The following is a 54,170-nucleotide window of genomic DNA, read 5'->3' as shown; positions in this document are numbered from 1 at the left end:
TGCCAGCCGCTTCACGCCGGGCGAGGACAATGCGCGCGGCAGCCGGGACCGTGACGGGCGCGGCGGCATCCCCTTCCTGAAGCGCTTCACCGTCTTCAACGCCGACCAGTGCGACGGTCTCCCCGACACGCTGACGGCGCCGGTGCCCGCTGTTCCCGACGCCGTCGTGCCGCCGGCGATCGACGCCCTCATCAAGGCCAGCGGCGCCGATTTTCGTCTCGGCGGCGACCAGGCCTTTTACGACACCCGGCACGACTACGTCCAAGTGCCACGTCCTGGCGCCTTCCACGTCCCGATCAATTTCGCCCGCACCGCCGCCCATGAGCTGTCGCATTGGACGGGAGCCAGGAAACGTCTCGGGCGCGACCAGAGCGGAGCGTTCGGCTCCAAGCCCTACTTCATCGAGGAATGCGTGGCCGAGCTCTCGGCCGCCTTCGTCTGCGCGTCGCTCGGCATCGTCCCGACCGTTCGGCATGCAGATTATCTCGGCGCGTGGCTGGACATCGTTCGCGAGGACAACCGCGCCATCGTCCGTGCCGCCAGCGCCGCCTCGAAAGCGGCCGACTATCTGCTGGCCTTCCTTCCCGAAGCCGCCAGCCTCGCCGACCAGGACATGGACGGCGCCGAGCAGGAGGCGGCGTGATGCACGGCCTCCCTGTCAAGAACGACCCGGCGGAGCCGCTTCGTATCCTCAGCCTCGGCGCCGGCGTCCAGTCGACCACTCTCGCCCTGATGGCGGCGCATGGCGAAATAGGCCCCCTCCCCCACTGCGCGATCTTTGCCGACACCGGCTGGGAACCACGCGCGATCTATGATCATCTTGCCTGGCTCCGTTCGGAGGCGGTCCTGCCATTTCCGGTGCATGTTGTCGCGGCCGGCAATCTCCGCGAGGATCTCCTGGACGGCGCCCGCGGCCTGCGATGGGCTTCGATTCCCGCTTTCACCCGCACCGTGACGCCCGCTGGCGCCCCGATCGCCGTCTATGGCGAAGATGAGGATGGCGAAGACGTCCAGATCGGCGAGCGGGTCCTCGCGACCGATCTCGTCGACGTCGGCATGATCCGCCGCCAATGCACGTCAGAGTACAAGATCGTGCCCATCCGCAGGAAGGTCCGGGAGCTCGCAGGTCTCACCGGCCGACACTCGCCGAACCACGCTGTCGTCGAACAGTGGATCGGCATCTCGCTAGACGAAGTGGTCCGGATGAAGCCGAGCCGGGAAGCCTGGCAGGTCAATCGCTGGCCCCTGATCGAGCGGCGGATGACTCGCTGGGATTGCCTGCGCTGGCTCGATCGGCACGGATATCCTCGACCGCCGAAGAGCAGCTGCATCGGGTGTCCGTTCCACAGCGACGCCATGTGGCGCGCTCTTCGCGACCACGACGCGGAAGGGTGGCGTGACGCGGTCACCGTCGACCGCGCGATTCGAACAGGCATGCGGGGCATGCGCGCCGAGCTCTACCTCCATCGTTCGGCCGTTCCGCTGGAGCAGGCGGATCTGTCGACCGCCGCCGACCGCGGTCAGCAGGATCTCTTCGCGAACGAATGCGAAGGCCTGTGCGGCGTCTGAGCCGATGATCTCAACTCCGCTTCAATGCGACGAAGCTAAATCACAGCAGGCCGATAATTCTTCTGCCGGCAACGCAATAACATGGCCGGCGGGAACAAATCCAAGTTCGTCACAGAGATCACGGAACGCGATCCGACGTGATTCTTTCTCGGCTTCGGCAGCGACACAGACTTGCACACGCTCGTTCTCGCACAGATCTGAAGGGCTGCAGATTGCGCAGTTCATCCGGTGCAGCGTGCGCTCCCACGCGACCAGCGCCATCAGATAGGCGCGGTGCGCGGCGACGGCGCGCTCCTCCAGGGAACCCGGCTCGGGTGCGACGGCTTTTGCCACGCCTCGGTCTCCCACTCCCAGGGCATGTGTCTGCGGTCCGCCCCCGCAAACATGCCCTCGACCACCCATGATCGGGGAGTTGGAAAACCGAGAGTACCCGGTCCCTACGACCTTTAGCACCCGGGGGCGCCTGGACATACGTCGCAGGCTCCCCGACCGCATGGTCAAGGAATCCGGCGCCGTAACGGCCGGCGCCAAACCGGTACTCTTGGGGTTTCCACGCCCCAGGGCGGCGCGTACCGCCCCGCAGCTTTCATACCGAGTCGGGGCGCTCGGTTCCAGATCGTTGTTCGGCCGTCAACATTTCCGTCGCGGGCGCCGGCCGGGCTGCGGCCGTTCGTGCCCGAGCCGAGAGCGAGAGAGGGGCCGGGTCACTTCGTGACGGATCAGGAGGCGGGGAGAGAGGCTCCCGGCCGGTCCGCCACGGAGAACGAACATGGCACCTGCCATCCAGAAGATCGTCCTGAACGGCGCCCGGGACATCGCCTTCAACAAGCTGATCCTGTCCCAGGCGAATGTTCGCCGGATCAAGGCCGGCGTGAGCGTCGAGGAACTGGCGGAGGATATCGCCCGCCGCAAGCTGTTGCAGAGCCTGAATGTCCGCCCCGTGCTCGACGAGGAGGGAACCGAGACCGGCATGTACGAGGTTCCCGCCGGCGGCCGCCGCTATCGTGCCCTCGAACTCCTCGTGAAGCAGAAGCGCCTCGCCAAGACTGCGTTGGTGCCCTGCGTCGTCGGGGACGCCTCGTCCGGCACCTCGGCGGAGGAGGATTCGCTTGCCGAGAACGTCCAGCGCCAGGCGCTCCACCCGCTCGACCAGTTCCGCAGCTTCAAGGCCCTGATCGACAAGGGCCTTAGCGAGGAGGAGATCGCCGCACGCTTCTTCGTGCCGGTCAATGTCGTCAAGCAGCGGCTGCGGCTCACGACCATCTCGGAAAAGCTGCTCGAGGTCTATGCGGCCGAGGATATGACGCTGGAGCAGCTCACCGCGTTCAGCGTTTCCTCGGACCATGCCCGTCAGGAGCAGATCTGGGACAGCCTGTCCCGTTCCTACAACAAGGAGGCCTATTACATCCGCAGGCTTCTCACCGAGAGCGCGGTGCGCGTCAGCGACCGTCGCGCTCAGTTCGTCGGCCTCGACGCCTATGAAGCGGCCGGCGGCGTGGTGATGCGTGATCTCTTCACCGACGATCATGGCGGCTGGCTGCAGGATCCGGCGCTTCTCGACCGGCTGGTCGACGACAGGCTCAAGGCGGAGGCGCAGACCATCGCGAGCGAGGGCTGGAAATGGGTCTCGGCGGCACTCGACTTCAAGTACGGCTACGCAAACGGCCTGCGCCGTCTGGTCGGCGAACCGATCGACATGTCGGCGGAGGAGCTTGCGAGCTACGAGGCGCTTAAGGCCGAGTTCGACACGCTGAACGAGCAGTATGACAGCGCCGAGGAGCTTCCCGACGAGGTCGATGAGCGCCTTGGTGAACTCGAGACGGCGATCGCGGAATTCGAGGATCGCCCGCTTCGCTACGATCCGGCCGATATCGCCCGAGCTGGCGTGTTCGTCAGCATCGATGCCGATGGTGAGCTCGAAATCGAGCGTGGCTTCGTCAGGCCGGAAGACGAGGCCGCCCCTGATGCAGACGCCGGCACCGCGACCGGGGGCGACAATCCCGGCGCAGGCGCTCGCGCACCTGTCTCGCAGGCGGCGATCACCGTCGGCGGAGCGCCCACGGGCGATGGCGACGGCGTGGAGGCGGAACCGGAAGAGGAGGACACCCTCCGCCCGCTTTCCGAGCGTCTGATCATCGAGCTGACGGCGCATCGCACGTTGGCCCTGCGCGAGGCGGTCGGGGCGGATTTCGACACGGCCTTCCTCGCGGTGCTGCATGTGCTCGTGCTGAACGCCTTCTACCGCTATGCGTCGGACACCTGCGTCGAGATCACCGCCAAGAGCAGCGGCTTCACGGCTCAGGCCCCGGGCCTGAAGGACACGCCGTCCGCCAAGGCGATCGGTGAGCGGCACGAGGAATGGCAGAAGCACCTGCCGGAGAAGTCCGCGGATCTGTGGAACGCCCTGGTCGCTTTCGACGGCGACAGCCGCCAGGCGCTCTTCGCGTACTGCGCGTCGCTCTCGGTGAACGCCGTGCATGAGCCCTGGAACCGCAACAAGGACCGGCAGGCTCACGCCGATCATCTGGCGCGCGCCGTGGCACTGGACATGGCGGCGGTCGGCTGGGTCCCGACGGTCGAGAACTATCTCGGCCGCGTGCCCAAGGTCCGGATCCTCGAGGCGGTGCGCGAGGCGAAGGGGGAGCAATCCGCGCAGCTCATCGACCACCTGAAGAAGGCCGACATGGCAGCCGAAGCTCAACGTCTGCTCGCCGACTCCGGCTGGCTGCCCGAGCCGCTGCGCACGGGCGACGTGGCCGTCGAGGGACCTGATGCGTCGGCCCACGACGCCGGCGACGAGGACCTGCCTGAATTCCTCGCCGGCGACATCGATGCCGACGAAGGCGCGACCGGCGATCCGGACGGCGAACTCGAACACCTCGACGCGGCCGAATGATCCGCTGAGACGTCGGGGCGGCATTGGTCGCCCCGGCTCCTTTCACCCCACCATCCGCAGATGAGCCCGGCCCCGCGCCGGGCTTCGTCGTTTCTGGAGCCCAATCATGTCCGCCAAGGCAATCTACGACACGGCGCCCCTCGGCGCCCTCATCCGGTTCTCCGACGGCACCCCCCGGCCGCCGGCGCGCTTCACCAGGAAGCTTGCAGCATGGCGGCGGTCCAATGGCGTCGGCCGGCTCATCCGCAAGTCCCCGGCCTTCGGAACCGGCCGGTTCAGCGGGATTGCCACCATCACCCTGCATGAGGGCGACATCAGCAGCGCCGATATCGTGCTCGTCATCGTCCATCGCACCCATGGCGTCGACAGCGCCTTGCAGTTCGAGGTCATCGACATTCCCAAAGCCGCCAGGTGGCGCATCGTGCGGCCCTATGGCGAAGCCGTCGAGCTTCTCCATCTCGCCGATGACCGCGCCGCGGCCGACGCTTGGCTCAGGCAGAACCGACACCCCGAGGCCCGCATCGAGCAGATCGACGACTTCGGCGATGCATCCGCCGCCGACGACGCATCGGGGACTCCGGCGCAGGAGGCCGTGTGATGGACTGGTACGCCGACTGCTCCTATCACGCTGAACGCAAGCGCCGGTTCCACGCGACGGCCCGAGCGCGCCTGCGCCAGCTCGTCGCCGAATTGCGCCTTCCTGCCGGCCGCTTCGATCTCCGCTCGAACCAGGGCGGCATCGCCGTCTCGGGCGAAATCACTCTCCATGGCGAGCAGATCTATGTGCAGGTCTGCCAGCCGGCGAGCCGCTGCGACACCGGCATTCTCATCCGGACCTGTCGCGATCGCCGCGACTATACCGGCGGCGCCAATCACTTCGCGCCGCTGTCCCTGCTCGACGACATACCCGCCCTCGCCGCGCAGGTGCGCGCCGTGATGGCGACCCGGCCGAGCCCATCGCACGCCGCCTGATGTCCCATCCCCATCAACCTGCAGCCCGGCAGCGATGCCGGGCCGCTTCCGTTTCAGGAGCACGACGATGCCCGCCTTCACCATCGAGACCACCTATCACCTGCCGGTTTTCCGGCATCAGACATACGAGGCCGAGACGCTCGCGCAGGCCTGCCGTCTGGCCATCGAGGACGATGACTGGTCGCGCGAGCAACGCGACTATGAGAGCGCCGGAGAGACCTATGTGTCCGGCATCTGGCCCGGCGCCGACGCCGCCTATTATGGGGTCGCGTTGCCGGTGCCGACCCACTTCGGCGAGGCCGTCACCCGCAAGGCCGTTCATTTCGAGATCCTGCTCGGGCTGCTGAAACTGCTCGCCCAGGACCGCGATCTCGATGGGCAGGAAAGATCCTACTGGATTCCGCGCGCCCATGCGGCGATCGCCAAGGGCGAAGCGATCCTTGCCGGCGCCCGCGACCCCGATATCGGCGACATCCCGCCGACCGGTTTCGTCGTCGCCCGCGTGATCAACAGCTTCGGCGAACAGGACTACCTGTGCGGCTGGGACCCCGAATGGGGAACACGCGCTTCCCTGTCGATTGCACGGGCGTTTCGCTTTCTCGAGCGCAAGGACGCCGACGCCGCTTGCGAACGTGCTCGCCTGCTGGTGCCGACCTTCGTCGACGGACGACCCGTCGAATACCAAGTGATCCCGGCGCCGCCGTGATCGACCGCGGTTTGTCCTGTGCACACTTCTCCTCAAGCGTCCCCAACCCGCCCGGCTTCGAGCCGGGCTTTTCATTTTCAGGAGCCCATCATGACCAAGGACAACCCTACGCCGATCACGCCGGCCGGCCTCGACGACTGGTCGAGCAAACTCGACGAAAGCCATCGGCAGGCCGTTGATCGTCTCACATCGAACAAGGAGACGCTGTTCAACGCGCTCGCGGCCGCCGGCATCACCAGTGTCGCCGTCAATTTCGACGGCTATGGCGATAGTGGGCAGATCGAGAGCATCGACGCCCTCGCGGGAGCCGAGGCCGTCTCGCTTCCGGACACCCTGGTCGAAATAGCCGGGCTTGCGTGGGGTGAGCCGGAAGCCAGGACGCAGTTGCTGTCGCTGCGGGCCGCCATCGAGGAACTCGCCTACGACTTCCTCGGCCAGACCCATGGCGGATGGCAGGACGGCGACGGCGCCTATGGCGATTTCACATTCGACGTCGAACAGCGGTCGATCAGCCTCGACTACAACGAGCGCTACAGCGCCACCGAAAACTACGTCCACGAGTTCTGAGGAGGCGACGATGGCACATCCCTATCACCACGCCCTGTCCTCGGTGAAGAAATGGGGCGGAACGGTCGAGGACTATCTCGCAATTCATAGCTGGTTCGATGCATCGAAGCAGATCACCGCGGACTTTCGCCACCGCGCCTTGCGGCACCACGCCGAGGGCATCTTCATGGCGGAGACCATTTTCGGCACCACGATCACGCTCTCGACCGGCCGTGTGATCCCGACCCGCTGGGTCGGCGAACAGCACGTTCAGGAGGATCTCGGCTTCATCCCGTCCTTCGCCGATTGGGTTCGGACCATCCGCCCGGAGCCCTGGATGGGGCGCGCGCAGCGCCTTGAACTCCAGGTCGATCCCGCCCTGGCGGCAGCGAGCACGGAGGCGGCCTGATCATGTACGGCACTTATCTTCGGCTCGACATCACCGTTCATGCGAGCTGGCAAGCCGTCGTCCGCGCCGCGTCTCGCAAGCTCGCGCGACAAGCCCGGCACGATCCCGCCAAGCGTGCCCAGCGCAAGCAGTTCTATCGCGTGATGCTCGAACATCACCGCAACGCTCAGGAGCTCGTCCGCACATTCCGCCTGTGACGCGCTCGTCGTCCACCATCGCGATCCGTCGCATCCGCCGATGCGAACACGTCGTCCGTCCTTTCCGCTTCCCGGCCCTCACGCCGGGCTTTTCATTTCAGGAGCAGACCTAATGGCTGACTATCACTCTCCCACGGTGATCCAACCGACCATCCCCAGTGCCGACATGACGGCGCTCGAGCGCTTGATCCTCGGCCACATCTTCGACACCGAGGCGGACGGAGACGGTCTGTACCTCTTCGCCGAGATCGGTCCGAGCGACAGCTTCGAGCTCCCGGTTCCAGACCTTCGGCGTGCGATCGCCGCCTCGGCCGACACCGAGAGTACCGTGAACGCCTATATCTCTGAAAGGATCGCGGCGCTCACCGATGACGACACCCATGTCGAGATCGACCTCAGCGGGATGTCGTGGGAATTCATCCTGCAGGACATCGTCCGGCGCTCGCCGACCCTCGACCATGTCACCGCCATCTCCGCCTTCACCTGCACCCGGATGCGTCCGGACGGTTTCGGTGGCATGGCCGTCGTCATCACGGCTGACGCCATCCGTGGCAAATCCACCAACGACATCGTCGAGGACTTCCTTGGAGACGATGCGCATGATGCCCTCTATGCCGGCACGCATGTTCTTCTTCGTGTCCGCGAGCACGCGGTCAAGGAGCAGATTGCCGAGGCGATCGGGGCCGACCCCGATCTCACCTCGATCAACCCGGACGCGGTGACCGAGAGCGACATTCGCTCCGCCTGTCTCGATGTCGTCGCTTGCAGCGATCTGTCGGAAGAACAAGGCGCCGCCGAGTTTCGCGCGGCGGTCGCGGCCATTCGTGCCGCCGAGAGGCGCGATCAGGCGCCCGGCTGACCTCCCCTTCCCTGCTCACGCCTCCGTTTGCGCCCGGCCACTGTGCCGGGCTTTTGATTCAGGAGACCTGCCATGGCTATACCCGACCATGCACGCGCGAACTTCCAGACGCTCCTGCGGGCCGCCCGCGACGGAAACCTCGCTTTGCTGGAATGTGCTGACGCGGTGACCGGTGCGCCGCGATACGTGATCTGTGCCGTCGGTCGCGACGGCGCCGACTTCACGATGACCCCCTTTGGTCGTCTCGCCGATGCGGACCCCTACGACGCCTATCTGCCGCCTCTCGAACCGCCGGCGACGTCGCCGTCGACCTGACGCGCCCGCAACAGGTCCTGTCTGGACGCCGCACTTTGCGGGTCAACGGACACGCCGTTTCCGCCCCGACCATGAGGTCGAGCGTGACCTGCAAAGCCTGGCTGCGTCCCGCCGACATGCCGTTGCAGCGCGGATCAGGAGGTGACGGCGATGTGCAAGGTTCTCAACAAGCACAAGGTCGGCGTCCCGCACGGCGCCATCTATATCGGCCGCGGGACAAAGTGGGGCAATCCATTCAGGATTGGCCCCGATGGCGATCGTGCGACCGTCATCGCGAAACATGAGCGCTGGCTGCATGACCAGCATCATCTTCTTCGAGCTCTCGACGAGCTTCGCGGTCACGATCTCGTCTGCTTCTGCGCGCCGGCAGCGTGCCATGGCGACCTCCTGCTGCGGCTCGCCAGCGCGACGCGCGAGGAGCGCATCGCCTGGTGGCGCCAGGCGGCCTAACGCCGCCGATTCATCACGTACCCATGGAGGCGTCCCCGCTGTTCCGGCGCGATCCGGCATAGTTCCGGTTCCGGCATACCGTCTGTCCTGGCGGTCATCTTGCCCATGCCCCGTGTATGAGCCGTGGCCATCCCTTCCATTGCCACCTTGGTAGCGGTCTCGCCGGCTGTGTCGGTCAACCCGCGAGGGGTTCCCCTCGTCTACTCGGTGACCGCGCCGTCCAGCCCTCTCCTATGGCGTCATCGGGAATGACCCCGACCAATTTCAGAAAGACTGGATCATGAGCAGGACGACCATGCAGACGCCGCCGTACCATCCCGACGATATCGCAGTGTGGCCGGATGGGGCGTGGGCGACGCTCGGAGAGGTGTGGCGCGGCGAGTTCAGCCACCGATCCGACGACTTCGAAATTGTCCGTCTCGAAGATGTCGCGAGGCTGAAAGAGCTTGGCCTGGCTGATGACTTCGATGTTTCCTGACCCGCCGCGCGCTGGCCGCCGCCAAGTGCCGCGGCCAGGCGTGCCGACCCGAGAGTGAGAGAAAGGCCGGAACGGGGGGATCCGGCCGGGACTGAGAGAGAGCGACCGGCGGATTGCCCGTCCCAGCTCTCCCGGATCGTCCCACATGAACGGCCTTTCCCCCTCGTCTGCAGCGGGTGCCGCTGTATCTCCGGCTCCCGCCTCGTCCGCCCCATTGACTGCAGCCCAAATTCTTGCGGCCGCCGAGTTCCTTCTGCCAGAGCTCGCACGCGGGCGCCGCATCACCACCCCCATTCTCCGCAGTGCGATGGAGGCGGCCACCGGCGGCTCGGATTCGGATGGCAGGTGGCTCTGGCGCGACGCCTATGAGGCCTGCGAGGCCGCGCAGGTCCTGTTCCTGCGCAAGTATGGCCCGGCCATGCGCCGGCAGGCGGCAAAGCCCGCGGCGCTTCTCGCGATGCTCTCGCGCGTCGCGGCGCTGCTGCCGACCCAGACCCGTCGCTCCGAGGAAAGCCAGAGCTTTCAGCAGTTCTCGACGCCGATCGACCTCGGCTTCGTCGCGGCTGTTGCCGCTGGCGTCACGGACGGGGACGTCGTGCTCGAACCCTCGGCCGGCACCGGGCTCCTCGCCATTCTTGCGGAGCAGCCTGGCGTGAGCATGATGCTCAACGAGCTTGCCGCGACGCGCGCGGATCTGCTCGGGATGCTGTTTCCTTCGGTCACGGTCACGCACCACGATGCGGCCCAGATCGATGATCGGCTCGACGAGGGCAGTGGCCCCACCGTCGTCCTGATGAACCCGCCATTCTCCGTTGCCGCTCATGTCGATGGGACAGTGCGGGACGCCGCGTTCCAGCATCTCGTGTCTGCCTTCGCGAGGTTGAGGGACGGCGGCCGACTGGTCGCGATCACCGGAGCGAGCATGGCGCCGGATGCGCCACGGTGGCGCGACGGCTTCATCCGCCTCCAGGAACGTGGGCGCGTCGTGTTCTCCGCAGCCATTGACGGCCGCGTCTACGCGCCTCACGGCACGACGATCGAGACGAGGCTGACGGTCATCGACAAGGTGCCAGCCGAGGATGCGAGCGCGTTTCCGGTCTCGCCCGGTGCCGCGTCCGACGTCGGCATGCTGCTGGACTGGATCGCCGAGCGGCTGCCGAAGCGCGCGCCCATTGGGATGGCGGCGGCTCGCTCGTCCTCCCCGTCGATCGTCAGGCAGCCGCGCCAGATCCCATCGACCGCGTCGCGTCCACTTCGTTCGACCATGCTGCCGGCGCCTGACGAGCCGGTTGTCGAGCTCGCATACGAGACCGTGGATTGGGCGCCGACCGAGCGCGGCAGCCTCTCGGACGCGATCTATGAGGGCTACGCGCTGCAATCGATCCGGATTCCGGACGCGATGCCGCATCCGACCCTTCTGGTGCAATCGGCGGCAATGGCCTCGGTCGCGCCGCCCAAGCCGGCCTGTCGCCCGCGGCTCCCCGCGAAAGTGATCACCGAGGGCCTGCTCTCCGACGCGCAGCTGGAGAGCGTGATCTATGCCGGCGAGGCCCATGCGGGTCATCTCGCGGGGTCCTGGACGGTCGATGCGACCTATGACGTGGTCGCCGCGGCGCCAGACGATGCCGAGAACGCGGTTCGTTTCAGGCGCGGCTGGTTCCTCGGCGACGGGACGGGGGCCGGTAAGGGCCGCCAGGTCGCCGGCGTCCTGCTCGACAATTGGCTGCACGGCCGTCGGCGCGCCGTCTGGGTCTCGAAGTCGGACAAGCTGCTGGAAGATGCGCAGCGCGACTGGTCGGCCCTCGGCCAGGAACGTCTCCTGGTCACGCCACTGTCGCGGTTTCGCCAGGGCTCGGCGATCCGCCTCGACGAAGGCATCCTGTTCACCACCTACGCCACGATCCGCTCGCAGGAGCGCGAGGGTAAGGTCAGCCGCGTCCAGCAGATCGTCGACTGGCTCGGCAAGGACTTCGATGGCGTGATCGTGTTCGACGAGGCCCACGCCATGGCCAACGCCGCCGGCGGCAAGACCGAGCGCGGCGACCAGGCGGCCTCGCAGCAGGGCAAGGCCGGACTGCGGCTGCAGCACGCGTTGCCGGACGCCCGCATCCTCTACGTCTCGGCGACGGGCGCGACGACCGTCGAGAACCTGGCCTACGCCCAGCGCCTCGGCCTGTGGGGCGGCACCGACTTCCCCTTCGCCAATCGCGCGGAATTCGTCGCCGCCATCGAAGACGGTGGCGTCGCCGCGATGGAGGTGCTGGCGCGCGACCTGAAGGCGCTCGGGCTCTACGCCGCGCGGTCGCTCTCCTATGAGGGCGTCGAATATGAGCTCGTCGAGCATCAGCTCACCCCCGATCAGATCCGCATCTACGATGCTTATGCCGGCGCCTTCCAGATCATCCACAACAACCTGCGCGCGGCGATGGAAGCCTCGAACATCCGCTCGAGCAAGGGCACGCTCAATGGCCAGGCGATGTCGGCCGCGCTCTCGGCGTTTGAAAGTTCGAAGCAGCGCTTCTTTAGCCACCTCATTACCGCGATGAAAACCCCGAGCCTGATCGCTGCCGTCGATCAGGATCTCGCCGCTGGCCACGCGGCGGTTATTCAGATCGTGTCGACCGGCGAGGCTCTGCTCGAGCGACGGCTCGCCGAGATCCCGACCGAGGACTGGGGCGATATCCAGGTCGACGTGACGCCGAGGGAATACGTGCTGGACTATCTCCAGCATTCCTTTCCGACGCAGCTTTTTCAGCCTTTCACGGACAGCGAGGGCAATCTGTCGTCGCGGCCGGTCTTCGAGGATGGCCATCCGGTGCAATGCCGCGAGGCCGTGGCGCGCCGCGACCGGATGATCGAGCATCTCGCGGGGCTCGATCCCGTCCAGAGCGCACTCGATCAGATCATCCAGCGCTTCGGGACGGATATTGTCGCAGAGGTCACCGGCCGGTCCCGCCGTATCGTGCGCAAGGCCGGCAAGGACGGCCTCGATCGCCTTGCCGTCGAAAATCGCCCGGGCTCCGCAAACCTCGCCGAGACGCAGGCGTTCATGGACGACGACAAGCGCATCCTCGTCTTCTCCGATGCGGGCGGCACCGGCCGCAGCTACCACGCCGAACTCTCGGCGCGGAACCGGCGCCTGCGCGTCCACTACCTCCTCGAGGCCGGGTGGAAAGCCGACACGGCCATCCAGGGCCTCGGGCGGACGAACCGCACCAATCAGGCGCAGCCGCCTCTCTTCCGTCCGGTTGCGACCAATGTGAAGGCGGAAAAGCGCTTCCTGTCGACGATCGCGCGCCGGCTCGACACGCTCGGCGCCATCACCAAGGGCCAGCGCCAGACCGGCGGCCAGGGCCTGTTCCGCGCCGATGACAATCTCGAATCGGCTTACGCGAAAGCGGCGCTGCGGCAATTCTATCTGCGCCTCCTCACTGGCAAGATCGACGGGTGCTCGCTGCAGCAGTTCGAGAGCGCCACGGGCCTTTCGCTGACCGATAGCGACGGATCGATCCGGGAGGAGCTGCCGGCGATCACCACCTTCCTGAACCGTTTGCTCGCTCTGACCATCGGCACGCAAAACCTGCTCTTCGATGTCTTCGAGACCATCCTGGTGGCGAAGATCGAGGGGGCCATTGCCTCGGGTCACTACGACGCCGGCGTCGAGACCGTGCGGGCCGACAGCATGGTCGTCGCCAAGCGCCGCACCGTCTACGTCCATGACGCCTCCGGCGCCGAAACCCGCGTCTTCACGATCGCGCGGAAGGATCGCAACGAGCCGATGTCGCTCGACGAGGCGTTGCAGCGCGTTGCCGAGCGTGATGCCAGGCTGCTGATCAATGCCAAGTCGAACCGCGCCGCCGTCCAGGTTTCCGCTGCGAGCCTGATGCTCGACGACGGCGAGGTGGAGCGCCGCGTCCGCCTGCTGCGGCCGACGGAGCGGCATGCGATCGGCCTCGACGCGCTGTCGCAGACGCATTGGGAGGAAGCGGATCGCGAGAGCTTCGTTGCGGCCTGGTCTGCCGAGATCGCGGACCTGCCGGAGTTCACGACGTCGACGTTTCATGTCGTCACCGGCCTTCTGCTCCCGATCTGGAAGCGAATCCCCGACGAGACCTGCAAGGTCTACCGCCTGCAGACCGATGACGGCGAGCGCGTCATCGGCCGGCTGATTTCGCCGGCGGCACTCTCGACGCTCTATCGCAATCTTGGCCAGGATGGCGCGCCGACGCTCACCACAGGGGAAGCATGGGAGGCGGTCTCGGCCGGCCGCGCCGTCCTGCAACTTGCCGACGGGCTCCAGCTTCGCCGGGTGCGCGTGATGAACGATCATCGCGTCGAGCTCACCGGGTTCACTGAGGGCATGCGGGACCGGCTCCGCGCGATGGGCCTTTTCAGCGAGATCATCGCCTGGAAGCTGCGCTTCTTCGTCCCGGTCGGCGTGTCGGGCTTCGATGTCGTTGGCCGGCTGCTGGATCGCCACCCGCTCACGACGGTCATCGACCGCGCGGCCGCTTGATCGGAGGCCGTCACGATGTCCTCCGCCAACTCGACCTCCGAGCTGGCACGCCGCCTCGCGCATCACGCCGAAGCGGTGTGCCGGCATTATCTCCGTGCCGGTCACAAGGAAGGTCGCTATTGGCTTGTCGGCGACACGCTCGGCACGCCGGGGCGATCCCTCTATGTCAGGCTCAGCGGCCCCGACTACGGCAAGGGTGCTGCCGGCAAGTGGACCGATGGCGCAACCGGTGAGCATGGCGACCTGCTGGATCTGATCGCACTCAACCGTGGCCTCACCGACATCCGCGACGCCAAGGATGAAGCGCGGGCTTTCCTCAGCCTGCCCCTGCCGGAGCCCCCTCCCCTATCTGGATCACGATTTTCGTCGAAGCCGCGCAATACAGCCGAGGCGGCACGGCGTCTGTTCGCCATGGCGCGCCCGATCGCCGACACGTGGGCCGATGGTTACCTGAAGCACCGTAGCATCGCCTCAGCGATCGTCGATGACCGGTTCCTTCGTTTCCATCCGCATTGCTATTATCGCGACCATGATGATGCACCGACACGCACGTTCCCGGCTCTGATCGCAGCCGTCACCGACGATCGCGGACGCATCACCGGCGTGCATCGCACCTGGCTTCATCCCTACGACATTGGCGAGAAAGCGCCGGTCGCGTCGCAGCGGCGGGCGATGGGAGACCTTCTCGGCAACGGCGTTCGCTTCGGCATGCGCTCCGACGAATCCAACCCGGTGATGGCGGCCGGCGAAGGCGTCGAGACCATGATGTCGCTGCGCATGGTCATGCCCAGGATGCCGATGATCGCTGGCCTGTCGGCCAACCACCTTGCCGCGATCCAGCTCCCGCCTTCGCTGGGGCGTCTCTACGTCGCTGTCGATGCTGATCCTGCCGGACGCAGTGGGATGGAACGGTTGAGCCGGCGTGCGCGGCAGCTCGGGATCGAGGTTCTGACGCTGTCGCCGAGGCTGGGCGATTTCAACGAAGACCTTCGACGGCTCGGCAGCCCCAGTCTCACTGAGGATCTGGGGTCTCAACTCGTCCCGCAGGACGGAGCGCGGTTCCTGCTCGCGGCGTGACGGAATGCGCCGGGAGGGGAAGAGGTGCGCGGCATCGGGGAGCCGGTCGTGCTGATCGCAGGAGATTGTCCCTTGGCGAGAGAGGGCCGCATCCATGGCCTTCTAGAGGGCGAGTGGGCGTCAGAGCGGCCGGGCCGGCAAGTGCGGTCGGCAACTGTTTTCCGCCGGCAGGCAAGCCTGCCTTTGCATCGCGAATCAAAACAGCCGCCGCCCTGCCCTCCTCCGCGATGCTCCGGCCGCCGCGCTGCGCTTGGCGGTGCAAGCCCGACCCCTCCGCCGCCTGATCGCCACGAAGGCCGCGATGGGCGCGGCCGCCGCCCCACGGAGGACATCCCCATGGCGATCGACCAGCACCCCGACGACGAGCCGATCCACGCTTCGTCCGCGACATCCCAGGTCATCCACGAACTGCAGCTCTACGGCCACCGTCCGCACCAGGACGAGCCCGATCCGAGACCCCTCCCCGACGAGCCCGTGGTCCGGGGCGCCCTCGCCGACATCTTCGATGCCCTCATCGCGACCCTGGCCGACACCCGGCTCGAGCCCGACCTCGAGGACCTGCTCTGGTCGACCGTCAACCTGTTCCACCGCGCGGCGGGCCGCATCCAGCGCGAGCTCGACCGCAATGAGGACGACCAGCGCAAGAGCCAGCAGGAACAGGACGGCTCGGAGGTGCGCTCCGTCGAACTCGAGCGCCTCATCGCCCAGGGCACGACCATGATCGAGCGCCGCGAGACCATGGAGTTCTTCCGTGAGCACGCGGCCGACCTCTTCGAGGCCCATGTCGGATCGGTGTGGCATCCGCGGACCGGTTCGAAGGTCAACCATCGCAACCTGACCGCCGCAGTCATAGACAGCCGGGACTTCCTCGCCGCCAAGCGCCGGATCGAGATCGAGCCTCTGATGCCGGCCGGCGTGAAGGTCGCCTTCGCCGGCGGCCTCGACTGCAACGACTACCAGGCGATCTGGGACGTGCTCGACAAGGTACATGCCAAACATACCGACTTGGCGCTGCTCCATGGCGGATCGACGAAGGGCGCGGAGTTCATCGCCTCAAGGTGGGCGGATGCGCGCAAGGTACCGCAAGTGTCCTTCAAGCCCGACTGGACGCGGCACGCCAAGGCGGCGCCTTTCAAGCGCAACGACGAATTGCTCAGGGCGCTGCCGATCGGCGTCGTTGTCTTCCCAGGCTCCGGGATCACCGACAACTTGGCCGACAAGGCGAAGGCGATGGGCATCCCGGTCTGGCGGTTCGGGGGCGGCGCGTGAGCGTCGGTTCCCTTGAAATCATGGGAAACATGGATATGATGGAAATCATGGATATTTTCGGGGAGCATTCACATGCGCGCCTTCACCACCAATGACCTCAACAAGCAGGTCGGCGAAGTCACCGATGCGGCGACGAAGTCGCCGATCGTCATCACGCGGCATCGCAAGCCCCGCTTCGTCATGATGAGCTACGAGCACTACCAGAAGATCAGGGGCGAAGGCGACCCCCGCCGCGCATACGCCGCCGGTGAAACGCCGGACGACGTCGCCTCGTTGTTCTCGGCTGAGCTCGACCGTCTGGCGACGGGCGAAGGCTACGACGATGACCGGTGACCTGCGTCCCGGCACGATCGTCCAGTATCCGTACCTCTGGAAGTGGCAGCAGGAACGCGGCGAGACGGAAGGTCGAAAGGATCGACCCGTCTGCGTTATCCTCGCAGTGCGCGGATCTGACGGTCTGACCCATCTTGCGCTCCTGGCGATTTCAAGCCGCCAACCGGGCTCCGAGCAGGTCGCGATCGAGGTTCCCGAAATCGAATGCCGGCGCGGCGGGCTCAGCGATCTCAAGCGGGCCTGGATCAGCGTCAGCGAGTACAATTATGATATCGCCGAGCGGTCCTTCTATCTCGATGCGGGCGAGCCCGCACTCGGACGTTTCAGTCGTTCCTTCATGATGAAACTTGCGAGCGCGGTGTCTCCCCTCTTCCGGGCCGGACAGGTGCGCATAGACCGCATCGACTAGGGGGTGTTACGGACTTGCCGGAAGGCTTCTGTGCCGACCGCGGAGCGCGTCGGCCTCTTCGCTCACGGCGGTTGCTGAGCGCCGGCCCCGCTTGCCGATGGTGCCCGGCAGCGGTTCTGGCGGGCCGATGTTGCCCAAGATGGGAATGACTCGTCGCCTTGCGAGTTGTCGGGGATGCGCCCTGGACCGTGGCTGGGGATCGACGTGAGGGTTCCTGCCGTTGGTGGCGGTCCGTGGTTCCGGCGGGCGCCGGCGCGGCGCCGTCGGCGTGATCGACCTGCGTATGCCGGATGTCCGCGAGCGGGCGTGAACGTCGGTGTCCCGACTGGCGGTGGCCGGGACGGGGAGCGAGTGCGGCGGTGCGTGTCCTGCCTGGCGCGGGCGTGGCGTGGCCTGGTGGCAGGGGCTCCTGTGGTCGGTGGCTTCGAAGCCCATCCCCTCCTCTTTGCCGCCTGTGTCCGGGTCTCGGCCGCCTAGTGCCGTCAACCCCGCTGGCCACCCCACGATGCGGGCATCGCGGGGACCCCGACCGGGGGTTCCCCTGCGCTGCGGTGACGACGGCGTCCGGCCCCTTCCTTTGGGCGTCATCGGGGATGGTCCCCGAGCAACCTCAAGGAGACTTCACATGGCCACGATCGCAACCCTCACCCAGAAGGCGGACGGCAACCTCGAAGGCACGCTCGCCACCCTCAACGTCACCGCCCCGATCGCGCTGGTGCCGAACACCCGCAAGGCGAAGGACAACGAGCCTGACTACCGCGTGATCTCGCGCAAGAACGGCTTCGAGCTGGGCGCCGGCTGGAACCGGATCTCGAAGACCACCGGCGAGGAGTACATCTCGGTCTCGCTCTCGGCCCCCGAGTTCGGCACCATCTACGGCAACGTGGCGCCGGCGCCGGGCGAGGATCCCGCCAAGAAGGTCATCATCTGGAACCCCGCCAGCTGACCCGAAGCCGCCGGCCCCGCCCAACAGCGGGGTCGGCGCTCAGTCTTTGAGTTGACAGCCGTCAACTCCGCCGTCCCGCAGCATCCTCCGGATTGGCCGCGAGGAGATCGGAGCGCTCGCGGTCAAAAAGTTGACGGCAGTCAACTCGGACGGACCGGCCTTGTACGGTTCAGACCAAGCGAGCGGCAATCAAACTCCGTTCCTGCCATGCCTCCGGGCGCCTTCCTTGGTTGGCCTTCCTGGAAGGCGCATTTGCAAAGATGCGCCCCGATGAGGCTAGTCCGTCACCGCGCGCGCTGGCTGGTCCGGTGCCGGCTATGGACGTGCCGGGATTGCGATTGTGAAGTCGGGCATGCCTCGTCGCCTTGCGCGTTGTCGGGGATGCGGCCGAGACCGGGCCACCGGTTCGACGTGAAGGCTCTCGCCGAGGTGGCGATCTGCGGTTCAAGCGGGCGCTGGCGCGGCGCCGTCGGCGGGATCGTTGTGCGTATGCCGGATGTCCGCCAGCGGGTGTGAGCGCCGGCGTCGCGACTGGCAGTGGCCGGGACGGGGGGCGGGCGCTGCGGTGCGGGTCCTGCCTGGTGGGGGCGAGGGCGGGGCATGGCCTGGTGGCAGGGGCTCCTGTGGTCGGTGGCTTCGAAGCCCATCCCCTCCTCTTTGCCGCCTGTGTCCGGGTCTCGGCCGCCTAGTGCCGTCAACCCCGCTGGCCACCCCACGATGCGGGCATCGCGGGGACCCCGACCGGGGGTTCCCCTGCGCTGCGGTGACGACGGCGTCCGGCCCCTTCCTTTGGGCGTCATCGGGGATGGTCCCCGAGCAACCTCAAGGAGACTTCACATGGCCACGATCGCAACCCTCACCCAGAAGGCGGACGGCAACCTCGAAGGCACGCTCGCCACCCTCAACGTCACCGCCCCGATCGCGCTGGTGCCGAACACCCGCAAGGCGAAGGACAACGAGCCTGACTACCGCGTGATCTCGCGCAAGAACGGCTTCGAGCTAGGCGCCGGCTGGAACCGGATCTCGAAGACCACCGGCGAGGAGTACATCTCGGTCTCGCTCTCGGCCCCCGAGTTCGGCACCATCTACGGCAACGTGGCGCCGGCGCCGGGCGAGGATCCCGCCAAGAAGGTCATCATCTGGAACCCCGCCAGCTGACCCGAAGCCGCCGGCCCCGCCCAACAGCGGGGTCGGCGCCTCGCAAATCCGATCAAGCCGTCACCGATCCGCTCTGGCGGGGCGTCGCCGGGGAAGCGCCGAACGGCCAAGCGAAGAGCGCCAAAGGCGATGTCCACGAGAGAATTGACTCTGGATGGCCAGAGCGTTTGCCGACGCCTCGCGTCGTTAACCTTTCATTAACCCAAAAAGCCTTGCCGCACCGTTAGAATCGGCTCTAAATGCGGTTCTACGTCAGAAGTGGCGTTGAAAGCGCATGTGCGGGAAAAACGAATGGCCGACACTTCACGCGCCACCGATGCAGTTGATGACGTCGACTCGCTCATCATGGAGCATGGTCGCGATCTATCAGCAAAGCTGCAAGCGCATTGGCTTGAGCATTTCCCGCCCGTGGCGGAGAAGTCGCTGCGGTCGTTTCAGTTAAGTGAGGTAGCCCGATTCCTTGGGGTGAAGCCGGGCTATCTCCGAAACCTGTCGCTCGAAGGCAAGGGGCCGGCTCCGTCGGTGACGCCATCCGGCCGCCGCTCGTACAGCGCTGAGCAAATCCTAGAGCTTCGCCAGTACCTCGACGACAATGCCAGAGCCAGGAAGCGCTATGTTCCGCATCGCCAGGGCCCCGAGCATCTCCAGATCATCGCGGTTGCCAACTTCAAGGGAGGAAGTGGAAAGACCACGACGGCCGCCCATTTAGCTCAACATCTTGCGCTGGCCGGTCATCGCGTTCTGGCCATCGATCTAGACCCTCAAGCGAGCCTGACGGCGCTTCATGGCCTTCAGCCCGAGTTTGATGTCGGCCGCAATGAGACGCTCTACGGCGCAATTCGATATGATGACGAGCGGCGCCCTCTCTCGGATGTCATCCGGAGGACGAACTTTGCCGGGCTCGATATCGTGCCTGGCAACATCGAGCTGATGGACTTCGAGTATGACACTCCGCTCGTATTGGCGACGAAGGAAAGCGGCAGCATGGGCCGCCAATTCTTCGCGCGACTGGACGAGGCACTCGGCCCGGTAGCAGACCGGTACGACGTCGTCATTCTCGATTGCCCGCCGCAGCTCGGCTATCTGACCATGATCGCCCTGTGTTCAGCGACCGCCCTGCTCGTCACCGTGCATCCGCAGATGCTCGACGTGATGTCCATGTCTCAGTTCCTGCAGATGCTCGGAGACGTCATGGCGCATCTGAAGAAAGCCGGCGGCAAGATGCAGTACGATTGGGTGCGTTACCTCATCACGCGCTACGAGGCGTCGGACCAACCGCAGACCGAGATGGTCACCTTCATTCGCACACGGTTCGGACGTCACGTCCTGACCAATCCGATGCTGAAGAGCGTCGCGATCTCCGATGCCGGCCTTACGAAGCAAACGCTCTATGAGGTCGAACGAAAGGAGTTCACGCCGAGCACATACGATCGGGCGATCGAGTCTCTCGACGCGGTCAATGGAGAGATCGAGGGGCTAATCCACAAGGCCTGGGGGAGGGGGTAATGGCACGCAAGGGACTGTTCTCCGCCTCACCTGAGAAAAAGTTGACGGCAGTCAACTCCGACGATGCTCCCGCGGTGCCGCAAAGAGTGTCGCCTCCGGCGTTCGCAACCCGAGGCGCTCTCGGTGCCGTCACGCGCTCTATTGACGAGTTGGCCGCGCGAGCAGACGCAGCCAGAGACCTCGAAGCCCGCCTCACTGCCGGCGAGACGGTAATCGATGTCGACCCGGACATCATCGACCCGCCCTTTATCGCCGACCGTTTGTCGCACGACGATGACGCGGACTTCCGTACGCTGGTCGCGGCAATCGAAGCGCGCGGTCAGGATTCCCCCGTGCTCGTCCGGCCCCATCCAAAGGAGAGCGGGCGCTATCAACTCGCGTTCGGGCGACGGCGTTGGCGAGCCTGCAAGGTGCTCGGACGCCAGGTCCGAGCCGTTGTCAAGAAGCTCTCGGATCGCGATCTCGTCCTCGCCCAGGGACAGGAAAACAGCGCGCGAGCGAACCTCTCATTCATAGAGCGCGCTCTGTTCGCCTGGCGGTTGGAGGAAGGGGGCTACGATCGCGAGACAATCATGAGCGCTTTGACCGTCGACAAGACGGTCGTCTCGCGAATGATCTCGGTGGTAAAGAAGATCCCGCTTGCGATCATTGAGGCTATCGGATCGGCGCCGACGACTGGCCGGGACCGATGGGTTGATCTGGCCACTGCTTTCGAGGCGGGTGTCGACATCGAGCAAGTGACCGATTTTCTCGCGTCGGCCGATGTGCAGGCGGCTTCATCCGATGAACGATTTGATCTTGTCTTTGGACTGATCTCGAATCCCCCCGTGCCGGAGGAGCCGGCAGCTCGCGCCGTCGCCAAGAAGGCGCATGGACAATACTGGTCCACACCCGCCGGCGTGCGCGTCGCACGCGTCTCATCGACCGACCGGGCATTCGTTCTGTCGATCGACAAACGCAATGCTCCCGGGTTTGGCGATTTCCTGCTGACGCAGATGGATCGCCTTTTCGAGACCTACAGCAACGAGAAAAAGGAGGACTGACCGACCGTACGAAGCTCACCGCAACCAGCTAGGAGCAACGCGGCAAAAGAAAAAGGCCCCCGAAACGGAGTTCCGGAAGCCCTTCTCGTTCTTTGGCGATTACGAGAATCACACTTCCGCGAATCACAGTCAAGAGTCTCGTGAGAGATTGAGCGCCGTTTCGGCGAGCAGATTTCCTTTGCCCTCATAGAGGCAGAGACATGGAACCACACCTATCGACGACGCCCTTCGGGCGGCGAACGCTGACGCTTGCCCATGTGGCAAATCAGGCGATCGCAAAAGCACGGCCGCTCGAAAAGGCGGTTCACAAATGGCACGTCTATCAGACGCTCTGCATTGCGAGGGTCACATTCGGCGTGTCCGAGCGCGCGCTGTCGGTGCTCAACGCGCTACTGACGTTTCACCCGGAGACCATGCTGACGGGGGAAGACCTGATCGTCTTTCCCTCGAACGATCAGCTGGCACGGCGGGCGCATGGCATGCCGGCATCAACGCTGCGCAAGCACCTGGCCGTCCTCGTCGACGCTGGGCTCATCATTCGCCGCGACAGCCCGAACGGGAAGCGATACGCCCGCAAGGGCCGCGACGGCGAGGTCGCGATGGCCTTTGGCTTCGACCTCGGGCCGCTCGTGGCGCGGGCCGAAGAGTTTGCGCAGATTGCCGAGGCGATCCTGGCGGCCGAGCGTGAGATGAAGCTCGTGCGCGAACGCATCACCATCTGCCGGCGTGACATCGCGAAAATGATCGCGACAGGCCTCGAGGAGGGCGTGCCGACGAAGCGGGCAGGGCAGGGTCCGGCGGACTGGGCGGAGATCCACGGGCTGTTTCGCGCGATCATGGCTCGGATTCCGCGAAGCGCCACACTCGCTGAGCTCGAGCCAGTTGCCGAGGAGCTCACCATGCTGGCTGATGAGATCCTTATGTTGCTGGAGGCTCATGCAAAAACAGAAAAAACGAGCACCAATGAATCCACATTTGAGCGCCACATACATAATTCAAATCCAGACTCCCTAATTGAACTTGAACCTGCTCTCCGAGAAGAGAGGGGGGCGAAGGCAGCGCCAGAACCCCAAACGCCGCGGATGCCGGAAGGGTCCTACCCCTTGGGGATGGTTCTCGACGCTTGTCCCGATGTTTGCGACTACTCCAAGTCCGGGATTTCGAACTGGCGGGACTTCCTGGCGACCGTTGCCGTGGTCCGGCCCATGCTGGGGATCAGTCCGAGCGCCTGGGAGGAGGCGCGGACCGTCATGGGAGAGGTTCAGGCTGCTGTGGTGGTTGCGGCGATCCTGCAGCGCGGTGCCGCGATCAATAGCGCCGGCGGCTATATCCGCGATTTGACGAAAAAGGCGGAAGCCGGAGGGTTCTCTCTTGGCCCGATGCTGATGGCGCTGATCGGCAGCAGAAAGCGCGACAAGAAGCGAGCATGACCCATGTCGAACCGCGGGAATAGCCGTGTAGTCGTCCGGCGACGCTCGGTAACCATCGGGTCGTTCCATTCGGTCGAGAACAACGTTCGTCTCGTGCCCGCACAATCGGACGGCTCGCCTTATGGAAGCCCATTAGGCTGCGGCGGTCTCAAATTCGGTCTCAAGCCCCTCGCGAGCCAGGCGGCCGTGATTCACGAGCAATGTACGAATCGTCAGGGGCGAGACTTCGAAGTGTTCGGCAACGTCCTGTTGATTTTCCATAGAATAATCGTCGCCGAGCATCGCATCGACAACCTCGAACGGGCTGAGCAATTCTGCGGCGAAGGACCGTTGAACTTTCTGTCGGTAGGTGTAAGCGCGAGTCGCGGGCAGAAGAGCTCCGCTCGGCGGTCTGGCAAGACGATCGCCCAGAAGCCGTGCAAGTTCAAAGCGGCGCCCAGTCCGCCATTTGGATCGAAGAACAACCCGGCCCTGAGTGGGCTTTTCGTCGAGCGCGAAAGAGATAGATGCCCCGCCTCGAACGTCCGGTATGATTGCGCGAACAACGCCCGCCATCTCAGCTAACTGGACATCCGTAAGCGGACCCTCACCGAGCCGGTGGTGTTCACGAAGGGCACGGGCCGCCGTGGCTCCTGCTCTGTAAGCGGGGGTCAGACCGCTGCGCTTCGGCACTTCAGTAGCTGGTAGCCGAATGACATCGCGTGGCGAGGCATCGAAACCGCTCCTCTGAGCTGCTTCACGAAGGTCGTCCCCGGTCAAAAGCTTGCCGCTTTGGCCGTGTTCCGCTGCCAGCTCCTCAACACCAGACAACCCAAGATCCTCGATGTCGCGAACCAATTGATCGACAAGTTGCTCCTGGGAGTCAGGATCCTGACCCAGCAGAGCCTCCAATTTGCGAGTGCGTACGAAAGCTGGTGTTTTACGCTCTGCAATTACGCCCGACCAAACTGTCTGGAGATTGCTGTCTTCGATGCCGGCCCAGCTAAGGCGCTCCAACACCTGACTGAGGAACAGGTCAATGCCAGCCTCGAACTCGCTGGCGGGCAGGATGACCGCGTGATCGGTGATGTAGCGGAAAGGCGTTTGGGGGCGTTCCGTCGTGGGTTTCGAAATCAATGCGGTTCGTTCGCCATCGGAGAAAATCGTCAAATTTGGCCAGATATACCCCGATCCAATTGTCGTCAGACGATGGGCGTAAGCCCAATCCTTGGAATTTGAGCGTGGCTCCCAACGCAAACGCCACCAATTCCAGGCGAGCCACTCGGCGAGGTGGTAGGCAGAGAGTAGGGGCGCTTGACGCAGCCTATTGGCTAGGACGTCGTTGCCTTCTGTCAGCCAAAGATCATGCGCCTTGATGCCAAGCGCAGAAAAGCATGCACGCTCCTCCGGCGACCCGGCATCGAGTTGCTCCCATTCGGCAGCTATTGACCAACTGACAGGCATCGTTGCTTCCAAATATCTCTTACGTAGTCGCGCAGATCGTCCTCTTCTTCAAGACGGTAGCCGTGATATACCCCTAACGTAGATGGGTCAGTTTTCGCCTCATAAACCTCGCCATCTTCGTCGACGCACCAGATGAATTTTGGAAAACCATTGTAGGCGAGTTCGCTGACTGCTCCTCGAGAAATGCCTCGACGCATTAGCTCGCTGGCTTGCTCCAACCGGATCACCTTAAGAGCGTCACAAAGCGACTTTGTCGGCCGCGGATTGGTTCTCTCTAGGCCGTAGTCCGCTGGGTTCCTCTTATGATGGCCGCTGCCACCGTATCGCGCATTGACCGCAAGCTCGGCTTTCCGTTCGTCTGTCAGGAAGCCTTCGCGCGCTATCCGTCGCTTCGGATTGTTGCCAGGTCGAGCCATGCTTAACTTGCCTCAAGACGCCTTGGACCGTCACCTTATCAGAGGTGCCTTCCAATTCCCGAAAAATCAGCGGGCAAGTCCGTGAAGTGGCTCGCTGGGCACGCACCGGCAAGGTCGGAGCATGCTTCGGCCGACGCTACAATCCTGCCGCCTTGGTGAGGTTAACGCGGAAGCGGTCGCGCCGGCGCTGGTAGCGCCGGGTCATCTCGGCCGAGGCATGGCCGAGCTGCTTCTGCACGTAGCGCTCGTCGACCTCGGCCGAGGAGGCGAGGCCGGCGCGCAGCGAATGCCCAGCGAACTTACTCTCTCGTTCGCCCTCGCTCAGATCCGGCCGCACGCCGGCGGCGAGCGCGGTGCGCTTGACCAGCCGCGCCACCTGCTGGTCGGTGAGCCGATCCGGGCCGACGTCCTTGCCCTGGCCGGTGACCCGCCGGAATAGCGGTCCATGGGGAATTTTCGCCAGCTTGAGCCAGGTTTGCAAGGCGACGACCGGGCAGGTCGAGTCCGAGGAGCCGCGGCCGATCTCGACCTCGCGCCAGCCGTTCTTGCCGCGTAGCGTCACCAGCATCCCCTTGTCGAGGATCTCGACCCAGCCGCGGCCGTCCTCGGTTTGATCGCGGCCGGCATCGAGCGCGACGATCTCGGACCGCCGCAACCCGCCGGCGAAGCCGAGCAGCAGCATGGCGCGGTCGCGTAGGCCGCGCAGCGTGCCACGCTCGAGCGTCTCCAGCATGGCGATGACGTCCTCCGGCAGCACGGCTTCCTTCTGCACCGGCGGCCGGCCATGGGTGTTGCGGATCCCCGCGAGCACGGTGGCGATATGGCGGTCGGCGCGGTCGAGCGGCGTGCCGCGCTGGGCATAGTTCCAGGAGAGGGCCGACAAACGCCGCTCGATCGTGCCGACGGCGTTCGGCTGGCGATCGGCGGTTGCCGCACCGGAGGCGCAGGCGGTGATGTAGAGCCCGACCACCTGCGGGTCCGGGGGCAGGGGAGACAACGCCTGGCGCCGGCACCAGGCGGAAAAATGCTTCCAGTCGGCGGCATAGGCGCGGCGGGTGTTGGCCGAGCTCGCTGCTTCGGCATAGTCGCGGGCGCGATCGGCGAGGCGTTCGAGATGGGCGGGCAGGTCGGCCGACGGCTGCGGCGCGGAAATGACGACGGGTGGCGGCGCTGCAGGGGAGGGCGGCGCGTGCTCCTGGGCGTCGTTTTCGGGGCTCGGAGGGCTCGTTTCATGCATGCTTCTATATAAAGACAGAAACGACCGATAATGCAACATTATCGTTCGTTTTTATTGTCCGACAGGTGCGGCGGTTAGCGGCCAAATCTCTGGCAGAAAGCGCCGCCATCGGATACGCTCCGGCATGGCCTCGCGCGCGCGACTCATCCCCGAGCCCCCTCCGACCTTTCCGGCCTTTCCCGGCTGGGCGCGCCAGCCCGCGACCGGCGAAGCCGTTGAAGATACGGAGTTTCTCGCCGGGGCGGCGCTGGCGGCGCTGCATCCGATCGCCCGCCACGAGCACCCGCTCGGCACCCTCTGGCGCCAGCGCCTGGCGCTTGGCTGCGCCGCCGCGCTGGCGCAGCAGAACGGCCGCACCGAGGACGAGGCGATGCTGCGCGACCACTGGTATCTGCGCCGCGACGGCGACGACCCAGGGCCCGCCGGGCAGCTCCTCAAGGCCTGGCGCGCCTTGAGCGAGCGGTCGGCGATGGCCGCCGGCGACTGGGAGCTCAAGCTCGCGGCGCTGCTGGCCCACCGCTACGACGACGCGCTGCAGGACGTCATCGCCTTCGCCACCGACCAGCTCAAAGGGCCGGGGAGTGCGGTGCGCGCCGCGGCGGGAGTGGCGGCGACCAGCCTGCGGTTTCGGCCCGACAGCCGGCCGCTGGCGCTCTGGCTCGCCGATGCGGTCCTGGCGCATCGCCTCAAATGGCCGGTGCCGGTGCCTTTGCTCGCCGCCCATCTGAAGCGCGCCGATTTCCGTCACGCCGCCGCGCATGTCGCCGGCGACAGCGGCTGGCTTGCCGCCTGCAACCTGGCCTATGCCCGGGGCTCGGCGGCCGCGGCCGACCTGCACGCCGATCTCGCCCGCCGCGCCGACAGGCTCCTCGCCGCCGCGCCGCAGCTGCGCGGCAAGGACGCCGACATGATGGTGGCGATCCTCATCAGCGAGGACGCGCAGCCGGCCAGGACCGGCAAGGCCGCGAGCGACCGCTCGAGCCGGCGGCTGTTCGAGCGCCTGGTCGCGCTCGGCGGCGTGCGTGAGCTCACCGGCCGGCCGACCTTCCGGCTCTACGGGCTCTGACCATGGCCCGGCGCGCGCGAGCCAAGCAGGAGCTTGACACCGAGCTCGCCGATCTGCCGCCGGAGCTGCGCTGGCGCGAATGGATGGGCCGGGTCGAGGCGGTGATCTTCGCCTCGCCCGAGCCGGTCGGGCGTGAGGTGCTGGCGCGGGTCGTCGGGCGGGACTGCAATCTCGACCTCATCATCGACGATATCCGCGGCGAGCTGCGCGGCCGGCCCTACGAGCTGGTCGCGGTCGCCGGCGGCTGGCAGCACCGCACCCGCAAGAGCTTCGCCGATGCCATCCGCACGGCGACAGGGCTTGGAACCGAGACGAAGCCGCTGTCGCAATCGGATGCGCTGATCCTGATGTGCATCGCGTATTTCCAGCCGATCACCCGCGGCGAGCTTGGCCAGTTCTTCAGCAAGGAGGTCAGCCGCGACACCATCGGCCATCTGCGGTCGCTCGGCTTCATCGCTGCCGGGCCGCGCAGCCCGACGCCGGGTGCGCCCTATACCTACGTGACGACCCCGGGGTTCCTGTCGCATTTTGGCTTCGACACGCTCCGCGACCTGCCGGACATGGAGGCGCTCGAGGATGCCGGCCTGCTCAGCAAAGAGAAGCTGCTGGCTGGAGATATTCCGATCGCCGGCGGAGAGGCCGACGATTTTGACGACGGCGCGAGCGAGTAAGATTTCAAAATGGATCTGTATTTATGGCCGGGGCGAAGCCGCCAATTCATCGTCGGTCAGAATCCGTAGCGCTGGTCAGCCCACCGCAACAGCACCTTGGCGTCATGGTCTGGCAGGCGCACACGCGCGTCACGCAGGCCCTGCGCGATCGCGTCGCCAACATCGGGATCGACTCGGTTGCCGTGCGTCATGAGAAAGTACCAGCCGAAGGCAAGGCCGACCTCGCGATCGATCGCCTCTGTGCGATCCATCAGCATATGCACTGAGGCATCGCCGGCCTCCAGGCTCTCCTTCGGCAGATGCAGCGGACGGGTGATGAACCCGATCTCTCGCTGGCCGTTGTGCTCATAGTCGGTGATGTCGAGTGCCCAATGCTCGAAGACGCGCGCGCTGCGCGCGCTCGATTCCTCCCAGTCCTGAAAGAAGCGCACCTCGCGCGGCACCACATCGAACCAATTGGGCTGCAATTCCAGGAAGGGCCTCTGCGTGCCGTCGGTGCCGATCCAGACGCGCTGTTCCATCTCAGGGCGGCGCGCCTCACGCTTCTCGCGCTCGAGGCGCGCGCACCGCGCGAGGAATGTCCGGACATGCACGACACTGCTGCCGGTACGCTTGCTCAAACGGTAGAGCGGGCCCGCGATCACCTTGTCGTCGGACCTGGCGTCATGGTCGATCCATGACGGATCAAGCAGCTCCAGCTCGCTCCAGGGGCGAGATGATGGATTGACGATCGGCCCAGCACGCCACTCCACCTCGCGGCCGACCGAAATCTGCACGTAGTCGGCCGCGCCCGATCCGGTCGGCGCGAAGGCGTACACGCTGTTGCCGTGCCATTCCGAGATCTGAAGTTCGGTCTGCTGTAACCGAGACCAGAGAGCCCCGACGTTGCCCTTGTCCTTGGCGAGTTCTGCTTCCATCCACGGTCGGTACTCGGCGATCCGGGTTCCGTCGGCGGCAAGCACCGAGCGCTCGACCCGCCAGTACTGGTCGTCGTCAATCGCCGCCAAGAAGGCGAACCCAGGAAACGCCGCGGTCAGCGCTGCTGCGAGCGCGGCTTCGTCGGCGCCGGCCGGAAGGCGCGCCAGGGCCGCTCCAACCGAGGCACGGTCGGGCAGTCTCACCGGTGCATTTTCCAAGATGTCAGCCATGCGATGGTCCTAGCCTTCTGGCTCCGTCCGATTTTTCCGTGTCTCGCCGAGCGGGCCTTCCGATTTGCGACCGACCATTTATCGGCCTCGATCGTTCGCCATCTGCTCGATCTCTTTCATCGACGTCAGAATGTCCGCGAAGAGAGGGGCGTCCCCGAAGATCATCGGTGTCATGTTCGCATAGTCTCGCGCGAGCGCGTCAATCATGGCCGCGGACGGCGCGATCGCGAACGACCCGGTTGCGGCCGACGCCAGATCGTAGTCGGGCCGGTTGAAGAACATGAGGGCGTGCCGAACGCAGTCGGCTCCCAAGGCGGCATCGGCTATTGCCGACCGGCCGACCTCGGAGGCGAAAAGGCAATGGAGGTCGTAGAAGTGTCGCGAGACGCGCTGGCCTGCCTGGCGCAGCTCGCCGCGGCGCTCAAACCAGCGCCGCAGGCCGTGCGCGATCACGACCTTGTCCCAAAACGTGCGCTCGGCATTGATCGTCGTGACGTTCGGGACCGCCAGCTCGAGGCCCGCCACATCCTGGGCAATGTAGGGGCGGATTTCCTTCGGATGGTTCGGGTCGAGGGCCGACTTCGCTCCAGACTCGATCCGCACCGCCGGCCGCACATAGGCCTCGTCGCGCGGCTCGACCTCGGGATACCAGACCAAAAGCGTCTGCCCCTCGGGGTCAGCCTCGTCGATTTCGACGCGGCCGCGTCCGTCCGTTGCCTCGGCAAGGTGCTTGGTCAGGAACCCGTGCAGCGGTCCGGTAATATAGCCACGACAGGCGTCTCGGATCGCGTCCAGTCGAGCCCGCCGCTTCTTGTTCGATAGCGCTTCGAGCTCGTCGACGGAGGCGGGCTCGGCGAGATCGTCGCGAAAGACCGTCACATCGATGTCTTCGGAAAATCGCTCGATCAGCCCGAAAGCCTTCGACAACGACGTCCCGCCCTTGAACAGGAGGCGCGGACCTCCGGCGGGCCGTTCGTGATAGAGGGCGTTGAGGGTCCAGCAGACCCAAAAATCCTTCTCGATGTTTCCGATCGGTGCGCCGAGCCGGTTCGCCGTCGTCAAGAAAAGGTCGAGCTTCTCGCCGGGCGCAGCGGAGATGACCTCGCGAAAGGCTGCGCTGCTCACGAGCGATCCTCCGGCGCAGCGTCGGCAGTATCGAGCAAGGGCCGTAGAAAATCCTGCATCCAGATCGGCATGGCTGAGAGACCCGCGCGAAGATCGTCGCGAAGCTCCTTGCCATGCTGTGGGTCGGCGAACAGCTTGCGCAGGCGGTTCTCGACGACCCGTCGATCCTCCTCCTCCGTCATCATGTCCTGCATCCAATGAAGCGCCTGGACGACGCGCATACCCGGCCGCCCCGCCCAATACAGGCGGCTGGGCGCAGCCGACTTGAAATGGATGACTTGCTTGCCGAGCGTGATCGGCTTCAGGCGCGCGTCGATCAGGACCTCGATGCGTGCGGGGACGGCTGTGGTGAGGCCGAGATCGTTCGCCGCAGTCATGCCGTCGACCACGACGCGGGCCTGGTCCCGCCGCGTCACGGCTCGGATCACGGCACGATAGTCGGGGACCATCGGCTTGCCGGTGAGGTTGCTCTTTCGCGGCCGATCATAGAGCCCACGGTCGATCCGGCGCAGTTCGCCGGCCGCAGCGAGGCGCTGTAGCGTCTTGTCGACAGCTGCGCGATTGCCGAGGTCGGCGAAATCGCCTGGCGTCCAGACCTCGCTCGGCTTCGCGTCGACGCGGGCCAGAAGGCGAGGGCGGAGGTCGGCGGTTGGTTGATCGAGCATGTCCGAAATATGATGCAAATTTCGGACATAAGCAAGGGGCGTCCGAACGATGCTGCATTCTTCGGACATCTTGGCATGCTTTTCCGGCGTGGCCTATAAGAGCGGGAGCTGAATCTACCTCTCGGCCTGACGAGGCAACCCATCCAGTGATGAGACTGTGACGCCGATCAATCGTATGCCCTTTGCGACCGGGAACAGCGGCGCAAGCAAGGACAACGCAAGAGCCTCGATATCCGCTGACGCCGAAAACGCCATGCCGACCGTCCGGCTGCGCGTGACCTGCTGGAAGTCGGCGTATTTCCTCATCTGTAGCCGCGCGGTTCTCTGTAGGCCAGTGACCACTCGGCACTCTGCTTATCGCCAAGCAAGGGCACTCTCCGGGTGAGAGGGTAATAGCGAGGTTTAGGTGGCTATTGCGCAGACATAGTGCCCATCTTCATCGTTCGTAGCCCGCGAACCCCGTCGATTCCACGTTATGGCGCGCTATTCTGCGAGATAGCTACCCAATCACCGCCGATTGCCGCGCTCGAACGAAGGCGAACCGCCCGATTATCCAGATAATTCCTGCGTAAACATATGGAGGCGGCCCTAGCGCGGACATCACGTGCCCAAATTCGTCCGCCAGTGGGCCTTCCCTCGTGTCACACAGGTAAATAGCTGACAAAAACACCGGCCACCGCGCAAAGGCCGAGCGTCGGGATCATTCCGACTTTGAAGCGCAACATGGCAATCATCGCAGCGACAGCGAGAACTGCGGCCCGCCAGTCGATCGATGTGAGCACCGGCAGGTCCGGACCGACGCCGAGAATCTCGAACGTCCGCACCTCCCGAAACACGACGTGTAGCGCGAACCACAAAGCAAGGTTCATGACCACGCCGACGACTGCGGCGGTGATCGCTGAGAGCGCCGATGAGATCGCCTTGTTGCCGCGCAGAGCCTCGATGTAGGGCGCCCCAAGAAAGATCCAGAAAAAGCACGGTGCGAACGTGACCCAGGTGGTCAGGAGAGCACCGAGACAGCCGGCCAGTAGCGGATCGAGAACGCCGGGCGTCCGATAGGCGGCGAGGAAGCCGACGAACTGGAGCACCATGATCAGCGGCCCCGGCGTCGTTTCGGCGAGGCCGAGCCCATCGACCATCTCGCCCGGCGCGAGCCAGCCGAAGGTGTCGACGGCGGCCTGCGCCACATAGGCGAGGACAGCATAGGCGCCGCCAAAGGTGACGACCGCCATCGAGCTGAAGAAGGCGCCGAGCTGGGTCCAGACGCTGGAGGTGCCGGTCAGGAGCCAGAGCAACAGGACCGGCCCGAGCCATATCGGCAGCCAGACGGTGATCACCCGGAAGGCCCGTCCCCAGGAGGGGTCGGCATGGGTGAGTTCGCCGCGCTCGAACATGAGATCGACGACGCCCTTCAACTCGGGAACGGCTCCCTTGGAGCCATGCCCTCCGGCGGCGAAGATCTGCGGCGCCCGCCGGCTGCCGATCCAGCCAACGAGACCCGCAATGAGGATGATCAGCGGAAACGGAATGCGGAAGACGAAGATGCCGATGAAGGCCGCGACGGCAATCGCGATCATCACGCGGTTCTTGAGCGCCCTCCGGCCGATCCGCAGCACCGCCTCGACCACGACCGCGAGGACCGCCGCCTTGACGCCGAAGAACACCGCGTCGATCAGCGGCACCTCGCGGTACAGCACATAGAGGATGCTGAGGCCCAGCATGACGAAGGCGCCCGGCAGGACGAACAGGATGCCGGCGACGAGGCCGCCGACGGTTCGATGCATCAGCCAGCCGATATAGGTGGCGAGCTGCTGCGCCTCGGGTCCTGGCAGCAGCATGCAATAGTTGAGGGCGTGCAGGAAACGCTGCTCGCCGATCCAGCGGCGCTCCTCGACCAGTTCCTTGTGCATCAGGGCGATCTGTCCGGCCGGCCCGCCAAAGCTGAGAAGGCCGATCCTGGCCCATACCCTGGTGGCTTCAGCGAAGGTCGGGGCTGCAGGCGTGGAGACGGAATCATCCGTCGTGAGGGTGATCGACATGGTCGCCTCCCTCATGCCAGCTTCTGGCTAGACGGCCAGTTGTGCGTTTCCTCGGTCGCGTCGCGGGACCAGCGATAAAAGGCGTCGTAGAGCAGCAGGCCCGCTTCGAGCTGTTCGAGATCGTTGCGGAACATCCGCGATAGGCCCAGCGAGGCGGCGAGGAAGCCGGCCGCCTGCGGCACGAGATCAAGCCGCGCCGTGTCCGCCGCTCGCACGATGGTGGCCAGGCGGTCCAGTGGCTCCGAGGTCAGGCCGAACTCCTCGACCATGGTGTCGAAGGTGCAGCGTTCGCCACGGTGGCTCCAGAACACGTCGTCGATATCGAAGGCTATCGCGTTGAAGCGTTCGGCGACGGCGGCCACTTCGGTCGCCGCGACGAACAGGAACACGGCGGTCGGATCGATGAAGCGGCGGATGAGCCAGGGACAGGCGATGCGGTCGACCTTCGGTCGCGCGCGTGTCGCCCAGACGGTGCGGCCTTGCTCATCGCGCGGCGGCAGCTTTTCGGTCTTGACCAGCAGTCCACCGGCCGACCGCCAGGCCTCGAAGCCGCCTTCGAGGGTCTCGGCATTGATCCCCTCATGCCGGAGCCAGGCGGTCACGCCCTGGCTGAGCTTCTGCCCCCTCTGGCAGACGACAACGACGTCGCGGCCGGCGAACTCGGCCGCCCAGTTCGTGACGGTCTGGAAGTCCCGGCGGACAGCCGCCGGGAGGAGACGCGGATCGGCGTCAAAATCCTCGGCCAGGCGCACATCTACGATAGCCGGCGCGGATGGAATACCGACGAGGCGGGCGAGCTGAGACGTGGTTATTTCAGTGCTAGACGGCATGAGCGTCCACTCCCTTCTGGGGAACGATGGACGCGATGTTTGGGCTGCCGCCTCACGGGGCAATCGCGAATAACCCCTTAACCTCAATCTACCCGCAAGGTCCTCCATTCGCAAGCCTATGGCTGGCCTCAAGACCCCTCCACGTGCTCCCGACGGGCCAGCAGCTTGTCGATTCGTCTCCCGTCCATGTCGATGACTTCGAACCGCCAGCCCTCATAGTCGAAATGCTCGCTGACCTCGGGAAGATGCCCGAGCCGGGCGAGCGCGAACCCGGCGATGGTGTGGAAGTCGCCATCCGCCGATCGCAGCTTGAAGCCGAGCCGGGCGAAGGCATCATGTGCCGGCATCATACCGTCGATCAGCAGCGAGCCATCCTCCCGCTCGACGATATCCGGGTCTTCACCTTCCGCATCCGGCAGATCGCCGGCAATCGCTTCCAGCAGGTCGGTCTGGGTGACGATCCCTTCCAGGGCGCCATATTCGTCGATGACGATCGCCAGACGCACCGGCGCCTTCTTGAACTGATCGAGCACACGGAAGATCGGTGTCGCCTCGTGTACGATCACGGGTTCACGGATCGCCGCCATTGGATCGATGGTCTTCCCGTCGAGGACCTGATCGAGGAGATCCTTCTTCAGGATCATGCCGAGCGGCTCGTCGATGCCACCCCGACCGACAAGGAGCTGCTCATGGCGACATTCGCGAATGGTGCGGAGCATCTCATCCGGGCCGTCATCGGCATCGATCCAGTCGATGTCACGCCGCGGGGTCATGATGTCGGCGATGCGCCGATCACCGATGTTGAATACGCGCTCGACGACCTCCTGTTGGGCCTGATAAAGAAGGCCCGCTTCCTGGCTTGCGGCGACGAGCAGCTTCAGCTCCTCGGGTGAATGCAGTGATCCCTCACCGGCACCCGGCTGCAGTCCGCAGAGCCGCAGCACGAGGTTGCCCAAGCCGTTGAGCAAGATGATCGCCGGTCGGAGCAGGAACAGGAACATGCCGAGCGGCCGCACGACCCAGAGCGCCGTGGTCTCGCTGCGCTGGAGCGCAAGGCTCTTCGGCGCCAGTTCGCCGAGCACGATGTGCAGCGTGGTGATGATGGCGAAGGCAATGACGACGGCGATGGTGTGCGAGCCGGCGGTGGCGAGCGATCCGGGCAAGCCGCTCAACAAAGGTTCGATCAGATGGGCCAACGCCGGCTCGCCGACCCAGCCGAGCGCCAGCGACGACAGGGTGATGCCGAGTTGTGTCGCCGCAAGGTTGGCGTCGAGATTGTCGACGGCGCGCTCGAGCGCGGAAGCGTTTAGCCGACCTACTGCGACAAGTTCCGTGACGCGGCTGCGGCGGACGGCAACGAGGGAAAATTCAGCCGCGACGAAAAATCCATTTGCGGCAACGAGAATAAGTACGGCGAGTATCCCGATCAGGTCGGTGATACTACTGCCATCGGTACTAGGCATGGTCTCCTCTCGGGCGGCTCCTGCCGCCTCGGGTTGTTGATAGGCAATACACTTCTAACATCGCCGCGTGACGATGGGGCAGACCGCCCGGCGGATGAACTGGACTGCGGCTTCATCGCCAGATCAGCTCGCGCACGGCAATGGTTGTGAGCAACAGCCCGGCGATCCCCTCGATGGCTCTTGTGATCCTGTCCAGCAGCAGTGGCCGGCCTTCGATCAGATGAACGACCCTCTGGCGAAAGAGGATCGTCGCGACCGCCACCAGCGACAGGACCAGCGCAACGCCGATCATCATCGTGACCGCGAAGGCGACACCGGCCTCCGGCACGCCCCGTGAAATCGCGAAGGTCATGACGAACAGCGTCAGCGGACAAGGGATGAGGCCGGCCATGAAGCCGAAGGCCATGCCTTCGCCGTGGTCATGCTGGTGCGGCCTATGCCGGAAGGCGCGATACAGCATCCACAGGCCGATCAGGCCGAGAAGCCCGCGGCTGACGTCTTCGAGCATTGGCGCGCGCCCGACGCTGCCCAGGCTGATCGAGACCAGCGGCAGCGCCAACAGCGCGATGATCACCGACATGGTGACATGGGTGAACGACAGTGCGAGCGACACGCCGAGCCCGCGAACGAGGCCGGACGGCGATCCGGCAAGATAGGTGGCCAGCACCGCCTTGCTGTGGCCCGGCGTCATGGCGTGGGCGGCGCCGAACAGGATGCCCATGGGCAGATAGACCAGAAACGCGCCCCAGCCGCCGCCATTGGCGAACGCGGTGATCTGGTTCGCAAAAGCCAGATAGATCTCGCGCTGGAAACTGATCAGCTCCTGCAGCATCTGCGTCATGCGAATCCCAGTGTTGCGGCCGCGAGAACAAGGTAGCGGCCAATCTTGGCGATTGTGACAAGCAGCAGGAACATCGGGAACGGCTCACGCAGAACGCCGGCGACGACGGTGAGCGGATCGCCGATGATCGGCGCCCAGCTCAGCAGCAGCGACCATTTCCCGTAGCGGCGATACCAGCGCTGCGCGCGCTCCAGTTTCCCGCCGCTTGCCGGGAACCAGGGCCGGTCCCGGAACCGCTCGATGCCGCGCCCGAGCAGCCAGTTGATCACCGATCCCAGCACATTGCCGACGCTCGCCACCGTGATCAGCAGCCCCGGCGAATAATCCGCGACCAGCAGCCCGACCAGAACCGCTTCCGACTGCATCGGCAGGATGGTCGCGGCGGCAAGCGCGGCCAGGAACAGGCCGGCATAGACGGCGAGATCGGCCATCACTCTGGTCCTGTCGAGTAGCGACGAGCATGCGCAACGGCGAAAGGCCACAACGCATTGTCAAACGTCACGGATGCGAATGCGCAGCAATTTTGCCGAATTCAGGAACACCAGGATATCAGGACCCAAGTGCAACATGGCAGCCTCGATGGGGCCGATCCAGCCCATCAGCGCCGCGGTAATGCCCAAGACATGCACAACACCGACGCCAACGAAGAGATTCTCTTGAATTGTCCGGTAAGCACGTCGAGCAATCGCGCGGGCGCTGACAATTTTTGTGAGATCATCCTTCATCAATGCAATGTCGGCGGCCTCCAGCGCCGCCTGCGTGCCGCCGCTGCCCATCGCAATGCCGACATCGGCGCGTGCCAGCGCCGGCGCGTCGTTGATGCCGTCGCCGACCATCGCCACGCGATGACCCTGCCTTTGCAGTTCGGCGATGGCGGCAACCTTGTCCTGCGGCATCAAATCGGCACGCACTTCATCCACGCCGAGTTCCTTGGCGATGGTCCGCGCCGTGGCCTCATTATCACCCGTCAGCATGACGATGCGCTTCACCCCGGTCGCGCGGAGTCGTGCCAGCGCTTCGCGCGCACCGGGCCGCAATGTGTCTGCAATGAAGATCACGCCCGCGAACCTGCCATCGATCGCGACGTGAACCGGCGTCTGTCCGCCATTCTCGATCGCATCGGAAAGCGGCACGCCGCTCTCGCGCAACAAGGATGCATTTCCGACCAGCACGGCGCGGCCGGAGACCGTCGCCTTCACACCGCGCGCCTGCAACTGCTGATACTGTTCCGGTTCCGGGACGTCGATTTTCATCCGGGCGGCGTAGTTGACGACTGCCTTTGCCAAGGGGTGAGCCGAGCGCCGATCAGCAGCGGCGGCAAGGCTGATCAGATCAGCTTCCGAAATCGTGCCATCTTGCATCTCCACGCCGACGACCTCCGGCTTGTTCGCCGTCAGGGTGCCCGTCTTGTCGAACACCAGGACGTCGACCTTGGCCAACGACTCCAGATAGATGCCTCCTTTGACCAGAATTCCGCTGCGTGCGGCCCGCGCAATGGCTGCGATGATCACCAGCGGGGTCGCCAATCCCAGTTCGGCAGGCGATGTAAAAATCAGCAGAGTGACGATCATCCGGATGTCGCGAGTATAAAGATAAACCGCAACGAGGAAGATCAGCACGACCGGAATCAGCCATGACGCGACCTTGTCCGCCAGTTTCTGGACGGGTGCCTGTTCCGCTTCGGCATTCTCGACCAGACTGATGATGCGGGCAAAGGTGGTGTCGGCACCGACCTTCTCGGTCTCGATGTCCAAAGCGCCGGATTCGACGATGGTCCCCGCAAAGACATCGGCACCGTCGCTTTTGTCCTTCGGAATGCTCTCGCCTGTGATCGACGCTTCGTTGACCGAAGCCGCTCCGCCGACGACGGTGCCGTCGACCGGGATCTTCTCGCCGGCCCGCACCAAGACAACGTCGCCTGCGCGCAGTTTCTCGATCGGGACAATGCGTTCGCCGCGCGCGTCTCGCACAAGCGCAACCTGCGGCACGGAGCCGATCAGGTCTTTGATAGAGGCTCGCGCGCGATCCATATTCAGATCGGCGATGAACTCGGCGATCAGAATGATCACCATGAGGACCGCGCCGGCGACGGTCTCGCCTCCGATCAGCGCGACCACCGTGGCGATGGTGACGAATATCTCGGTGCCGATCTTGCGCTCATTTACGAGGTCAACGACGCCGGTCTTGACAAGCGGATACAAGCCGATGGCAACGGCCACCCACAAGGCTTGTATCGGAATGAGCTGCCGCCAATACAGCAACGCCATCAGGCCGGTAAAGACGATGCGCGCGACCTCGAACCAACGCTCGCGCGTCATCAGCGATCGCCAGCCCTGTGGAACCGCCATGGGCGCCGGTGCAACGCTTTCGGCGCCTGATATCTCGGACATCATGATCGGCTCGCTATCTCGGATTGCGGTCTTGGCTTGAAACGTGAGCGCATCAGGCCCCGGCGGCGGATAGTCCCGCCCAACCGTGGTATCCGACGTAGAGGCCGACCGCGATGATGAGGAGGCTGGAGAAATAGGGGGCCCGCCGGGCGAAGGTCGAGAACCACGACCAGCGCTTGGTCGCGTGGCGGACGCTCAGTGCCGCAGCCGCGCCGACCGTCACCAGCGTGATCGCCAGACCGATCGAGAAGCACAGCACCAGCGCGAAGCCGAGCGTGAACTCCTTGAGTTGAAGGCAGAGCAGCAGGACGGTGATCGCCGCCGGGCATGGGATCAGGCCGCCGGTCAGCCCGAACATGATGATCTGCCAGGTGGTGACGTCGCGGTCGGCAAACTGGCGGCGGATGTCGTTGGCGTGCGCCAGCTCGTGCGCGTCTTGATAGCCGTCGGTCGCCACCTCGAGCCCGCGCAGTTCCTCGTGCATGTGGTCGTGGCCCTGTCCCTCGACGAAGGACAGGTCGTAGTCGTGGGTGTGGCCGCCATGGCCGAGGCTGACCCGCGCCATGAACTCATGCGGCTCGGGAATCTCGTCGACGGATTCGAGATAGCCGCCACGGTCGACGAAGGTGAAGGCCCGCCGTGCGCCGTCCGGCCGCTCGGTGACGACGGTCACGTCACCGGCCGTCCAGGCGTGACCGCGCTCGGTGCGGATGCGCCAGCGCGGCGGCACGCCATCCTCGAACACCTCGACCGCGACGACGCCATGGCCAGTGTCGATGCGGCGGATATCCTCCCCATGGGCATGACCGCCATGGCCATGATCGTGCCCATGATGACCCTCATGGGCGTGGCTATCATCATGATCTCCATGTGGGTGAGGATGATCGTGCCCATGGCCGTGATCGCCGGCTGCGGCCTTGGCCCGCTGCTGATCCTGCCACGTGCGCCAGAGCATCCACAGCGCGATCGCGATGATGATCGCTGCCGAGGCGAGCTGGAAATACGGCTCGAACGTCTCGGCATCGACACCCCGCCAGAGATACATGCCGCCGAGCGCGATGCCCCACACGACGAGGGTGTGCGACGCCGTCGCCGCCAGGCCGAGCAGCACGGCCTGCGTCACGGTTCCACGGACGGCGACGATGAAGGCCGCCATCATCGTCTTGGAATGGCCGGGCTCCAGCCCGTGCAGCGCACCGAGCAGGATCGCGCTCGGGATGAACAGCCAGGCGTGGCCGGAACTCTGTTGGATCAGCTCGGCGAAGGACGGCATCGGGGACTCACAGGTACTTGGTGATTTCCTTGAACTCGTCGATCGAGCGGCGCTGCTCGCGCGCCAGCGGGCCGACGACGTCTTCAAGGCAATGGTCGAGATGGTCCTGGATCAGCGTCCGCTTGGCCTGACAGACTGCCTTCTCGACCGCATGAAGCTGCTGGGCGATATCGAGGCAGGGTCTGCCGGCCTCGATCATTTCGATGATGCCCTTGAGGTGCCCATCGGCGCGCTTCAGCCGCTTGACGATCTCGGGGTGGGTTTCGTGGACGTGAAGGGTTTCGTTCATGGGCTTGATACTATCCCCCTGGAGAGGATATCACAAGACACTGGCCAGGAGATGATTCCGGCCTGACAACGATTCGTTAAGATTTGAGTGAATAGTCGTTGAGCATGCCGAACTGGGCCTACAGCGCAGCCTTTCGCTTTGTCATCGCCGTCGCGATGACGATCGGCATGCTGTTGTCCCCAATGGGCAGCTCCGCCTCGCACAATCCGGTCGCGCTTGCGTCCGCCGAAGCAGCCCGTCATGCTGAATTGGCAGCGCAGATCGAAGCACACGACCACAGCCATGACGACGGCGAAGCCGACGAGCAGAGCCCTGGCCATTCCCACGGCCACAATCCAGCCGATCATACCCATGAGACAGCGAGCATGCTTCCCGGCATCGCACAGCCGGCTCCCTCGATAGGTCGGAGTTGGCTGGCTTACCCGCCGTCGTTTGCCGATCTGGAAACCCGTTTCCGGCTTGAACGCCCTCCGAGACCGATCCTCCTCGCATGATCGCGGCCGCGCACGCGGCCACCCTCAAACGACGACGATAGGAATTCTCATGCAAGGACCCTTCTACGAGGGCCCGCCACGCACGCCTTGCGCGCGCTGGCGGCTCGCCCTTCCCATGCTCATCGCTCTCCTGACCCTGCCGCTGCTCGGCGGGGCGGCCTTCGCCCATGCCGTTGCCGAGGGCGACAAGGGCTACATCCAGGAAATCACCGGCATCAACCTGCTGCCCTTCATCTATCTCGGCGCCAAGCACATGGTGACGGGATACGACCACATCCTGTTCCTGTTCGGCGTGATCTTTTTCCTCTACCGGATGAAGCACATCGGCATCTATGTGAGCCTGTTCGCGCTCGGCCACTCCACGACCATGCTGCTCGGCGTCTATTTCAACGTCGGGATTAACAGCTACATCATCGATGCGATCATCGGCCTGTCGGTGGTCTACAAGGCGCTCGACAATATGGGCGCCTTCCAGCGCTGGCTCGGCTTCCAGCCGAACACCAAGATCGCCACCCTGATCTTCGGCTTCTTCCACGGCTTCGGCCTGTCGACCAAGATCATCGAATACAACATCTCGCCCGACGGTCTCGTGCCGAACCTTCTCGCCTTCAATGTCGGCGTGGAAATCGGCCAGCTCCTGGCGCTCGCCGCCATCCTGATCGTCATGGGCTACTGGCGCCGAACCGACAGCTTCTGGCGCCATGCCTACACTGCCAACACCGTCATGATGACCGCTGGGTTCGTGCTGATCGGCTATCAGCTCACCGGCTGGGTCGTCTCCTGAACATCCGAAAAAGGATTCCTCCCATGTACAACACCGATATTCCGACCCGCGCCGAGCTGCCGACCTCGAAGCAGCTTCTCCGCTCCACCATCATCGCCATCGTCGCGGCGGCGGCGATCCTGGTCACCATCGTCCTGCCGGCCGAGTACGCCATCGACCCGACCGGCATCGGGCGCGCGCTTGGCCTGGCCGAGATGGGCGAGATCAAGACCCAGCTCGCCGATGAGGCGGAACGGGATCGTGCAGCCGGCCAGCAGGGAGAAATCCCGGCCGCGCTGCCGACGCCTGATCAACGTTCCAGCCTGGCCGCCAGGATCTTCGCCGAGCTGGTGATCGGTTCGGCTGCGGCGCAGACCCCGGCAGGCCGCACTGATGTGATGACGATCACGCTGAAGCCGGGCGAAGGCACCGAGGTCAAGCTGGTGATGAATCAGGGTGCCCGCGTGAACTTCTCTTGGACCGTCACCGGAGGTGTCGTGAACTTCGACCTTCATGGCGACGGCGGCGGGCAGCAGACCAGCTACGAGAAGGGGCGCTCGGTGCCGGGCGCCGAAGGAGTGCTGGAGGCTGCCTTCGACGGCAACCACGGCTGGTTCTGGCGAAACCGCGACCGCGCCGACGTTACGTTGACGCTGCGTACCAATGGCGACTACGCGGAGATCAAGCGGGCGCTTTGACCAAGCCCCTCATGGCCGACTTTCGACGATGAAGCGAGGCGGCCTGCTCATCGAGCAGGCCGCCTGACGGAACAATCTCGCTGGCCGAGGCATTCGTTCACGAGGCTGTCGGCCTCACCGAGGAGGATTCGTCCAGCTCCGTCAGACAGGCCTTCTACGAGGGCTCGCGCGCGACGGCTATGTTATCGTCCGGGGCGAGCGGCGCGAGCCGCCAACATTGCGCGCCGCTTTCCCTAAAGATCTTCATGGCCGAGTCGGATTCCGATGATCGAAAGGGACCGTGGAGACCGCTCGATCGTTAGTGGTTGCCGGTGCAGCGTTGAGGTGCTGCTCGAGCTGCGCGATCGCTCCGGAGCCGAGGGCGACGCGGGCAAATCCCGTCGCCAGGAAGGTTCGGCGGTCCATCGGAAAACCTCCCGAGCAGAATGGCGTCGACATGACGATAGGGAATGGACCAGCCTCGCGCGGCCGGCGCAAGACGCTCCCGCCGATCCGCCATTCACGGCCGCGCGAGCGGGAAGTCACGCCATCGCGGCCGCCACCATCCGCCGCGCCTCAAGGTCGCGGCGTGAAAGCGCCCGGCTTCGGCAACCGCCGCAAGGCGATGCTCAAGGACATCGCGGTCCTGACCGATGTTCACGTCGAGCACAAACTCGTCGAGCAAGCCCGACTCATCATCTCCAGCGCGGGTAGGTGAATCGTGTCACCATGAAAATCGCGCAGGAAATCCTCGTGCTTCTCGACGACCGTCACATCGACGCCGGCTTGGGCGAGCAGCAAGCCGAGCATGGGCCAGGCCGGCCCTGCCTCGACGATGACGCAGCCGGTGTCGAGGTCTCCCGCTGCGCCGACCGTCGTCATGAATCGATGGTTGTGGCGGCCTTGCGTCCCCTCTTGGGTCTTGCGGCCGGTTCCACCACCGGCTCAGCAACGGCTTTCGTCCTGCGTGGTGCGCGCTTCGACGCGGCGGTGTCCGGCGCAGCCACAACCGCGGTCGGTGCGCTTGCCTTGATGCGCGAGGCGCGTTTCGGCTTCTCCTCGACCACAGGTGCGGCCTCGACGATTGGCTCAGGCACGGGAGCGGCAGCCTTGCGCAACTGGCCAAGGCCGGACGCCTTCGCCAGCGCTGAGCGGGATTGCGCATAGCTCGGCGCGACCATCGCGTAGTCGGCCGGAAGGTTCCATTTCTGCCGATACTCTGCGGGCGTCAGACCATATTGCGTGCGGAGATGCCGCTTCAGCGATTTGAATTTCTTGCCGTCTTCGAGACAGATGATGAAATCCGGCGTGACCGATTTGCGCACCGACACCGCCGGTCCCGGTTTCTTCTCCGGCCCAATCGGCGCCGCAGCGCCCAGCGACCGGAGGGCAGCGTGGATGTCATCGATCAATTTCGGCAGCTCGGCCGTCGGTACGGAATTGTTGGAAACGTAGGCTGCGACGAGCGCGGCGGAAACCGCCACCAGGTCGGGGGTGTCGGACTGCTCCGGATGCATCCTTGAGTGCCCTTTGTGTTCAATGAGCGCCGCGCTGGACTTAGAATTGCGCGACAGTCACTATTTCAACCATTCGTGGTCCACATCAACTCCGATCGGCGGCGGCGGGCGCCTTCGCTGCTGGACGTCGGATTACACGGCGCATGTAAATAGAACTCCTTAGGGCAACTGACGATGGGGAAGGCGCCGGATTTCGGGCAACGGCAGGCGAAGCTCATCTGCCAGATGCCCTATGACGAGTTGCTCCGATTTATCGCGGAAGGACTGCCCATTCTCCTGGAGAGTGCCAGAGGATTTTGGTCAGCCTCTTGCCATCTGTCAGCGCAGCCACGCGAGGCTGAGGTGTTGGCAGGCTTCGCGCAGGAGGAAGCGGCAAAGATTCTGATTTTGATGGATGCCGTGCGCTGCCCAAGGCACCTCATCGCCGCGAGATTGAGCCAGATCGTCAGTCGGTTCTACGGCCATCTCGAGCGATTGATTTATGCCGAGGTTTGCGACGGATGGAGCCAGGACATTGCGGACCTTCGAAAGCGCGTCGAGCCTCTTCGCAAATCTCATTACATAGAAGGTGATGTCGGAGAGTATATCGTTCCGAACGCAAATCTCTATCGGCGCGAAAGTAAACTCTATGCGGACATCGAAGCCTATGAGGACCGCGTTCCAATCTGGAATGCACCGAAGACCTATCCTGGTTTCTTCGAGCCCCGGAAGCCATCCGTTCTTGCTGTCGCCGAAGCGATGGCCGCATTGGGGATGTTTTCATTGCCTGGCCTGAACGCAACAGCGCAGGTGTGGGGAGCGCTGGATTTTGTCGAGCATGAATCGCTGCGAGATGCAGAACGGCTCACGGATCAACTTGTCGAGCGGCTCGTTACGGAGGCGTTGCCCGTCGACTTTGCAACACAAGATCATGTCTTTGTACTCGGTCGACACTGGCCGTTACCAATGTATAACGTCGAGCTCAAAATGGTTGATGTGTCGCTGGAGGATTTGAAGCAGGAGCAGGACCGGATTTTGTGGGCAGAAGCCGGTTACTAGTCACGAACAGCTCGTTGATTATCGGTTTTCACGCAGGCTTTCGTTCCACCCGTTGCCTTGCGGTCTAATACCGCGTCAGGATTTCCCGGAGACGACCTTCACCCCGATGCGATCCGCGAGGGAGATCAGGTCCGCATAGACGCCGGGTGTGCCGATAACCTCGAGCGACGGGGCGATCATGCGCAGCGCGTCGGCCGGAAGCCGGTTGCCGAACAGGATGATCGCGAGCGCACGATCATCCTGCCTCGAAACCCAACATAGTCCGTGAATGTCGGGGCGTGCGGCGTAGAATGCCTCAGCCCAAGGGCGGGTTTGCGGGTAGCGATCTTTCTCAGTGTCGATGAGCTCGATGCGCCGGACGCCCAATCTGCGAAGTGCCGTGGCGCTGAGATCGGCAAGGACGAGATCCTGGTGTGGCTCCAGCCGCGAATAGGTCTGACCCGTGAGTTTGCCCTTGTCGTAGGTCTTGAGACCCGATGAGAAAGGGACATCGTGAAAAACGGTCTCCATGGCGGCGCAATCGAAAGTCGTGCCGCCATAGAGCGTCGGGATTGCAACGTCGGCGCCGTCGACGATCGGGCTGAAGCGCGCATTGCCCTTGAGGCCCGGGTTGAACTGATCGCCGAGATAGGCGTCCAGGTGCATCCGATGAATGATCTGGCCCAAGGGCCAGATCACCGTTGAGGTCTTTGCTCCCAAGTCCGCCGGAGGAGGGGGCGTTGCATCGTCGGGGGCCTTCGCCTTTGCGTGCTTCGGCTCGGCCGGCGGCTTAGCCATGCGTCACGCCTTGCCGCTCATCTTCGGCCGCCGCGATCACGCGCTGAGACTGCTCCACCAGGAGATCCTGCGGACGCTTGCCGCTGAGGAAGCTGTTGTCCGAGGCGAACCAGTATGCGAGCCCCCAATCGTCCTTGCTGCCGTTAAAGACCTTGAGCACGGCGGCGAGAGCCTTGAGCGGGCGATAGCCCGTCTTCGGATCCAGCGCGTAGCCAGGAAAGTAATCGATCCCCCGATGCCGAACTGCGAAGATAATGCCATCCTTCTTCCACTTGTTCGGCTGGGCGCTGGGATTGTTGGTACTGAAGCCGGCCATCTCGGCGATCTGGGCCGCCGTCAGCCATTCACCGCTCTCCAGCACGGCCTTGCGCGCCTCAGCCGTCATCCGCGCCTCGAGCAACATATGCTGGGGGGGAGGGACGTGAGGCACCAACAGTTCAAGGATCGACTGCATGGCCTCAGTCTCGCGGCGTGCGAGAATGGCGCCGACAAGCGGTGCGATGCTCTCGAACGTCTCGGCGAGCGCGCGCACGGCCGGCTCACTGCCGTGTTCGAGGGTCAAAGCGATGACCTGCTTCGGCTTACCGCCGAGATGGTCGAGACGATGCCGGACCTGCTCCGGCGTGCCGGTCATCGTGGCGAAGCCGGCGAGTGCGCCAGTCGCATCGGTGGCAGCCATGGCCGCGTTCCCTTCGTTGGTTATCATGGTTATCCATATAAATAGATAACCAGAATAATCAAGATGGATTCGCCGCAACCTCCGCGCAGCTGCCGTCTCAGGCAGGTGACCTTCACTACCATGCTTGGCTGGACATGATTCCATATATCGAGTAATCTCGAATTATGGAATCAGAAAGAGCCATTCTCGCCTTCGCGGCGCTTGCCCAGTCGACGCGCCTCGACGTGTTCCGGCTGCTGATCGCACGCGAACCGGAAGGGCTGCCGGCCGGCGACATCGCCCGGCACATGAGCGTACCGCAGAACACCATGTCGACCCATCTGGCGATCCTGACACGCGCCGGGCTCATCGAAGCCGAGCGGCAAAGCCGGTCGATCATCTACCGAGCCAAGCTTGATGCGGTGCGCGAGCTTGCCTTCTACCTCGTCAAGGATTGCTGCGGCGGGCGCCCGGAGATCTGCGCCCCGTTGATCGCCGACCTGTCGCTCTGCTGCACACCCAAAAATGAAGCCACCCAGGAGGCTGTTCATGAGTGACCGTATCTACAATGTCCTCTTCCTTTGCACGGGCAATTCGGCGCGGTCGATCCTCGCCGAGAGCATTCTCAACAAGGATGGCGGCGGCCGCTTCCGTGCCTTGTCCGCCGGCAGCCAACCGAAAGGGACTATCAATCCGTTCGCGCTGAAGGTGCTGGAGAGCTTCGACTATCCGACCGAGGGCTTCCGCTCGAAGAGCTGGGAGGAGTTCGCGATGCCGGATGCCCCTGTCATGGATTTCGTCTTCACCGTCTGCGACAACGCCGCCGGTGAAGCGTGCCCGGTGTGGCCAGGCCAGCCGATGACGGCCCATTGGGGGATCGAGGATCCCGCCGCGGTCGAAGGCACGGATATCCAGAAGCAGGCCGCCTTTGTCGCCGCCTTCCGCTATCTCAGGAACCGGATTTCGGTCTTCGCGGCTTTGCCGGTCGCAAGCCTCGACAAGGCCTCGCTCAAGGCGAAGCTCATTGAGATCGGCCAATTCGAAGGGGCAACCTCGCCCCGCCACAGCGCGGCGTGAGGTCGATCATGGATGTCATCATCTATCACAACCCCGACTGCGGTACCTCGCGCAATACGCTGGCGCTGATCCGCAATGCCGGCGTCGAGCCGCATGTCATCGAATATCTGAAGACACCACCGTCACGGGCGATGCTGGTCCAGTTGATCGCGCGGATGGGGATTTCCACGCGCGGGCTGCTGCGCGAGAAGGGAACGCCCTATGCCGAACTCGGTCTCGGCGATCCCGGCCTGACGGATGACGAGCTTCTCGACGCCATGCTGGCGCATCCGATCCTGATCAACCGGCCGATCGTCGTTTCGCCGAAAGGCGTGAGACTCTGCCGGCCGTCAGAAGAGGTTCTCGATCTGCTGCCTTCGCAACTGGGCGCGTTTACCAAGGAAGACGGCGAGCGCGTCATCGACGAGCGCGGCCGCCGCGTCGCGACGGCGTAAGGAAAACCCATGTCCATTTTTGAACGCTATCTCACGCTGTGGGTCGCGCTGTGCATCGTCGCCGGCATCGCGCTCGGGCACATCATGCCCGGCGCATTTCAAGCGATCGGCGCGGCCGAGATTTCCAAGGTCAATCTGCCGGTTGCCGTGCTGATCTGGCTGATGGTCATCCCGATGCTGCTCAAGATCGATTTCGCGGCACTCGGCGAGGTCGGCCGCCACTGGCGCGGCATCGGCGTCACCCTGTTCATCAATTGGGCGGTGAAACCGTTCTCGATGGCGCTGCTCGGCTGGCTGTTTATCGGCTGGCTGTTCCGACCGCATCTGCCGGCCGATCAGATCGACAGTTATATCGCCGGCCTCATCATCCTCGCCGCCGCGCCCTGTACCGCGATGGTGTTCGTCTGGTCGAACCTGACCAAGGGCGAGCCGCATTTCACGCTGAGCCAGGTAGCGCTCAACGACGCCATCATGGTGGTGGCCTTCGCGCCGATCGTCGGCCTGCTGCTCGGCCTCTCCGCTATCACCGTGCCATGGGGCACGCTGGTTCTTTCGGTCGTGCTCTACATCGTCATTCCGGTGATCATCGCGCAGCTTCTTCGACGCCGACTGTTGGCGACAGGTGGGCGAGCCGCGCTCGATCGGCTGCTGACCAAGCTCGGCCCGGTCTCACTCGTCGCGCTGCTGGCAACGCTGGTGCTGCTGTTCGGCTTCCAGGGCGAACAGATCATCGCACAGCCGCTGGTGATCGCGCTGCTCGCCGTGCCGATCCTGATCCAGGTGTATTTCAATGCCGGGCTGGCCTATATCCTCAACCGGATTGCGGGCGAGCAGCATTGCGTCGCCGGCCCCTCGGCACTGATCGGCGCGTCCAATTTCTTCGAGCTGGCGGTCGCCGCCGCCATCAGTCTATTCGGATTCCATTCCGGAGCTGCGCTCGCCACCGTCGTCGGCGTGCTGATCGAGGTGCCGGTCATGCTCACCGTCGTCTGGATCGTGAACAGGTCCAAGGGCTGGTACGAGCGCGGCGACAAGGTCGCGGCGATTGCCGAGGCCCACCGTTGATGCAGAACGATCTTCCCAATGTCGTTGTCGACAACCTCGACGTGCCGACCATCGACCGGCTGTGCGCGACGCCCTCGACGCATCCGCCGCGTATTCTGTTACTCTATGGATCGCTGCGCGAACGCTCCTACAGCCGGTTCCTGACGCTGGAGGCCGAACGTCTGCTGAAGCACTTCGGTGCGGAGACGCGTATCTTCGATCCGCACGGCCTGCCGCTACCCGACGGCGCGGAGATCGACCATCCGAAGGTGCGAGAACTGCGCGATCTATCGGCATGGTCCGAGGGTCAGGTCTGGACCAGCCCGGAGCGGCACGGCGCCATGAGCGCGGTGATGAAGGCGCAGATCGACTGGATACCGCTATCGGTTGGCGTGATACGGCCGACGCAGGGCCGGACGTTGGCCCTCATGCAGGTGTCCGGCGGTTCGCAGAGCTTCAACGCGGTCAACCAGCTTCGTGTGCTCGGCCGTTGGATGCGGATGGTGACCATCCCCAACCAGTCTTCCGTCGCCAAGGCTTACGAGGAATTCGACGAGGCGGGCCGCATGAAGCCATCCTCCTATTACGACCGGGTGGTCGACGTGATGGAGGAATTGGTTAAGTTCACGCTGCTGACACGCGATCTCTCCCCCTATCTCACCAACCGCTACAGCGAGCGCAAAGAAGCGGCAGAGAAGCTAGCTACCGCATGAACTTCGGCAATCGCCGTTTCCAACGCTGCCCACGCGGCAAACAATCTTGCCCCTCCAGCAGTCTTCGGCGCCGGCGGACTGCCGGGAGTGAAGCGGTGCGCGGCTCGGAAGTCCCAGCCCTCGCTCCATCATCCCCTGCCGGCGCCATCTGCGGGCCTGCACCGACATCGGCAGGCGCGGAAACCGCAACTTGCTTCCGCGCCTTTGTCCTGCGAGGTGACGCTCTCGCTTCGATTGCCGGTGATGACGGGTCATGCAGCCAAAGGGGATCGTCCTGGGTCTGCTCGGTTACAGGCGTGCGGTCGCCTTCAACCGTAAGGACCGGCAAGATACGCGGCTCCGTCGGCACCGAATTGGAGGTGGGACTCGACTGACTTGTGATCTCGAACAGTGCGGAGGCTGCTGCCTGCGGAGATTTCGGGATCGAATCAGCTGCGGGTGTCGGAAGGCTCGCAGCCATATCCCTTGCCGAGATCGTCGACGGTCCGAAGGCTTTTCGCGCGCTGCGCTTGTATTCGACAACAAAAGGCTTCGTCGGGCGTTTCATGGAACCGATTCAAGTTGGGAGATCTTTCTCCATTAGCACGGGTCAATGAGGGCATGAATCCTTAACTTCTCAACCGAGTTCCCGTGAGATCTCGAGTTCGGCGGGCTGCGCGATCGGCTCGGCACGGAGATGCTGGCCTGGCGGGAGCGCCGACCCCGCTGTTAGGTGACGTCGAGCTTCGGGTGTATCGGGCCGATGCTGGCCAGGGCGTGATGGCCCGGCGCTAAGCCTGGGTGTTTGCAAAGAGCTTGGACCGTGGCTGGGGATCGACGTGAGGGTTCCTGCCGTTGGTGGCGGTCCGTGGTTCCGGCGGGCGCCGGCGCGGCGCCGTCGGCGTGATCGACCTGCGTATGCCGGATGTCCGCGAGCGGGCGTGAACGTCGGTGTCCCGACTGGCGGTGGCCGGGACGGGGAGCGAGTGCGGCGGTGCGTGTCCTGCCTGGCGCGGGCGTGGCGTGGCCTGGTGGCAGGGGCTCCTGTGGTCGGTGGCTTCGAAGCCCATCCCCTCCTCTTTGCCGCCTGTGTCCGGGTCTCGGCCGCCTAGTGCCGTCAACCCCGCTGGCCACCCCACGATGCGGGCATCGCGGGGACCCCGACCGGGGGTTCCCCTGCGCTGCGGTGACGACGGCGTCCGGCCCCTTCCTTTGGGCGTCATCGGGGATGGTCCCCGAGCAACCTCAAGGAGACTTCACATGGCCACGATCGCAACCCTCACCCAGAAGGCGGACGGCAACCTCGAAGGCACGCTCGCCACCCTCAACGTCACCGCCCCGATCGCGCTGGTGCCGAACACCCGCAAGGCGAAGGACAACGAGCCTGACTACCGCGTGATCTCGCGCAAGAACGGCTTCGAGCTGGGCGCCGGCTGGAACCGGATCTCGAAGACCACCGGCGAGGAGTACATCTCGGTCTCGCTCTCGGCCCCCGAGTTCGGCACCATCTACGGCAACGTGGCGCCGGCGCCGGGCGAGGATCCCGCCAAGAAGGTCATCATCTGGAACCCCGCCAGCTGACCCGAAGCCGCCGGCCCCGCCCAACAGCGGGGTCGGCGACCTTCTGTTCCCGCGAGCGCCGCCCGGCCAACGCGGTTATCCCGGCAGCTTGCTCGAGCGCGATTGCCGGGCGAGGCGTCGGTCGGCCTGGTTCTTCTTATCGATGGCAGAGACGACCTCGTCATAATCGACGCCGTTCTTCCTGAGAGCACGCCGCGCATCGTCGATCTCGAAGCCGAGCAACTCGAGGACGCTCATATTGAGGCTCGAGGCGATGCGCTCCATTGTCTTCAACGTCGGATTCCCGATCCCCCGAAGGATCGTGTAATAGGTCCCGCGCGCCAATCCTGTCTTCGGCAGGAACGCCTCCATTCCGCCATTCTCGCTCTCGAGCTGCTGGAGCCGGATCGCCAGCATCTCGTTGAGGATGGAGTGATCGACGGGCAGCGGCTTGCGGGCGGGGGGCATGGGAGGGCAGGGGCTCCAAGGCTCAAGATTGAGCCGAGCGGCATGATACAGCAACTCCATCATCTGGTATATTGAATGTTATCGAAATCCTGCCTAACCCCTTGAATCGAGTCGTCTTAAGAGACCTGGCGTCTGCTCCGATTCGAGCTCTGCCGTCGCCGCCGGTCGCGCCAGCAGCCCCGCTGGTTCGACGCCGGCGCGTTCGGCGATCAGTTCGATGTAATCCAGGCTCGGATTCGCATTCGGCGTCATCAGGTGGAAGTAACTTGAGCTCGCCAGACCGAGCTGCGCGGCAAAGGCCTTGCGGCTGAGGCCGCTCGCGCATCGGATCGCCTCGATCGACGCCTGAAAGGTCCGAAGCAGCGTACGACCCTCGGCCGCGTGCGCGGCCTTCCGGCGACAGTCTTTGGTTCTCATCGGCGCGTCCTCGAACATAGAATCCCAAGACGGGCTGCGACCCTCCGCGCAGCCCGACAAGGCGCACGCCAGCACGTTGGACTGACGTTCGACATTCAATATAATGTACGGATTCGGTTTCAACGGAAGAGGTGCGCTCGGACAAAGAAAAACCCGGCAGAGCCGGGTCTCTCAGACGATGGACGGGCCGACGATTGCCGTCGTCAGCGGTGCCCGAAAACACACAAGCATATTAGCCCTCGCCATCCGACAGTTCAAGAGGCCTGCGTTTTCACGCCACGGTCTTTGTTTGCCCCGCGCTCTCGCAAAGAGAGGACGCGAATGCAGATGCTTGGCCAAATCCCAACGACACCCTTCGGGCGGCGGGCGCTGTCGCGCGCCGTCGTCAATACGCAGCGCCTCGTGAAGGAGTGCCCCGAGGGCAAACCCGTCCACAAGTGGCAGGTGTTTCGCCTGATCTGCGAGGCGAAGGCGGTGCTCGACATTTCCGATCGTGCGTTGGCGGTGTTGAACGCACTGCTGACGTTCCATCCCGACACCGTGCTGGTCTCGGGTGCCGGCGACCTCGTCGTGTTCCCATCGAACAGGACGCTGATGTTGCGGGCTCACGGCATCGCGCCCTCGACGCTGCGTCGCCATCTCGCTGTGCTGGTCGAGTGCGGGCTGATCCTGCGACGCGACAGTCCGAACGGCAAGCGCTTCGCGCGCAGGGGCGCCGCCGGCGACGTCGAACAGGCGTTCGGCTTCGATCTCGGCCCGCTCATCGCCCGGGCCGACGAGTTCGCCGCCCTGGCCGAGACCATTCGGGCCGAGCGACGGGCGCTCGCTCTCGCGCGCCAGGCCGTCGCGCTCTGCCGACGCGACATCGCAAAGATGATCGCGACGGGGATCGAGGAGCGCGTGCCGGCCGATTGGCCCGGTCTGCATCGCAGCTTCATCGATATTCTCAGCTCTATCCCGCGCCGTGTGGATCTCGAGGCGCTGGAGCCAATCGCGGAAACACTCGCCGAATTGGCCGCAATCATCCTCACGGCGTTGGAACAACACGTAAAACCAGCGGAATCAGGCGCCACAGAGTCCCGTTCCGAGCACCACATACAGAGTTCAAACACCGAAATCTCGATTGAACCTGAACCTGGCTTTCGAGAAAGCCGGGCGGCGAGGTCGGAGCCAGACCCCAAACCGATGAGGTCGGGGGAAATGGCGTTTCCGCTGGGCATGGTGCTGGAGGCCTGTCCGGACCTCGCCGACTATGCCCGACACGGGATTTCGCACTGGCGCGGCTTCATCGCGACCGCCGCTGTGATCCGGCCGATGCTTGGGATCAGCCCGAGTGCTTGGGCCGATGCCTGTGCGGTGCTGGGCGAGGTGCAGGCCTGCATCGTTGTCGCTGCCATATTGCAGCGCGCGTCCGCGATCAAAAGCCCGGGCGGCTATCTGCGAGCCCTGACGCGACGGGCGCAGGCCGGATCGTTCTCGCTGGGGCCGATGCTGATGGCGCTCATGTCTGCCCGAAATCGAGACTGAAATGCTCCGCGCATCAGATGACCTTGGCCTTGGGGACCAGGCCCTTGCGAGGTCCCGCCGGAATTCCGTCGAGCAGGCTCGGAGGCCGCGCGCATGTTGGTTGGTTCCGTGCCTCAACTTTGCGGCCGTTGCGCTTTCCCCGCAGACATCGGGAATTCTGATGTCACGTGGTGAGTGAAGCTGGCGGATCCGGGACGGCGTGTCGTTCGCCGCTTCGACGATGTCGAAAACGACCGTCTTGTCCTTGAGTCGAGGTTGTTAACGGCGGCTGTCCAGTCGCGGAACGCGACCGGAGCGTAGCGGAGCAGGCCCGTAGCCGGACCGCGCTTTCATAGAGCGCCGTAGGTACGGCGAAGGGCCTGTGGTCAGGCGCCGCGCGGGGGTGGCAGGCGTCCAATCCGTGTTAGGTAGTGGTGAAGAATGCGATCGATCATGGGCGAATCCAGTTGAGGTCGATCGCACGATCCGGTGCGGACTGCGTGGAATCCGGGGCGAGGTCTTTCTCCATCGCTCCGCCGTGCCTCTGGATGAGGCCGATCTCTCGATGGACACCGATCACGTGCAACGCGATCGGTGGCCCAACGAATGCAAGGGGATGTGCGGTCTGTAGCGGCACTGGCAATCGTCATTCAATTGCATTACATTGCGGCAGGAGGAAGGGAGATCGACATGGCCGCCAATGCCCTGGTTCAGACCCGCATCGACGCAGACGTGAGGGACCGGGCCTCCGCTGTGCTCGAAAGCATGGGCCTGACCGTATCCGACGCGGTACGCATTCTGCTGACCCGGACCGCCAATGAAGGCGCGCTGCCGCTCGAGCTGGTCAGCAACAGCGAGGCGCATGACGCATGGTTCCGCGCAAAGGTGCTCGAAGCACTGGCGGATAGCCGACCCGACGTTTCCGACGACGAGGTCGAGGATCATTTCGCGGCACGGCGGGCGGCAGCCCGGCGCAAGGCCGCCTCGGCCGATTGATGAGGCTTGTCTGGTCCGCCTTCGCGCTCTCCGACCGCGACGGCATCTTCACGCATATCGAGGCAGACAGCC

Annotated in this window: 61 protein-coding genes and 1 pseudogene (2 of these 62 only partly in view); 39 read left to right on the top strand and 23 right to left on the bottom strand. The window is 64.6% G+C overall.

Translation table 11 applies throughout. From position 1 onward, the window contains the following. On the top strand, positions 1–643 hold the 3' portion of the coding sequence (locus V5G24_RS25555) for an ArdC family protein (RefSeq protein ID WP_394085368.1). The gene continues 314 nt to the left of window position 1, outside the view; 643 of the gene's 957 nt are visible here — the last part of the coding sequence; the start codon falls outside the window, past its left edge; the stop codon is at positions 641–643. Continuing rightward, a complete protein-coding gene (locus tag V5G24_RS25550; protein ID WP_394085382.1) occupies positions 643–1,569 on the top strand; it encodes a hypothetical protein in 927 nt (308 codons plus the stop codon). The genes V5G24_RS25555 and V5G24_RS25550 overlap by 1 nt, the downstream gene beginning before the upstream one ends. A 21-nt stretch (positions 1,570–1,590) precedes the next feature. On the opposite strand, the gene V5G24_RS25545 is transcribed toward V5G24_RS25550, so the two are convergent. Next, positions 1,591–1,902 (bottom strand): transcriptional repressor TraM, encoded by a 312-nt coding sequence (locus tag V5G24_RS25545; RefSeq protein ID WP_394085369.1) that lies wholly within the window; start codon positions 1,900–1,902, stop codon positions 1,591–1,593. A 436-nt stretch (positions 1,903–2,338) separates the two neighbouring features. Between V5G24_RS25545 and V5G24_RS25540 the strand changes: the two genes are divergently transcribed. From V5G24_RS25540 to repC (V5G24_RS25440), 21 genes are all read left to right on the top strand, one after another. Further along, on the top strand, positions 2,339–4,465 hold the full coding sequence (locus tag V5G24_RS25540; protein WP_394085370.1) for a ParB/RepB/Spo0J family partition protein: 2,127 nt from the start codon (positions 2,339–2,341) through the stop codon (positions 4,463–4,465). A gap of 106 nt (positions 4,466–4,571) precedes the next feature. Then, a complete protein-coding gene (locus tag V5G24_RS25535) occupies positions 4,572–5,063 on the top strand; it encodes a UCP036055 family protein (RefSeq protein WP_394085371.1) in 492 nt (163 codons plus the stop codon). Then, positions 5,063–5,437: a hypothetical protein gene (locus V5G24_RS25530; RefSeq protein WP_394085372.1), complete on the top strand. Its 375-nt coding sequence runs from the start codon at positions 5,063–5,065 to the stop codon at positions 5,435–5,437. Before V5G24_RS25535 ends, V5G24_RS25530 begins: the two co-directional genes overlap by 1 nt. Before the next feature lie 67 nt (positions 5,438–5,504). Then, positions 5,505–6,143 carry a hypothetical protein gene (locus V5G24_RS25525; protein WP_394085373.1) on the top strand — a complete coding sequence of 213 codons (639 nt, stop codon included), beginning with the start codon at positions 5,505–5,507 and terminating at the stop codon, positions 6,141–6,143. 90 nt (positions 6,144–6,233) lie between these two features. After that, on the top strand, positions 6,234–6,710 hold the full coding sequence (locus V5G24_RS25520) for a DUF6878 family protein (RefSeq protein ID WP_394085374.1): 477 nt from the start codon (positions 6,234–6,236) through the stop codon (positions 6,708–6,710). Between the two features lie 10 nt (positions 6,711–6,720). Then, positions 6,721–7,098: a DUF6915 family protein gene (locus V5G24_RS25515; protein ID WP_213375361.1), complete on the top strand. Its 378-nt coding sequence runs from the start codon at positions 6,721–6,723 to the stop codon at positions 7,096–7,098. A gap of 2 nt (positions 7,099–7,100) precedes the next feature. After that, on the top strand, positions 7,101–7,295 hold the full coding sequence (locus V5G24_RS25510) for a hypothetical protein (RefSeq protein WP_213375218.1): 195 nt from the start codon (positions 7,101–7,103) through the stop codon (positions 7,293–7,295). Between the two features lie 112 nt (positions 7,296–7,407). Then, a complete protein-coding gene (locus V5G24_RS25505; RefSeq protein WP_394085375.1) occupies positions 7,408–8,154 on the top strand; it encodes a hypothetical protein in 747 nt (248 codons plus the stop codon). A gap of 72 nt (positions 8,155–8,226) precedes the next feature. Next, positions 8,227–8,469 carry a DUF6117 family protein gene (locus tag V5G24_RS25500; protein WP_394015641.1) on the top strand — a complete coding sequence of 81 codons (243 nt, stop codon included), beginning with the start codon at positions 8,227–8,229 and terminating at the stop codon, positions 8,467–8,469. Between the two features lie 150 nt (positions 8,470–8,619). After that, positions 8,620–8,919, top strand: a complete 300-nt coding sequence (locus tag V5G24_RS25495) for a DUF4326 domain-containing protein (RefSeq protein WP_394015642.1) — start codon at positions 8,620–8,622, stop codon at positions 8,917–8,919. Positions 8,920–9,199: 280 nt separating this feature from the next. Further along, entirely contained in the window at positions 9,200–9,397 is a 198-nt protein-coding gene (locus V5G24_RS25490; RefSeq protein ID WP_394085376.1) for a hypothetical protein, read from the top strand. Between the two features lie 145 nt (positions 9,398–9,542). Next, positions 9,543–13,913, top strand: coding sequence for a strawberry notch-like NTP hydrolase domain-containing protein (locus V5G24_RS25485; protein WP_394085377.1), 4,371 nt, complete (start codon positions 9,543–9,545; stop codon positions 13,911–13,913). Positions 13,914–13,928: 15 nt separating this feature from the next. Next, positions 13,929–14,990, top strand: coding sequence for a DUF7146 domain-containing protein (locus tag V5G24_RS25480; RefSeq protein WP_394015645.1), 1,062 nt, complete (start codon positions 13,929–13,931; stop codon positions 14,988–14,990). 336 nt (positions 14,991–15,326) lie between these two features. After that, a complete protein-coding gene (locus V5G24_RS25475; RefSeq protein ID WP_394085378.1) occupies positions 15,327–16,259 on the top strand; it encodes a DUF2493 domain-containing protein in 933 nt (310 codons plus the stop codon). A 72-nt stretch (positions 16,260–16,331) separates the two neighbouring features. After that, on the top strand, positions 16,332–16,592 hold the full coding sequence (locus V5G24_RS25470) for a type II toxin-antitoxin system Phd/YefM family antitoxin (protein ID WP_213375205.1): 261 nt from the start codon (positions 16,332–16,334) through the stop codon (positions 16,590–16,592). Next, entirely contained in the window at positions 16,582–17,001 is a 420-nt protein-coding gene (locus V5G24_RS25465) for a hypothetical protein (protein ID WP_394015648.1), read from the top strand. The genes V5G24_RS25470 and V5G24_RS25465 overlap by 11 nt, the downstream gene beginning before the upstream one ends. Positions 17,002–17,626: 625 nt before the next feature. After that, a complete protein-coding gene (locus V5G24_RS25460) occupies positions 17,627–17,947 on the top strand; it encodes a DUF736 domain-containing protein (RefSeq protein WP_394016449.1) in 321 nt (106 codons plus the stop codon). 837 nt (positions 17,948–18,784) lie between these two features. Further along, on the top strand, positions 18,785–19,105 hold the full coding sequence (locus tag V5G24_RS25455; protein WP_394016449.1) for a DUF736 domain-containing protein: 321 nt from the start codon (positions 18,785–18,787) through the stop codon (positions 19,103–19,105). A 291-nt stretch (positions 19,106–19,396) separates the two neighbouring features. Further along, positions 19,397–20,611, top strand: coding sequence for a plasmid partitioning protein RepA (repA, locus tag V5G24_RS25450; RefSeq protein ID WP_394016334.1), 1,215 nt, complete (start codon positions 19,397–19,399; stop codon positions 20,609–20,611). Further along, the gene (gene repB, locus V5G24_RS25445) at positions 20,611–21,654 is read left to right on the top strand and encodes a plasmid partitioning protein RepB (RefSeq protein ID WP_394016335.1); all 1,044 of its coding nucleotides are present in this window, start codon (positions 20,611–20,613) and stop codon (positions 21,652–21,654) included. The genes repA and repB overlap by 1 nt, the downstream gene beginning before the upstream one ends. Before the next feature lie 200 nt (positions 21,655–21,854). Continuing rightward, positions 21,855–23,084, top strand: a complete 1,230-nt coding sequence (gene repC, locus V5G24_RS25440) for a plasmid replication protein RepC (RefSeq protein ID WP_394016336.1) — start codon at positions 21,855–21,857, stop codon at positions 23,082–23,084. Between the two features lie 132 nt (positions 23,085–23,216). Here repC (V5G24_RS25440) and V5G24_RS25435 read toward each other — a convergent pair whose 3' ends face one another. The 3 genes from V5G24_RS25435 to V5G24_RS25425 all read right to left on the bottom strand — a co-directional run bounded on the left by V5G24_RS25435 (position 23,217) and on the right by V5G24_RS25425 (position 26,180). Then, entirely contained in the window at positions 23,217–24,527 is a 1,311-nt protein-coding gene (locus V5G24_RS25435; RefSeq protein ID WP_394016337.1) for a hypothetical protein, read from the bottom strand. Continuing rightward, positions 24,506–24,943 carry a hypothetical protein gene (locus V5G24_RS25430; RefSeq protein ID WP_394086181.1) on the bottom strand — a complete coding sequence of 146 codons (438 nt, stop codon included), beginning with the start codon at positions 24,941–24,943 and terminating at the stop codon, positions 24,506–24,508. Before V5G24_RS25430 ends, V5G24_RS25435 begins: the two co-directional genes overlap by 22 nt. Positions 24,944–25,079: 136 nt before the next feature. After that, positions 25,080–26,180: a site-specific integrase gene (locus V5G24_RS25425; protein WP_394016338.1), complete on the bottom strand. Its 1,101-nt coding sequence runs from the start codon at positions 26,178–26,180 to the stop codon at positions 25,080–25,082. A gap of 124 nt (positions 26,181–26,304) precedes the next feature. Between V5G24_RS25425 and V5G24_RS25420 the strand changes: the two genes are divergently transcribed. Then, positions 26,305–27,246 carry a DUF1403 family protein gene (locus tag V5G24_RS25420; protein WP_394086183.1) on the top strand — a complete coding sequence of 314 codons (942 nt, stop codon included), beginning with the start codon at positions 26,305–26,307 and terminating at the stop codon, positions 27,244–27,246. A 2-nt stretch (positions 27,247–27,248) separates the two neighbouring features. Next, the gene (gene scpB, locus V5G24_RS25415; RefSeq protein ID WP_394072544.1) at positions 27,249–27,917 is read left to right on the top strand and encodes an SMC-Scp complex subunit ScpB; all 669 of its coding nucleotides are present in this window, start codon (positions 27,249–27,251) and stop codon (positions 27,915–27,917) included. 56 nt (positions 27,918–27,973) lie between these two features. Here the strand turns inward: scpB and V5G24_RS25410 are convergent, their stop codons facing one another. The 12 genes from V5G24_RS25410 to V5G24_RS25355 all read right to left on the bottom strand — a co-directional run bounded on the left by V5G24_RS25410 (position 27,974) and on the right by V5G24_RS25355 (position 39,980). Further along, positions 27,974–29,065 (bottom strand): hypothetical protein, encoded by a 1,092-nt coding sequence (locus tag V5G24_RS25410; protein ID WP_298307031.1) that lies wholly within the window; start codon positions 29,063–29,065, stop codon positions 27,974–27,976. Between the two features lie 78 nt (positions 29,066–29,143). Next, positions 29,144–30,190: a nucleotidyl transferase AbiEii/AbiGii toxin family protein gene (locus V5G24_RS25405; RefSeq protein ID WP_298307036.1), complete on the bottom strand. Its 1,047-nt coding sequence runs from the start codon at positions 30,188–30,190 to the stop codon at positions 29,144–29,146. Beyond that, entirely contained in the window at positions 30,187–30,855 is a 669-nt protein-coding gene (locus V5G24_RS25400; protein WP_298307038.1) for a DUF6088 family protein, read from the bottom strand. Before V5G24_RS25400 ends, V5G24_RS25405 begins: the two co-directional genes overlap by 4 nt. Before the next feature lie 114 nt (positions 30,856–30,969). After that, a complete protein-coding gene (locus V5G24_RS25395) occupies positions 30,970–31,161 on the bottom strand; it encodes a DinB/UmuC family translesion DNA polymerase (RefSeq protein ID WP_366522822.1) in 192 nt (63 codons plus the stop codon). Positions 31,162–31,496: 335 nt separating this feature from the next. After that, a complete protein-coding gene (chrA, locus tag V5G24_RS25390; protein WP_394086184.1) occupies positions 31,497–32,894 on the bottom strand; it encodes a chromate efflux transporter in 1,398 nt (465 codons plus the stop codon). Between the two features lie 11 nt (positions 32,895–32,905). Beyond that, entirely contained in the window at positions 32,906–33,724 is an 819-nt protein-coding gene (locus tag V5G24_RS25385; RefSeq protein WP_394072537.1) for a chromate resistance protein ChrB domain-containing protein, read from the bottom strand. Positions 33,725–33,852: 128 nt separating this feature from the next. Beyond that, positions 33,853–35,187 carry a hemolysin family protein gene (locus V5G24_RS25380; protein WP_394086185.1) on the bottom strand — a complete coding sequence of 445 codons (1,335 nt, stop codon included), beginning with the start codon at positions 35,185–35,187 and terminating at the stop codon, positions 33,853–33,855. Between the two features lie 112 nt (positions 35,188–35,299). Further along, complete coding sequence (locus tag V5G24_RS25375; RefSeq protein WP_394072550.1) at positions 35,300–36,019, bottom strand: nickel/cobalt transporter; 720 nt, start codon at positions 36,017–36,019, stop codon at positions 35,300–35,302. A 5-nt stretch (positions 36,020–36,024) separates the two neighbouring features. Next, a complete protein-coding gene (locus V5G24_RS25370) occupies positions 36,025–36,459 on the bottom strand; it encodes a YqaA family protein (RefSeq protein WP_394086186.1) in 435 nt (144 codons plus the stop codon). 60 nt (positions 36,460–36,519) lie between these two features. Continuing rightward, positions 36,520–38,421, bottom strand: coding sequence for a heavy metal translocating P-type ATPase (locus V5G24_RS25365; protein WP_394086187.1), 1,902 nt, complete (start codon positions 38,419–38,421; stop codon positions 36,520–36,522). A gap of 49 nt (positions 38,422–38,470) precedes the next feature. Continuing rightward, positions 38,471–39,691, bottom strand: coding sequence for a nickel/cobalt efflux transporter (locus V5G24_RS25360; RefSeq protein WP_394086188.1), 1,221 nt, complete (start codon positions 39,689–39,691; stop codon positions 38,471–38,473). A gap of 7 nt (positions 39,692–39,698) precedes the next feature. After that, positions 39,699–39,980, bottom strand: coding sequence for a metal-sensing transcriptional repressor (locus V5G24_RS25355; protein WP_394072527.1), 282 nt, complete (start codon positions 39,978–39,980; stop codon positions 39,699–39,701). Positions 39,981–40,084: 104 nt separating this feature from the next. On the opposite strand from V5G24_RS25355, the gene V5G24_RS25350 reads away from it, so the two are divergent. The 3 genes from V5G24_RS25350 (at position 40,085) to V5G24_RS25340 (ending at position 41,935) form a co-directional block, all read left to right on the top strand. Next, a complete protein-coding gene (locus V5G24_RS25350) occupies positions 40,085–40,474 on the top strand; it encodes a hypothetical protein (RefSeq protein WP_394086189.1) in 390 nt (129 codons plus the stop codon). A gap of 115 nt (positions 40,475–40,589) precedes the next feature. Next, positions 40,590–41,258, top strand: coding sequence for a HupE/UreJ family protein (locus V5G24_RS25345; RefSeq protein ID WP_394072548.1), 669 nt, complete (start codon positions 40,590–40,592; stop codon positions 41,256–41,258). A gap of 23 nt (positions 41,259–41,281) precedes the next feature. Continuing rightward, a complete protein-coding gene (locus tag V5G24_RS25340; RefSeq protein ID WP_298316530.1) occupies positions 41,282–41,935 on the top strand; it encodes a transmembrane anchor protein in 654 nt (217 codons plus the stop codon). 499 nt (positions 41,936–42,434) lie between these two features. On the opposite strand, the gene V5G24_RS25335 is transcribed toward V5G24_RS25340, so the two are convergent. From V5G24_RS25335 to V5G24_RS25325, 3 genes are all read right to left on the bottom strand, one after another. Further along, complete coding sequence (locus tag V5G24_RS25335; protein WP_298316528.1) at positions 42,435–42,599, bottom strand: hypothetical protein; 165 nt, start codon at positions 42,597–42,599, stop codon at positions 42,435–42,437. Then, complete coding sequence (locus V5G24_RS25330) at positions 42,572–42,724, bottom strand: FAD-dependent monooxygenase (protein WP_509276864.1); 153 nt, start codon at positions 42,722–42,724, stop codon at positions 42,572–42,574. Before V5G24_RS25330 ends, V5G24_RS25335 begins: the two co-directional genes overlap by 28 nt. A gap of 68 nt (positions 42,725–42,792) precedes the next feature. Beyond that, complete coding sequence (locus V5G24_RS25325) at positions 42,793–43,431, bottom strand: Ros/MucR family transcriptional regulator (protein WP_394086190.1); 639 nt, start codon at positions 43,429–43,431, stop codon at positions 42,793–42,795. Between the two features lie 174 nt (positions 43,432–43,605). Here V5G24_RS25325 and V5G24_RS25320 point away from each other — a divergent pair, with 174 nt between their 5' ends. Next, positions 43,606–44,469, top strand: a complete 864-nt coding sequence (locus V5G24_RS25320) for a hypothetical protein (protein ID WP_394086191.1) — start codon at positions 43,606–43,608, stop codon at positions 44,467–44,469. A 75-nt stretch (positions 44,470–44,544) separates the two neighbouring features. Here the strand turns inward: V5G24_RS25320 and V5G24_RS25315 are convergent, their stop codons facing one another. Next, positions 44,545–45,246: an RES family NAD+ phosphorylase gene (locus tag V5G24_RS25315; protein WP_298316522.1), complete on the bottom strand. Its 702-nt coding sequence runs from the start codon at positions 45,244–45,246 to the stop codon at positions 44,545–44,547. Further along, a complete protein-coding gene (locus tag V5G24_RS25310; RefSeq protein WP_394072516.1) occupies positions 45,239–45,925 on the bottom strand; it encodes a hypothetical protein in 687 nt (228 codons plus the stop codon). The genes V5G24_RS25315 and V5G24_RS25310 overlap by 8 nt, the downstream gene beginning before the upstream one ends. A gap of 164 nt (positions 45,926–46,089) precedes the next feature. Between V5G24_RS25310 and V5G24_RS25305 the strand changes: the two genes are divergently transcribed. The 6 genes from V5G24_RS25305 to V5G24_RS25280 all read left to right on the top strand — a co-directional run bounded on the left by V5G24_RS25305 (position 46,090) and on the right by V5G24_RS25280 (position 50,732). Continuing rightward, on the top strand, positions 46,090–46,461 hold the full coding sequence (locus V5G24_RS25305; RefSeq protein WP_394086192.1) for an ArsR/SmtB family transcription factor: 372 nt from the start codon (positions 46,090–46,092) through the stop codon (positions 46,459–46,461). Further along, a complete protein-coding gene (locus V5G24_RS25300; protein ID WP_394086193.1) occupies positions 46,454–46,981 on the top strand; it encodes an arsenate reductase ArsC in 528 nt (175 codons plus the stop codon). The genes V5G24_RS25305 and V5G24_RS25300 overlap by 8 nt, the downstream gene beginning before the upstream one ends. An 8-nt stretch (positions 46,982–46,989) precedes the next feature. Further along, entirely contained in the window at positions 46,990–47,415 is a 426-nt protein-coding gene (gene arsC / locus V5G24_RS25295) for an arsenate reductase (glutaredoxin) (protein ID WP_394072510.1), read from the top strand. A 9-nt stretch (positions 47,416–47,424) separates the two neighbouring features. Continuing rightward, entirely contained in the window at positions 47,425–48,480 is a 1,056-nt protein-coding gene (gene arsB, locus V5G24_RS25290; protein WP_394086194.1) for an ACR3 family arsenite efflux transporter, read from the top strand. Next, entirely contained in the window at positions 48,480–49,172 is a 693-nt protein-coding gene (arsH, locus tag V5G24_RS25285; RefSeq protein WP_394016356.1) for an arsenical resistance protein ArsH, read from the top strand. The genes arsB and arsH overlap by 1 nt, the downstream gene beginning before the upstream one ends. A 1,239-nt stretch (positions 49,173–50,411) precedes the next feature. Further along, positions 50,412–50,732 (top strand): DUF736 domain-containing protein, encoded by a 321-nt coding sequence (locus V5G24_RS25280; protein WP_394016449.1) that lies wholly within the window; start codon positions 50,412–50,414, stop codon positions 50,730–50,732. 75 nt (positions 50,733–50,807) lie between these two features. On the opposite strand, the gene V5G24_RS25275 is transcribed toward V5G24_RS25280, so the two are convergent. Together V5G24_RS25275 and V5G24_RS25270 are read right to left on the bottom strand one after the other, a co-directional pair. Further along, on the bottom strand, positions 50,808–51,179 hold the full coding sequence (locus V5G24_RS25275; RefSeq protein WP_394085312.1) for an XRE family transcriptional regulator: 372 nt from the start codon (positions 51,177–51,179) through the stop codon (positions 50,808–50,810). A 93-nt stretch (positions 51,180–51,272) separates the two neighbouring features. Next, entirely contained in the window at positions 51,273–51,596 is a 324-nt protein-coding gene (locus tag V5G24_RS25270; protein ID WP_394085313.1) for a helix-turn-helix domain-containing protein, read from the bottom strand. Positions 51,597–51,923: 327 nt separating this feature from the next. Between V5G24_RS25270 and repC (V5G24_RS25265) the strand changes: the two genes are divergently transcribed. The 4 genes and pseudogenes from repC (V5G24_RS25265) to V5G24_RS25250 form a co-directional block, all read left to right on the top strand. Continuing rightward, positions 51,924–53,123, top strand: coding sequence for a plasmid replication protein RepC (gene repC, locus V5G24_RS25265; protein WP_394085379.1), 1,200 nt, complete (start codon positions 51,924–51,926; stop codon positions 53,121–53,123). A gap of 430 nt (positions 53,124–53,553) precedes the next feature. Next, positions 53,554–53,733, top strand: a pseudogene (locus V5G24_RS25260) (hypothetical protein); the annotation flags it as partial. Between the two features lie 59 nt (positions 53,734–53,792). After that, a complete protein-coding gene (locus tag V5G24_RS25255; RefSeq protein ID WP_298310029.1) occupies positions 53,793–54,098 on the top strand; it encodes a type II toxin-antitoxin system RelB/DinJ family antitoxin in 306 nt (101 codons plus the stop codon). Further along, positions 54,098–54,170 carry the 5' end (the start) of a type II toxin-antitoxin system RelE/ParE family toxin gene (locus V5G24_RS25250; protein WP_298310031.1) on the top strand. It continues 221 nt past the right edge of the window, so only the first 73 of its 294 coding nucleotides appear in the window; the start codon lies at positions 54,098–54,100; its stop codon lies off the right edge, out of view. Before V5G24_RS25255 ends, V5G24_RS25250 begins: the two co-directional genes overlap by 1 nt.

Origin of the sequence: Roseixanthobacter finlandensis, from assembly GCF_043195105.2 — a bacterium.
Lineage (GTDB): Bacteria > Pseudomonadota > Alphaproteobacteria > Rhizobiales > Xanthobacteraceae > NCEH01.
The sequence above is the reverse complement of the archived record's forward strand: the minus strand, read 5'-3'. Positions and strand labels throughout refer to the sequence as shown.

Bases quoted from the DNA above. Each gene is read 5' to 3' on its own strand.
- V5G24_RS25550 (WP_394085382.1), top strand. From the start codon at position 643: ATGCACGGCCTCCCTGTCAAGAACGACCCGGCGGAGCCGCTTCGTATC.
- V5G24_RS25540 (WP_394085370.1), top strand. From the start codon at position 2,339: ATGGCACCTGCCATCCAGAAGATCGTCCTGAACGGCGCCCGGGACATC.
- V5G24_RS25535 (WP_394085371.1), top strand. From the start codon at position 4,572: ATGTCCGCCAAGGCAATCTACGACACGGCGCCCCTCGGCGCCCTCATC.
- V5G24_RS25530 (WP_394085372.1), top strand. From the start codon at position 5,063: ATGGACTGGTACGCCGACTGCTCCTATCACGCTGAACGCAAGCGCCGG.
- V5G24_RS25525 (WP_394085373.1), top strand. From the start codon at position 5,505: ATGCCCGCCTTCACCATCGAGACCACCTATCACCTGCCGGTTTTCCGG.
- V5G24_RS25520 (WP_394085374.1), top strand. From the start codon at position 6,234: ATGACCAAGGACAACCCTACGCCGATCACGCCGGCCGGCCTCGACGAC.
- V5G24_RS25515 (WP_213375361.1), top strand. From the start codon at position 6,721: ATGGCACATCCCTATCACCACGCCCTGTCCTCGGTGAAGAAATGGGGC.
- V5G24_RS25510 (WP_213375218.1), top strand. From the start codon at position 7,101: ATGTACGGCACTTATCTTCGGCTCGACATCACCGTTCATGCGAGCTGG.
- V5G24_RS25505 (WP_394085375.1), top strand. From the start codon at position 7,408: ATGGCTGACTATCACTCTCCCACGGTGATCCAACCGACCATCCCCAGT.
- V5G24_RS25500 (WP_394015641.1), top strand. From the start codon at position 8,227: ATGGCTATACCCGACCATGCACGCGCGAACTTCCAGACGCTCCTGCGG.
- V5G24_RS25495 (WP_394015642.1), top strand. From the start codon at position 8,620: ATGTGCAAGGTTCTCAACAAGCACAAGGTCGGCGTCCCGCACGGCGCC.
- V5G24_RS25490 (WP_394085376.1), top strand. From the start codon at position 9,200: ATGAGCAGGACGACCATGCAGACGCCGCCGTACCATCCCGACGATATC.
- V5G24_RS25485 (WP_394085377.1), top strand. From the start codon at position 9,543: ATGAACGGCCTTTCCCCCTCGTCTGCAGCGGGTGCCGCTGTATCTCCG.
- V5G24_RS25480 (WP_394015645.1), top strand. From the start codon at position 13,929: ATGTCCTCCGCCAACTCGACCTCCGAGCTGGCACGCCGCCTCGCGCAT.
- V5G24_RS25475 (WP_394085378.1), top strand. From the start codon at position 15,327: ATGGCGATCGACCAGCACCCCGACGACGAGCCGATCCACGCTTCGTCC.
- V5G24_RS25470 (WP_213375205.1), top strand. From the start codon at position 16,332: ATGCGCGCCTTCACCACCAATGACCTCAACAAGCAGGTCGGCGAAGTC.
- V5G24_RS25465 (WP_394015648.1), top strand. From the start codon at position 16,582: ATGACCGGTGACCTGCGTCCCGGCACGATCGTCCAGTATCCGTACCTC.
- V5G24_RS25460 (WP_394016449.1), top strand. From the start codon at position 17,627: ATGGCCACGATCGCAACCCTCACCCAGAAGGCGGACGGCAACCTCGAA.
- V5G24_RS25455 (WP_394016449.1), top strand. From the start codon at position 18,785: ATGGCCACGATCGCAACCCTCACCCAGAAGGCGGACGGCAACCTCGAA.
- repA (WP_394016334.1), top strand. From the start codon at position 19,397: ATGGCCGACACTTCACGCGCCACCGATGCAGTTGATGACGTCGACTCG.
- repB (WP_394016335.1), top strand. From the start codon at position 20,611: ATGGCACGCAAGGGACTGTTCTCCGCCTCACCTGAGAAAAAGTTGACG.
- repC (WP_394016336.1), top strand. From the start codon at position 21,855: ATGGAACCACACCTATCGACGACGCCCTTCGGGCGGCGAACGCTGACG.
- V5G24_RS25435 (WP_394016337.1), bottom strand. From the start codon at position 24,527: ATGCCTGTCAGTTGGTCAATAGCTGCCGAATGGGAGCAACTCGATGCC.
- V5G24_RS25430 (WP_394086181.1), bottom strand. From the start codon at position 24,943: ATGGCTCGACCTGGCAACAATCCGAAGCGACGGATAGCGCGCGAAGGC.
- V5G24_RS25425 (WP_394016338.1), bottom strand. From the start codon at position 26,180: ATGCATGAAACGAGCCCTCCGAGCCCCGAAAACGACGCCCAGGAGCAC.
- V5G24_RS25420 (WP_394086183.1), top strand. From the start codon at position 26,305: ATGGCCTCGCGCGCGCGACTCATCCCCGAGCCCCCTCCGACCTTTCCG.
- scpB (WP_394072544.1), top strand. From the start codon at position 27,249: ATGGCCCGGCGCGCGCGAGCCAAGCAGGAGCTTGACACCGAGCTCGCC.
- V5G24_RS25410 (WP_298307031.1), bottom strand. From the start codon at position 29,065: ATGGCTGACATCTTGGAAAATGCACCGGTGAGACTGCCCGACCGTGCC.
- V5G24_RS25400 (WP_298307038.1), bottom strand. From the start codon at position 30,855: ATGCTCGATCAACCAACCGCCGACCTCCGCCCTCGCCTTCTGGCCCGC.
- V5G24_RS25395 (WP_366522822.1), bottom strand. From the start codon at position 31,161: ATGAGGAAATACGCCGACTTCCAGCAGGTCACGCGCAGCCGGACGGTC.
- chrA (WP_394086184.1), bottom strand. From the start codon at position 32,894: ATGTCGATCACCCTCACGACGGATGATTCCGTCTCCACGCCTGCAGCC.
- V5G24_RS25385 (WP_394072537.1), bottom strand. From the start codon at position 33,724: ATGCCGTCTAGCACTGAAATAACCACGTCTCAGCTCGCCCGCCTCGTC.
- V5G24_RS25380 (WP_394086185.1), bottom strand. From the start codon at position 35,187: ATGCCTAGTACCGATGGCAGTAGTATCACCGACCTGATCGGGATACTC.
- V5G24_RS25375 (WP_394072550.1), bottom strand. From the start codon at position 36,019: ATGCTGCAGGAGCTGATCAGTTTCCAGCGCGAGATCTATCTGGCTTTT.
- V5G24_RS25370 (WP_394086186.1), bottom strand. From the start codon at position 36,459: ATGGCCGATCTCGCCGTCTATGCCGGCCTGTTCCTGGCCGCGCTTGCC.
- V5G24_RS25365 (WP_394086187.1), bottom strand. From the start codon at position 38,421: ATGATGTCCGAGATATCAGGCGCCGAAAGCGTTGCACCGGCGCCCATG.
- V5G24_RS25360 (WP_394086188.1), bottom strand. From the start codon at position 39,691: ATGCCGTCCTTCGCCGAGCTGATCCAACAGAGTTCCGGCCACGCCTGG.
- V5G24_RS25355 (WP_394072527.1), bottom strand. From the start codon at position 39,980: ATGAACGAAACCCTTCACGTCCACGAAACCCACCCCGAGATCGTCAAG.
- V5G24_RS25350 (WP_394086189.1), top strand. From the start codon at position 40,085: ATGCCGAACTGGGCCTACAGCGCAGCCTTTCGCTTTGTCATCGCCGTC.
- V5G24_RS25345 (WP_394072548.1), top strand. From the start codon at position 40,590: ATGCTCATCGCTCTCCTGACCCTGCCGCTGCTCGGCGGGGCGGCCTTC.
- V5G24_RS25340 (WP_298316530.1), top strand. From the start codon at position 41,282: ATGTACAACACCGATATTCCGACCCGCGCCGAGCTGCCGACCTCGAAG.
- V5G24_RS25330 (WP_509276864.1), bottom strand. From the start codon at position 42,724: ATGCTCGGCTTGCTGCTCGCCCAAGCCGGCGTCGATGTGACGGTCGTC.
- V5G24_RS25325 (WP_394086190.1), bottom strand. From the start codon at position 43,431: ATGCATCCGGAGCAGTCCGACACCCCCGACCTGGTGGCGGTTTCCGCC.
- V5G24_RS25320 (WP_394086191.1), top strand. From the start codon at position 43,606: ATGGGGAAGGCGCCGGATTTCGGGCAACGGCAGGCGAAGCTCATCTGC.
- V5G24_RS25315 (WP_298316522.1), bottom strand. From the start codon at position 45,246: ATGGCTAAGCCGCCGGCCGAGCCGAAGCACGCAAAGGCGAAGGCCCCC.
- V5G24_RS25310 (WP_394072516.1), bottom strand. From the start codon at position 45,925: ATGGCTGCCACCGATGCGACTGGCGCACTCGCCGGCTTCGCCACGATG.
- V5G24_RS25305 (WP_394086192.1), top strand. From the start codon at position 46,090: ATGGAATCAGAAAGAGCCATTCTCGCCTTCGCGGCGCTTGCCCAGTCG.
- V5G24_RS25300 (WP_394086193.1), top strand. From the start codon at position 46,454: ATGAGTGACCGTATCTACAATGTCCTCTTCCTTTGCACGGGCAATTCG.
- arsC (WP_394072510.1), top strand. From the start codon at position 46,990: ATGGATGTCATCATCTATCACAACCCCGACTGCGGTACCTCGCGCAAT.
- arsB (WP_394086194.1), top strand. From the start codon at position 47,425: ATGTCCATTTTTGAACGCTATCTCACGCTGTGGGTCGCGCTGTGCATC.
- arsH (WP_394016356.1), top strand. From the start codon at position 48,480: ATGCAGAACGATCTTCCCAATGTCGTTGTCGACAACCTCGACGTGCCG.
- V5G24_RS25280 (WP_394016449.1), top strand. From the start codon at position 50,412: ATGGCCACGATCGCAACCCTCACCCAGAAGGCGGACGGCAACCTCGAA.
- V5G24_RS25275 (WP_394085312.1), bottom strand. From the start codon at position 51,179: ATGCCCCCCGCCCGCAAGCCGCTGCCCGTCGATCACTCCATCCTCAAC.
- V5G24_RS25270 (WP_394085313.1), bottom strand. From the start codon at position 51,596: ATGAGAACCAAAGACTGTCGCCGGAAGGCCGCGCACGCGGCCGAGGGT.
- repC (WP_394085379.1), top strand. From the start codon at position 51,924: ATGCTTGGCCAAATCCCAACGACACCCTTCGGGCGGCGGGCGCTGTCG.
- V5G24_RS25255 (WP_298310029.1), top strand. From the start codon at position 53,793: ATGGCCGCCAATGCCCTGGTTCAGACCCGCATCGACGCAGACGTGAGG.